Origin of the sequence: Luteimonas fraxinea, assembly GCF_021233355.1 — a bacterium.
Lineage (GTDB): Bacteria > Pseudomonadota > Gammaproteobacteria > Xanthomonadales > Xanthomonadaceae > Luteimonas > Luteimonas fraxinea.
This window is the reverse complement of the sequence record NZ_CP089507.1, coordinates 2,634,704-2,692,374: the sequence shown is the minus strand read 5'-3', so window position 1 is coordinate 2,692,374 and position 57,671 is coordinate 2,634,704. Positions and strand designations below refer to the sequence as shown.

Here is a 57,671-nt window from a genome sequence, read left to right as displayed (position 1 = left end):
CGGCGATCTTGTCGAAATCCGGAATCAGCCACGAGGCCGGCATGCTGCCCGAGAGGTTCCTGCCGAAGCCGTCGAGCGTCGTGCTCAGGTCACCGATCGTCACCCCGGCCGGCAGCGCCTGCGGCAGGCGTCCGTAACTGATGTGCCGGTATTCCTCGGTGCTCATGTCGTAGTCCTTCCACGCCAGGCCCGTGCGGAAGGTGAATGTGGGATTGAGATCGAACGACAGGTCGACCTTGGCCGAATCGAACGCATTGCTGACGTAGTTCGGATTCAGACGCACTTCGCTGATGTTCGCGCCGCGGGCCGTGCCGTTGCTGTTGACCGGCACCGCGCCGTAACCAAGCCACTGCCACGCATCCGGGCTGCTGGTGTCGAACGGGAAGGTCATGCTCGGCATTTCCGGATCGCCGCGCAGGTCGAGCACGAAACCGTCGAGGTTCGCGTTGTCGAAGCTGACCATCGAAAAGATCGGGCGCGAGTAGTCCGACGACGAATGGCCGATCGTCGCGTCGAGGCGCACGGCATCGTTGAAGCGGTGCTCGAGCTGCAGGCTGAACTGCTTGAACTCGGTCGACTCTTCGATCTGGCTGGATTCGGTGCGGAAGTCGACGTTGTCGAACACGCCGTACTGCAGCCGATTGCGGTCGTCGACCTGCGCTTCGCGCACGACGATCTGGGTCTTGCCGCCGAGGTTGGCCGCGCGGTGCAGGTTGGCGCCCAGCGAATCCTCGCGCTGGTCCTTGTCGAGCTTGGAGTACAGCGCGTCGAAGCTCAGCAGGGTGTCGTCGCTGATGCGGAACTGGAACGCGCCGGTGACACCGAGACGTTCGATGTCGTGCTTGGTGCGGATGTAGCGCGGGTAGCGCGGCAGCCAGGCATTGGTCGCGGTCTCGTAGGCGGCGATATTCTCCGGCGTCGCGGCAGGACGCGGCAGGCCGGTGCCGCAGTTGTTGGCGTCGATGCCGTAGCTGCTCCAGCCGTTGTTGCGGTCCTGGTTGGCCTGGCTGCCGACACCGGCCGGGGTTTCGTTCGCCAGCGGATTGCGCGGCGTCTGCGGGTTGTATCCGGCCGGCGAACAGAAGCCGTAGGTGCCGTTGTTGGCCACGTTGGACTGGTTGGAATTGCGGTGGTTGCCGTGTTCCCAACGGACCGGGTTGTAGCCTTCCTCGAAGATCGTGCGCTGGCTGTAGGACGCAGACAGCAGCGCGCCGACGCGGCCGTCGGCCCAGGTGTTGCTGATCAGGCCGGAGACGCGCGGATCGTTCTCTTCCGACAGCTCGTTGTAGCCGACCTGGGCGCTCGCCGAGGCACGGAAGCCCTTGAAGTCGAACGGGCGCGAGCCACGCAGATCGACGGTCGAGCCCAGCGAGCCTTCATCCATCTGCGCCGACTGGGTCTTGTTGACCTTGACCTGGCTGAAGAGCTCGGAGGCGAAGGTGTTGAAATCGAAACCGCGCGAACGGTTGACGCCGGCGCTGCCGCTGCCGGCGGTCGCCAGCGCTTCGAGACCATTGAGGCGCACGCGGGTGAAGTCGGAGCCCAGGCCGCGCACGGAGATGCGCTGGCCTTCGCCGCCTTCGCGATCGATCGAGATGCCGGCAATGCGCTGCATCGATTCGGCGAGGTTCTGGTCCGGGAACTTGCCGATGTCCTCGGCGAAGATCGCGTCGACCTGTTCCACGCTGTAGCGCTTCTCGTCGAGCGACTTCTGCAGGCTTTCGCGATAGCCGGTCACGGTTACGGCGGCCATGTCGACGGCGCGCTCCTGCTCCGTGGACTGCTGCGCCATCGCCGGCGAAGACAGGACGACAGCGATGCCGGCGGCCAGCAAGGTAACCGGTGTCTTCCGGCTGCTACGGATTCGATCCATCAATGCGCTCCTTCCCCAAAACCTGTGGTCTGTTGCTTGTGCGGAAGGTCGCGTTGCGCGCCTTCTCTGTGCCTTCAATGACACCGATGGTCATCGAGGCGCGTAACCTAACAGCGCGGGGCATGAGCGGCATCTTGCAACGCAACAAGACGGCAGCGAATCCATGATGTAAGAGCCGCGTTTCCAGCCGTATTTCGCGGTTGTTTTGCGACGCGCACTCCAGAACGCAAAAGGCCGGAGCGTCGCCGCTCCGGCCTTTTCGTGCGTCGCAAGGATCGATCAGAACTTGTAGCGCAGGCCCAGCAGGTATTGACGGCCGGTCTCGCTGAAATCCAGTGGCAGACGCGAGCCGGCACCGACCCAGGTTTCAGACGGCTTGTTGGTCAGATTAATGCCTTCCAGACTCAGTTCGATCTGCTCGCTGATCTTGTAGCGCAACGAGGCGTCGAGCACCGTCGTGCCGTTCTGGCCGTGCACATCCTCGGTGAAACCCTGCTCGACGCCCGGCACCGCGATCAGATAGTCGTCGCGGTTGGTCGCCGAGATACGGCCCGAGAAGCTCTGGCCTTCGTAGAACAGTGTCGCGTTCCAGGACGTCTTGGACGAGCCCAGCAGCGACGTGCGCAACGAGTTGGCACCTGTCGAGGTCAGATACTGGATCTCGGTATCGACGTAGGTGTAGTTGAGCTGGACGCCGAAATCACTCCAGACGCCGGACAGGAACGTAAACGGCTGCACGTAATTCGCTTCGAAGCCCTTCAGCGGACCACCAGGCGTGTTGAGCGGCACGGTGAACGCGAAATCGTCATTGACGCTTGCGCCGGTACCGTCGAGCAGGCTGGCCGGCAGACCGCTCGACGCATAGCTGCGGATTTCGCGCGAGTTCTGGATCGTGGTCTTCAGGTCCTTGTAGAACAGCCCCAGACCGACCATCGCGCCTTCGTCGAAATACCACTCGAAACCGAGGTCGGCGGTGTCGGCGCGCACCGGATCCAGCGCGGGATTGCCGCCACTGACGGTACGGGCGCCGCCGCTCACGCTCACTGTCACACCCGGCGTCAGCGAACCCAATGTCGGACGCGACATGACCCGCGCCGCGCCGAAGCGGACCAGGAAGTCCGGCGCGATCTCGGCCACGAGATTCATCGACGGCAGCGTGTCGCTGTACTCGCGCGACACCGTGGATGCGACCGCCGTGCCGGTCACCGTAGCCGTGCCGGTCGAGCTCTGCTTGGTGCGCACGTAGCGCACGCCGAAGTTGCCGGAGAACGGAATCGAACCGAGATCGTTCGAGAACTCGCCCTGCAGGTATGCGCCGCGATCTTCTTCCTCGACGCTGCGGTTGTTCACCGGCCGGTCGAGCACGGCGAACGTGCCGGTGTTGCTGTAGATGTCGAAGAAGTCGGCGATACGCTCGTAGCTCGGAATGACCCAACGACCCGGCGACCCATCGATGCCGCTCAACGACGCCTGGCTGGTCAGATCCGACGGCACGATGAAGCTGCCATCGGGGAAGCGCGGCACGCTGACTTCCGAGCTGCGGCGCAGTTCGCGCGTGGAGAACGAGTAGTCCTTGGCCTGCAGACCGCCCTTGAGGCGGAAGCCCGGGCTGATGTTCCAGTTGAAATCCACTTGCGCGGTGTCGAACTCGTTCTCGACGTACTGCGGACGCAGACGGATCTCGGCGAGCGTCCAGCCATTCGGATCCAGCGGATCGATGCCGTAGTTCAGCACCGGCTTGTAGGGATCACCGCGATAGTCGTAGCTGTAATTGTCGACGTTGTACTTGTCCATGATGATCGTGGTCTGGATCGGATTCTCGTGCACGGAGCTCGAGGTACCGACCTTGCCGGACAGCGTGAAGTCGTCGGTGACATCGAACTTGCCGTCGAGGGTCAGCTGCTTGAAGACCGTGTTCCACTCGTCGTGACGGTTCTCGGAACGAATGTCCACGTTGTCGAACAGACCGTAGACCAGCGCACCGTTGCCGTCGATCACGCCGTCCCGGACGATCGTCTGCGGCTTGCCGGTGAGCGGGTTGAGAGCCGGAACTGGATACAGGTTACTGGCAGGCGCGTTGCCACGACTGAAAGAAATCGCTTCGATGTACTTCTCGTCGCGGATCGCATCGATCTTCGAGTACAGGCCATCGAGCGAGAACTCTGTGCGGTCGGTGGGCTTGAACTGCAGCGACGCGGTGACGCCGGTGCGCTTCTGGTCATGCTCCATCAGCGTGTAACGCGGAAAGCGCGGATGGAACACGTTCGCACCGCGTGCGGCTGCGAACGGCGATGCCGCATTGAAGTTTGCATTGCTCGGACCATTGGCCCAGCGACCCGTGCCACTGCCTTCCTCGAGCGCCTGGCGCTCGCTGTAGGCGACCGACAGCAGCGCGCCGAACTTCCCGTCCGCCCAGGTGTTGGCGATGAGGCCGGCGACGCGCGGATCGGCCTTGTTGGCCATGTCGTTGAAACTGGCCTGGCCGCTGCCGACGATGGTCAGACCGTCGTAGTCGAACGGGCGCGCGGTGCGCAGATCGACGGTCGCACCGAGCGAACCTTCTTCGACATCGGCCGACGCGGTCTTGCGCACGATCAGCTGCGAAAACAGGTCGGATGCGAACACGTTGAAGTCGAAGCCGCGGCCGCGGTTGGAACCGCCGCTCTGGTCGGACGCGCCGACGGTGGTCAGCGCTTCCATGCCGTTGATGCGCACGCGGGTGAAGTCCGGGCCGAGACCGCGGACGGTGATCTGGCGGCCCTCGCCGGCGTCGCGCGCGATCACCACGCCAGGGATGCGCTGCAGCGATTCGGCCAGATTGAGATCCGGGAACTTGCCGATGTCCTCGGCGACGATCGCATCCACCACACCTGCTTCGCCGCGCTTGATGTCGAGCGCCTTCTCGACGCTGGCGCGGTAACCGGTGACGCGCACGACCTCCATCTGGGTGGCGTCACCGGCGGTGGCGGTCTCTTCGACGCCGTCGTCGGCGGTCGTATCAGCAGTCTGCGCAAAAGCGGGCATGGCCACCGCCTGCAGCGCGAATGCAATGCCCGCGGCCAGCAAGGTAACCGGTGTCTTTTTCGTACCGAACAACTGCGTCATGTCGTTCCCCTCCCAGGGTGCGAAGCGGTCTCGGCGCGTCTTGACTGCATGGACGCGCTTGTTATGGTGTTCGCCGGTGCCGGAATGACACCGCGGGCCAAACGCTAGCAGACGCGATTCTGCAAAGCATGTTGCGCCGCCACATCCACACGCCCGCTCCCCACCGGGCCCGATCGAAAGGCACTGCCGCGATGGGCAAACGTATTCTCTGTTTTGGCGAGCTGTTGCTGCGCCTAGGCGCTCCAGGGCGCGAATTCCTGCTGCAATCGCGACATCTCGACGTGCATGTTGGTGGCGCGGAAACCAATGTCGCGGTGTCGCTCGCACGCTTCGGCCACGACACCGCGCTGGCCGGTACGGTCGCGGCGAATGCGCTGGGCGATGGCGCATTGGGCGAACTGCGCCGGCACGGCGTGGATGTCTCGCGGGTCATCCGCACGCCGGGCCGCATGGGCCTGTATTTCTTCGCCGCCGGCGCCGGACTTCGGCCCAGCGACGTGGTCTACGACCGCGCCGATTCGGTCTTCGCACGCGCAGCGCCGGAGACCTACGACTGGCCGGCCCTGCTCGACGGCATCGACTGCCTGCACGTCTCGGGCGTGACACCGGCGGTCGGGCCGAATGCGGCCGACGCGGCACTGGCGGCGGTGGGCGCCGCGCGCGCCCGCGGCACGACGGTCTCGTTCGACGGCAATTTCCGTCCGAAGCTGTGGGCCACCTGGAACGACACGCCGGCGCCATTGCTGCGCGGCCTGCTGGCAGAAGCCGACATCGCCTTCATCGATCACCGCGACATCGATCTCGTGCTCGGCGTGGAGACGTCCGGGACCGGCGAATACGCCAGCGCCGAACGCACCCTGCAGGCATCCGCACGCGCGTTTTCCGCGTTCCCGCATCTGCAGCGCATCGCGTGCACGCAGCGCGTGGTGCACAGCGTCGACCGCCACGCGCTCGGCGCGTTGCTGGTGCGTCGCGATGGGGGCGTGCAGCGTATCGACGCCCTGCCCGTCGACGACATCGTCGATCGCATCGGCGGCGGTGACGCGTTCGCTGCCGGTGTGCTGCACGGCGTGCTGTCGGGCCTGGACGACGCGCGCACGCTCGCGTTCGGTCTTGCGGCGGCACGGCTGAAGCACAGCGTGCCGGGCGACTTCAATCTGGTGAGCGAGAGCGATGTGACCGCGCTCGTCGACAGCGGCCGGCTCGACGTGCGCCGCTGACCGCAATCGCGATCCCGCAAAAGAAACGGCCCGCCAATGGCGGGCCGTTTGCGTTTCAGAAGCCGCGCGGACTCAGAGTTCGCAGAAGCAGTACGCGACCGCCTTGACCGGACGACCCGGCTGCGGGGTGATCACGCTTTCGAGCAGCTGCAGGTCCTGTTCGGCACGCGGCACCGCGCGGGCCAGCAGGCCACGTGCGATGTCGCTGTGGCCGACCAGTGCGCCACCGAGACGGCCGCTGACGAAGCCGGTCAGGAAGCGACCGAATGGCGTGGCGGTCTTCTCGACGTAACGCGTGCGCCACTTGCCTTCTTCCAGCCCGCCGAGTTCGGCCGCCTTGGCAATCGCCGTGCGCAGACCGCCGAGTTCGTCGACCAGACCGCGATCGAGTGCCTGGGTGCCGCTCCACACACGACCCCGCGCGACGGTGTCGATCTCTTCGCTGCTGCGGCCACGCGCTTCGCCGACCTTGCCGATGAAGTTGGCGTAGCCGCGATCGATGATCGCCTGGATCGCCTGGCCGGCTTCGGGCTGCATCTCGCGGGTCAGATCGAACGCGCCGGCGAAGCGCGTCGTGCCGACGCCGTCGGTGCGCACGCCGATCTTCTCCAGCGTGCGCGGGAAGGTCGGCACCAGCGCGAAGATGCCGATCGAACCGGTGATCGTCGACGCATCGGCGTAGATGCGATCGGCGTTCATGCTGATCCAGTAGCCACCCGATGCGGCGACGTCGCCCATCGACACCACCACCGGCTTGCCGGCGGCCTTGAGTGCATCGACCTCGCGACGGATCTGTTCGGAGGCGAACACTTCGCCGCCGCCCGAATCCACGCGCAGCACGACCGACTTCACGTGCTCGTCGTCGAGCGCCTCGCGCAGCAGGGCCGAGGTCGACTCGCCACCGATCGTGCCCGGGGGCTGCTCGCCACCGGTGATGCCGCCTTCGGCGACGACCACCGCGACCTGGTCGCGACGGTCCGCGGCCGAGCTGGCCGGCGACACGTGCGCGAGGAAATCGCGCATCGACACCTGGCGGAACCCGCCCTCGGCATCCTCGTCGGCGACGCCGCGCTCGATGAGCAGGTCTTCGACTTCGCCACGCGTCTTCAGGCCGTCGACGAACTTCTGCGACAGCGCGTACTGCGCCAGATCGCCCTGCGCCGCGGCGATGCCCTGCGGCAGCGTGTCGACGCCGGCATTGAGCGCTTCGGGCGTGGTGCCGCGCACCTTGGCGATGTCGGCGATGTGCCGCTGCCAGATGTCGTTCATCCAGTACAGGTCGGCTTCCTTCGACTCCGGCGATGCGCCGTCGAGGATGTAGGGCTCGGCCGCCGACTTGTATTCGCCGACCTTGAACAGGTGCACGTCGACGCCGAGCTTGTCGGCCAGCGCCTCGCGGTAGTACTGGCGATAGCCGGCCAGGCCTTCGAGCATCATGCCGCCTTCGGGATCGAGGTAGACCTCGTCGGCCTGCGCGGCGAGCAGATACTGCTGCTGGCCGAAATACTCGCCAAACGCGACGACCTGCTTGCCGGCCGCGCGCACTTCGCTGATGGCTTCCGCCACTTCGCGCATCGACGCGTAACCGGAGAACGTCATGCGGTCGGTGCGCAGCAGCACGCGCTCGATGCGGTCTTCGGTCTTCGCCGCGTCCAGCGCGCGCAGCACGTCACGCAGCTGTACTTCGCCGACGCCACTGCCGCTGTTCTCGGCCAGCGCGCGCATGAAGGGATCGGATTTGTACTGCTCGACCAGCGCGCCTTCCGGCGCGATGACCAGCGTGGTGCGCTCGAGCAGCGGCGACTGCCGCGAGCCGCCGCTGACGATCGCGATCAGGATCAGCAGTGCGACCAGGAACAACAGGCCGAAGAACAGGAAATTGAGGATCAACCGGCGGATGAAATTCATCCCGTCCCAGATGCCGACAATGAAGCGCGTCAGCGGCGCGCGTGGCTGCACAGTACTCATGCGTAAAACGGCTCCATCAGAAGAATTCGCGGGTCGTGGCCGCCGGCAGCGGTGCGGCCAAGGTCCATCCCAGCACGCAGCCTACCGGGCGCGGCAGGCCAATGCATGCGCCGGTCGTCACTGTGCCGTCGGGTCCACGGTCGGCGCGGGCACGCGCCAGCTGCTGCGCAGGAAGCGGGTGCCCAGCAGCACGGCGGCGACGGTCAGACCGGCGATCAGGCCGATCCACATGCCCTTCGGGCCCCAGCCCAGTCCCAGACCGAGCGTCGCGCCGAGCGCCATGCCCACGCCCCAGTACGCAGCCGCGGCGAGGAACATCGGCACGCGCGTGTCCTTGAGCCCGCGCAGCGCGCCGGCCGACAGCGCCTGGATGCCGTCGGGAAACTGGAACGCGGCGGCGTAGAGCAGCAGCGAGCCGGCAAGTGCGGCGACCGCGGCGTCCTCGGTGTAGATGCGCACTACGTGGTCGTGCCCCAGCAGGAGCAGCACGCCCGAGACCGTCTGCGTCATCAGCACCAGCGCCAGACCGGCAAAGCCCGCCCGGCGCACGCCGGCGCTGCCGAGGCCGCGGCCGATCGCATTGCCCACCCGCACGGTGGTCGCTTCGGCCAGACCAAACGGCACCATGAAACACAGCGCGGCGACGTTGATCGCGATCTGGTGCGCGGCGGCCTCGATCTCGCCGAGCCGGCCGATCAGCAGCGCGGTCACGACGAACAGGCTGCCCTCCATCGTCACCGTCACGCCGATCGGCAGACCGGTACGCAGCAGCGCGCGGATCTCCGGCCAGCGCGGCGGATCGAACCGGGTGAACAGCTGGTAGCGCGCGAATCGCTTCGACAGCGCCAGATACAACGCGAATGCGATCGACTGCATCCACATCATGATCGCGGACGCGACGCCCAGCCCGCCGGCGCCGCCCTCCGGAAACGGCCCCCAGCCGAACGCGAGCGCGTAGCCCATCGGCACCAGCACGGCGAGACCGCCGAAGCCGAAGACCATCGTCGGCAGCGTCCAGTGCAGGCCGTCGCTGAGGTAGCGCATGCAGAAATACAGCGTCAGCGCCGGCACGCCCCAGCGGATGCCGTGCAGGAACGCGGTGGCGCCGGGCACGATGTCCGGCGCGATGCCGAACGGACCCAACGCGGCGGCCAGCGCGGTCAGCAGCCCGAACAGCGCCAGGCCCAGACCCGCCGCCAGCCACAGCGCCTGCCGGAACAGGGGGCCGACCTCGGCATGGCGGCCTTCGCCGTCGAGCTGCGACACCGACGGCGGCACCGCCATCAGCGTGCCCATCGGCACCATCAGCGGCAGCCAGAAGATCGCCGTGCCCACCGCGACGCCGGCCAGCGTGGCGGTGCCGTGGTGGCCGGCGATGACGGAATCGACGAAGCCGATCAGGCCGGTGGCGACGTGGCCGGCGACCAGCGGAGCCGCCAGAACGGCGGTGCGCCGCACCTCGTGACCGAAGGGCGGCGGCGTGATTGCGGAAGACATGGGAACGGCTCTGCGACTGCGGCCGCGCGTACGACGGATGCGTGCGCTGGCACCGGGGCGCGAAGGACCGCATTCTACCGGCACGCCGCGCAGGGGAGCGACACGCGCGGCGCCCCACGCCCCGCCTTTTTTCCGTGTCCGCGGCCGCGCCGCTGCGGCCTTGCCAGGAATCCGTCCGCGCATGTCCCACGCCGCCCTGCCGCCGCTGCCGTCCGATGACGCGCACCAGTCCGCCTGCGAGAACTGCGGCACGCCGCTGCAGGGCGACTTCTGCCACGCCTGCGGCCAGTCCACGCACAGCCCGGTGCGCAACGTCGCCCACGCGGTAGAGGAAGTCTTCGAATCGTTCTGGCATCTCGACGGCCGCATCTTCCGGACGCTGCGCGACCTGTTCGTGCCCGGCCGCATCGCCAACCGCTATCTCGGCGGCCATCGCGTGCGCTATGTCGCGCCGATGCGGCTGTTCGTGATCCTGACGCTGCTGACGTTCTTCGTTGCGAAGTTCGTGGTCCAGGACGCGATGCAGGATGTCCAGCCGGGCCAGATGGTGCGCACCGACGATGTCGCCACCGAGTTCGCGCAGGCGCGGACCGTCGACGAGGTGCGGACGATGCGCGACGACGCGCTGGCCGGCATCGCCGAGACCCGCCGCACCGTCGGCGCATTGCCGGGCGTGTCACCGCAACTGGACATCGCCGCCGCGGAAGTGCGCGCGCATGCGGACACGCGGATCGCGGCACTCGCGCCCGAAGGTACGGCGCTGACCGGCATGGATGCGGTATCCGCAGACAGTGCGGCAGCCGGTGACACACAGGCCGCGGCGACGCCCGCGTCCGACGACGTCGACATGCCGATGTCCGGCCCGCCGACCATCGGCGGTCCGATCGGCGAACGCATCGAGCGCAACATCGAACGGTTCAACAACGATCCGCAGATCTTCGTGCGCGCCCTGTTCGGCGTCGCGCCCACCGCGCTCTTCATCCTGGTGCCGCTGTTCGCGGTGCTGCTGAAGCTGCTCTACCTGTTCCGCGGCCGGCTCTATCTCGAGCACGTCGTCGTCGGCCTCTACAGCCATGCGGCGCTGATGCTGGCGTTGTTGCTGGTGCTGTGCGGCGCGCTCGCATCGCCCTGGCTGGCGACACACGCGGCGTGGTCGACGGGCATTCTCGGCTTCGCGCAGATCCTGCTGCTGTGGGCGATGCCGGTCTATCTGCTGCTGATGCAGAAGCGCGTCTACGGCCAGTCGTGGCCGTGGACGCTGGTCAAGTTCGCGATCATCGGCATGGCCTACTTCGCGCTGTTTCTCAGCGTCGCGATTCCGATGGCGGGCTACGCGCTGTACGCGTTGTAGCGTCGCGTTCGAAACGCCGTCAGGGCGTCCCGGACACCCGCGCACGCAGCCAGGCATCGCGCGTGTCGGCCGGCACCGCCAGCCATTGCGCGCGCAGCGCGTCGCGCTCCTGCGGCGGTGTGCGCTGGGCCAGCGCGGCCAGGTCGTCGCGCGCCTGCAGCGAGGTCGCGCGCAGCGCGAGCAGCACCGGACCGCGCTGGTCTTCGGGCATCGCCGAGAACAGCGGATGCAGACGCGGCCAGTCGGCGCCGAGCACCGGGCCCAGCAGCCAGCCGCGGCGCAGGCTCAGATCGAGTTGCTCGAACGCCAGCCGCAGTTCGCGCTGCTCGGACTCGGGCAGCGTCTCGAAATGCGTGGCCGCCTGCTGCAGCTGCATGCGCTCGGCATGCGGCAGGGCGTCGGCCGCCTGCCAGGCGATCCGCCGCCGCGCACGTTCGCTGGCCGGCAGGATCTGCCACGCCGCCAGACGCGCCTTCAGCGCATCGCGATCGGCCGGGCTCATTTGCGCGAGGCGCGCGGCGCGGGCTTCGAGTTGCGCGCGCTCGGCGGCCGGCAGCGTGTCGGCCTTCAATGCGGCCGGCAACGCGGCCTGCGCGAGCGGCGCGGCGAGCAGCAGCAACGCGACACCGGCGCGACGCCGCATGCGCTCAGAGATCGGCATCGGTGGTCTCCATACCGTCGGCGGCGTCCGGCACATCGTCGAGATGGGCGTCGCGGGTGTCGTCGGTCGGGGTTTCGATCTGCGTGGACAACCACGCGTAGAACGCGGGGTCCTCGCGCCAGTCCGCGGCCTCCGATTCGGTCAGCAGCTCGAAGTCGGGCGCGGTCAGCAGCGCGACCTCGTCGTCGTAAGTCGATGCCGGCGACTGCGCGTCCGGCAGCGCTTCGATCCGGATCGTCGTGTCGTCATCGAGACCGCCGCCCGGCCAGGCGTCGCGCCAGGTCCAGGCCAGCGCGGCGAGCATCGCCACCAGGACGATCGCCTGCGCGGGCCACAGCCAGCGGGCACGGGTCCGGACCGACGGCGGCACGGCTTCGGCCGGCGGCGGCGCAACGACGGCACGCTGCAGCGGGAACCGGCGCAGCGGCGGCACCTGGCCGCGCAGCGCGGCCTCGCGCAAGCCGGCCAGGCGCGCCAGACGGTCGGGCGGCAGCGCGCGGATCGCCGCCTGCGCGGCCTCGGCGATGCGACGCCAGGCGTCGGGATCGGGACTGCCGTCCTCGCGGTGCGGCAGGGCGCGCTGCAGACCGAGTCGATACGTGGCCCGGGTCACGCCGAGCACCGCGGCCGCTTCGTGTTCGGGCAGGCCGGCCACCATCCGCAGCAGCACCGTCACCCGCGGACCGCCGGATAGCCCGGCCAGTGCGGGCAAGCCGTCGGCGTCGTCGGGCAGCACCGCGGGCGCGCGCAGCGCCGGCGCTGCCAGCAGCTGGGCCCAGAACCGGCGCGGCCAGTCGGGGAACGGGGTATTGGTCGCCAGTTGGCCGAAATCGGTCATCGCGGCGGCCAGCGCGGCATCGCCGGTTTCGATATCACCGCTCTGCCACTGCGCGAACGCGGCCGCGCGCCGCTCCACGCCGCGCAGGAACGCGGCGACGGCGGAGGACATTCCGGGTGGAGCTGACTGGGGAGGCGTGGTCATCGGGGCCGGCGTGTGCGACCGCGCATCATAGCCATCCGCCGCCGTGGCCCAAGCCTTGACAGACCGTCGCGCAAACGTTCCACAGGCGCCGACGCGCGCAAGTGGTTGTTCACAGGGTTCACAACGCTGTCATCCAGCTGAAGATGACCACATGACGATGCTGCATGACAACAATGTTTCACGGTCAAGTGATTGATTTTAATATTAATTACCCATATGGCACTTTTTTGTCCAACACATCCTTTACCCCACTGAATACCGCATAACGTCGTGTTCGAAGCGGTGTATGCACAGGCTTATCCACAGATCATGTGGATAAGCGGCAATCCCTTTTCTTTCCGGCACTTGCAGCCACAACGTACAAGTCAAGCGAGGTTGAGCGCGCAAATGAGGGAAGCGACCGGTCGAGCCGATAGAATTTGCAGGTGCCAGATCCGAACGCCGCCGTTTCCGTCCTCCAGGTCGCCCTGCCGGTGCCGCTGCCGCGCCTGTTCGACTATTGCGCGCCGGCCGGTGCCACAGTCGGGCCGGACGATGTCGGACGCCGGGTCCGGGTGCCGTTCGGCCCGCGGGAACTGGTCGGGGTCGTCGCCGGCGTCGGCGCGCCTGACGATCCCGCGCAGGCGCTGCGCGAGGCGATCGAATGGCTCGATGACGCCCCGCTACTGCACGGCGAGCTCGCCGCCTCGCTGCGCTGGCTGGCCCGTTACACCCACGCGCCGCTGGGCGAGGTGCTGGCGACGGCCCTGCCCGCCGCCCTGCGTCGCGGCGAGGCGCTGCCCGACACCCACGCCTGGGCCTGGCGGCTGACCGAAGCCGGCCAGACCGCGCTGGCCGGACTCAAAGCCGGCGGTCGCCCGCAGCGCCTGGCCGCCGTGCTCGCGCCGACGCCGAGGGACGAGGACGCGCTGGATCTGGCGATGGACGGCTGGCGCGCCGCCGCGCGCACGCTGGCCGGCCGCGGACTGGCCGAACGTTTCGCGATACCGGCCTCGCAACTCGCGCCCACGCCCCAGCGCGGGCCCGTCCTGCACGACGAACAGCAGCAGGCGGTCGATGCGGTCGCCGCGTGCACCGGCTTCGCCGCGCTGCTGCTCGATGGCGTGACCGGCAGCGGCAAGACCGAGGTCTACCTGCAGGCGATCGCCGACTGCCTGTCGCGCGGGCGACAGGCGCTGGTGCTGGTGCCGGAGATCGGCCTGACCCCGCAGACGCTGGCGCGCTTCCGCGCCCGCCTGGGCGTGCCGGTTCATGCCCTGCACTCGGGCCTGGGCGATGGCGAACGCGCACGCGTCTGGGCGGCTGCGGCGCGCGGCGAGGCGCGCGTCGTCGTCGGCACCCGCTCGGCGGTGTTCGTGCCGCTGCCCGATGCCGGGCTCATCGTCGTCGACGAGGAACACGACGGCAGCTACAAGCAGCAGGACGGCATCCGCTACCATGCGCGCGATTTCGCGCTGGTACGCGCCAAGGCGCTCGACGTGCCGGTGCTGCTGGGCAGCGCGACGCCGTCGCTGGAATCGCTGCAGAACGCCGTCTCCGGCCGCTACGCGCATCTGCGCCTGACCCATCGCGCGGGCGCGGCGAAGCCACCGACGGTGCGCGTGCTCGATGTGCGCAAGCGCCCGCTCGAGGCCGGCCTGTCACCGGAAATGTTCGCCGCGATCTCCGCCGCGCTCGCCGCCGGCGGACAGGTGCTGGTGTTCAAGAACCGCCGCGGCTATGCGCCGGTGCTGCTGTGCCACGACTGCGGCTGGAGCGCGCACTGCCCGCGCTGCAGCACGCCCGACCGCCCGCATCCGATGACCGTGCACGCCGGCGGACGTCGCCTGCAATGTCATCACTGCGGCCATCGCGCGAGCGCGCCGCTGGCGTGTCCGGATTGCGCGAGTCTCGGTCTGCAGCCGCAGGGCGTGGGCACCGAACGCATCGAGGAACTCCTGGCCGCGCGCTTCAATGATGTGCCGGTGCTGCGCATCGACCGCGGCAGCACGCGTCGTCGCGATGCGCTCGAAAATCTTCTGGGCGAACTCGGCAGTCAGCCGGGCATCCTGATCGGCACGCAGATGCTGGCCAAGGGCCACGACCTGCCGAATCTCACGCTGGTGTGCGTGGTCGGCATCGACGAAGGCCTGTTTTCGGCTGACTTCCGCGCCGGCGAGAAACTCGCGCAACTGCTGATCCAGGTCGCCGGACGCGCCGGGCGCGCCGAGAAAGCCGGCCAGGTCTTGCTGCAGACGCACCACCCCGAACATCCGCTGCTGCTGACGCTGATCCAGGGCGGTTATCACGCCTTCGCCGCGGAAGAACTGATGCAACGCGAAGCTGCGGGATTTCCGCCGTTCGCACCGCTCGCACTATTGCGCGCCGAATCGCAGCAGGCCGAACCGCCGATGGCATTCCTGCAGGCCGCGCGCCGCGTGCTCGCGCCGCATGCCGGCCGCGACGCCGCCGGCATGCCGACACTGTTGCTCGATGGCCCGGTAGTCGCACCGATGCCGCGCCGCGCAGGCGTGTATCGCGCGCAATTGCTGATCGCCACCGACCAGCGTCCGCGCCTGCACGCGATCCTCGATGCAGCCCTGCCGCTGATCTACGCCCTGCCCGAAGCGCGCCGTGCGCGCTGGTCGCTGGATGTGGATCCGGTCGATCTGTACTAGGACTGAGAATTCGGGAACGCGGAAGCGCAGACGCTGTTCGTCAACGCTATGTCTGCGGCCCTGGCGATTTCTTCGCGGCTGATTTCGTCGTCTTTTTTGCGACAGTTCTCGGAGGCGCAGTCCGCACGTAGAACGTCTTTCCATCCTTGCGCATTTCGAACAAAGCGATCTCCGTGACCAGGCCACTGAGCTTCGCGTACCCATAGTTGCGCGAATCAAAAGAGGCCTGATTGCCGATCTGACTGCCGACGGCAGACAGATTGGCCCAGCCGTCATCGCCTTCTGCAGCAGATGACACCGCGGTGCGCAGCATCTGCACCAGCCGAGTGTCCTGACGCATCTCGGCACGGCTTTTCCGCGTCGGCTGGGCAGATGCCCCAGCCGGAGCAAGATTCGACGCCTGTTCCGCTTCGGCTTCGGAACCCAGGGCCTCCAAATAGGTGAAGCGGGAACACGCACTTCGAAACGCCAGCGGCGTCTTGCTTTCACCAAAGCCGTACACCTTCATGCCTTCAGTCAGCAGACGCATCACCAGCGGCGTGAAATCCGCATCGCTGGATACGATCGCGAAACCGTCGAGATTGCGCGCATACATCAGGTCCATCGCGTCGATGACCATCGCCATGTCGGATGCGTTCTTGCCGGTGCTGTAGGCGAACTGCTGGATCGGGCGGATCGCATATTCGTGCAGCACTTTCTCCCAGCTGCCGAGATGCGGGCTCTTCCAGTTGCCGTAGGCCCGGCGCACGTTGGCGACGCCGTGGCGTGCGACCTCGGCGAGGATCACGTCGATCTTCGCCGCCGGCGCATTGTCGGCATCGATCAGCAGCGCGATGCGTTTCTCGTTGTCGATGCGGGTGTGTTCGCCCATGGCGGCTCTCCGGTCGGGGCGCGCAGCGCGCGCCGGATGCAACGCGGCGGCGGTTTCAGTCCGCGCCGAACAGTTCGCGGGCCATGACGATCGCGTCCTCGCGGCCGTTGTGCGCGGGGTAGTAACGCGGCCGCCGGCCGATTTCGTTGAAACCTTCGTCGTAATACAGCGCGACCGCATTCGGATTCGACGGTCGCACTTCGAGAAACACGCGCTGCGCGTCGTGCTGCTGGGCGAGATCGACCAGCGCGCGGAACAGGCGACGGCCGTGGCCACGGCCCTGCAGCTCCGGATCTACGCAGACGTTGAGCACATGCGCTTCGCCGGCTGCGACGCTCAATACACCGTAACCGGCGAGTCGCCGATCGACATGCAGCACCCACGCCGGATATGCCGCGCGCAGGCAGTCGTCGAAGATGCCGCGCGTCCACGGAAACGGATAAGCGCGCAATTCGATTTCCATCACCGCGTCGACATCGGTCGCGCGCATCGGACGCAGCGACCAGTCGCGCGCCGCAGCGGCGGCATCGGGCATCGACCGCGTGTCGGGCTCAGCCGCCATGACGGCGCAACTGGCGCAGACGCGGCCACAGGGCACGTTTCGCCGACGCCGAACGCAGCTCCGAGAGTGCGCCGAGGCTGCGCACAAATGCGAACGCGCCGTCGCCTTCGCGACTCAGGCCGGCAGCGCGCAGCAAGGGATCGACCAGCGGATCGTCCGGCAACACCTGGCCGGGCACCTGCACGCGATAGCGGTCGTGACCCAGCGCATCGAGCGCCGCGATCTGCAGCGCATCCCAGGTCACGAGGCGGCCTCCGCGCCTCCGCGGCGCCGCCACAGCCACAGCGTCGGACCCGAAAGTGCATACAGCACCGCGGCTATCAGCAGGGTCTTGGGCGGATCCACCCACATCGCGATCAGCAGGCCGACCGCGACGACCAGCGCCACGAACGGCACGCGGTCGGCCTTCGGTCCGGTGCCGCTGCCCTTGAAGCTGGTGTAGCGGATGCGGCTGACCATCAGCAGGCCGCAGACTACGGTGACCGCGAGCGCGACGTAACGCAGTGCGTCGCCGGTGAAATCGAGTTCGTGGCAGGTCCAGACGAAACTCGCCATCAGACCTGCCGCCGCCGGACTCGCCAGTCCGACGAAATAGCGCTTGTCGACCGTCGCGACCTGGCTGTTGAACCGCGCCAGTCGCAACGCCGCGCAGGCAGCATAGAGAAACGCGCCGAGCCAGCCGATCTTGCCGAGCGTGGTGCCGTCGAGGCGCATCGCCATCAGCGACCAGTGGTACATCACCAGCGCCGGCGCCAGACCGAAACTGATCAGGTCGGCCAGCGAGTCGTACTGCACGCCGAACTCGCTCTGGGTATTGGTCAGGCGTGCGACCCGGCCGTCGATGCCATCGAGCACCGCGGCGACGAAGATCGCGATGCAGGCGGCGCTGAAGCGGCCCTGCGATGCGGCGATGATCGCGAAGAATCCCGCGAACAGGCCGCCGGTGGTGAAGAGGTTCGGCAGCAGGTAGATGCCGCGGCCGCGGCGCGGGGTCGGGTCGGGTTGGCTCATGCGGGCCAGTGTAGCGCCTGCTTCGGGCCGGTCGGCGACAGCGGTTGCGCCTGCGGCCCCGGAGTGCTGCAATCGCCGCCACATTCGAGCACCTGCCGGGGACCGCCATGCGCCGCACTTTCGTGACCGCCCTTGCATTGCTCATCGCCGCCGCGCCACTCGCCGCCAGCGAGGTCTACAGCTGGAAGGACGCGCGCGGCGTCACCCATTACTCGCAGACACCGCCGCCCGCGGGCACGCGTTTCGAAGTGCGCAACGTGCACGGCAACGCCGCGTCGCCCACGCCGGTCACGCCTGCAGCGGCCGCCGCACCCACGGCCACGCCCGCAGCGAGCACCGCGAACGCAGGTGGCGACACCACCCAGTGCGAACTCGCCCGGACCAACGTCGCCGCGCTCAAGGGCGAAGGCGCGGTGCAGCAGCTCGGCGCCGACGGCAAGCCGCGCGAACTCGCCGGCAGCGAACGCGCCGACCAGCTGGCCCTGTCGGAAGCCGCGGTCCGCGCCTACTGCCGCTGAGGCCCGGCCGGCAGGCCGGGACGCGCGGGGCGCGTGGCACACTATCGCCCCCCGTTCCCAGCCAGAAGCCGCCGATGCGCCTGTCGCAGTTCCATCTCCGCACCGAGAAAGAAACGCCCGCCGATGCCGAGGTCACCAGCCACAAGCTGATGCTCAAGGCCGGCATGCTGCGCAAGCTGGGCGCCGGTCTCTACACGTGGTCGCCGCTGGGCCTGCGCGTGCTGCGCAAGGTCGAAGGCATCGTGCGCGAGGAAATGAACGCGGCCGGTGCGATCGAACTGCTGATGCCGGCCGTACAGCCGCGCGAGCTGTGGGAAGAAACCGGCCGCTGGGAGAAGTTCGGCGGCCAGCTGCTGAAGATGCAGGACCGCAAGGAGAGCTGGTACTGCTTCGGCCCGACGCACGAGGAAGTCATCACCGATTTCGCACGCAGCGAACTGGCCAGCTACAAGCAGCTCCCGGTGAACTTCTACCAGATCCAGACCAAGTTCCGCGACGAGATCCGCCCGCGTTTCGGCGTGATGCGCGCGCGCGAATTCCTGATGAAGGACGCGTACTCGTTCGACATCGACGAGGCCGGTATGGCCGCTTCGTACCAGACCATGCATACGGCGTACACGCGCATCTTCACCCGCCTCGGCCTCGAGTTCCGCTCGGTGCAGGCCGATTCGGGCGCGATCGGCGGTGACGCCTCGCAGGAATTCCACGTCATCGCCGATTCGGGCGAGGACGCGCTGGTGTTCTCGACCGGCTCGGAATACGCGGCGAACGTCGAAGCCGCGCGCGCCGCTGCACCCGCGCCGCGTCCGGCGGCATCGGAAGACCTGCGCAAGGTCGACACGCCGACGCAGAAGACCTGCGAGGACGTCGCCGCCCTGCTCGACATTCCGCTCGCCCGTACCGCGAAGTCGATCGCGCTGATGGCCGGCGAGACCTTCGTGCTCGCGCTGGTGCGCGGCGACCACGCGGTCAATGCGATCAAGCTCGCCAAGGTCGACGGCCTGGCCGATTACCGCATGGCGAGCGAAGCGGAAATCGCCGCGCATCTGGGCGCTGCGCCAGGCTTCCTCGGGCCGATCGGTGCGGTCAAGCCGATCCGCGTCGTCGCCGATCTGGAAGTCGCCGCACTGGCCGATTTCGTCGTCGGCGCCAATGCCACCGGCTTCCACATCGCCGGCGTCAACTGGGGCCGCGATCTGCCCGAGGCCGATGTGGTCGCCGACATCCGTGACGTCGTCGCCGGCGATCGCGCCGAAGACGGCGGCGAACTGAAGGTCGCGCGTGGCATCGAGGTCGGCCACGTGTTCCAGCTCGGCCGCAAGTACGCCGAGGCGATGAACTTCAAGGTGCTCGACGCGAACGGCAAGGCGAGCGTGCCCTTCATGGGCTGCTACGGCATCGGCGTGTCGCGCATCGTCGCAGCGGCGATCGAACAGAACCACGACGCCAACGGCATCCTGTGGCCGGTCGCGATGGCGCCGTGGCAGGTCGCGGTGTGCGTGATCAACCCGAAGAACGAGGCGCACGTGGCCGAGGCCGCGGACGCGCTGTACCGCGAACTCGGCGCCGCCGGTTTCGAGACCGTACTCGACGACCGAGGCCTGCGCCCGGGCATGATGTTCGGCGACATCGAACTGATCGGCATCCCGCATCGCGTGGTGGTGTCGGCACGCGGACTGGAATCGGGCGCATTCGAATATCGCGCACGCAGTGCCAGCGAATCGGAGAATCTCGATCGCGAGGCGCTGTTTTCACGCCTGCGCGGCTGAGGGTTTCCGCGGCGAAACCAGCGGTATTTACCGCCGGATAATCCCGAAAGTTCACGCGGCCTGCACGAGCGGGCCGCGCCGCCGTGCGCATGGTGTTTGTCGGCCCGGGATAAACAGGATTAAGATGCCTCCCATGCCAATGGACTGGTATTCCCAATAATCAGCCGGAGCCGACTCGAATGGCGTTTGACCTCAATGCATTTTCTCCCCAGCAGCTCGACGCGCTGATCACCCAGGCCAAGGAGCGCAAGACGACGCTCAAGAAGCGCAAGCCGCTGACGGCCGTGCGCAAGAAGCTGACCGACCTGGCCGCGGCCGAGGGTTACAGCATTGCCGAGCTGTTCGGTGGCAGCGCACCGCGCGCGGCATCGACCGCGGCCGCGCCTGCGGCGCGCAAGAGCGCGACAAAGGGTCGCAAGCTCGGCAAGGTGGCGCCGAAGTACCGCAATCCGGCGAACAAGGCCGAGACCTGGACCGGTCGTGGCAAGCAGCCGCTGTGGCTGGCCGCGCACACCAAGAAGGGCCGCAAGCTGGAAGAGTTCCTGATCCAGAAGTGAGCCTGGCGGTTCGCGCCGCGCAGTGACGTTCGAGAACGCCCTCCGACGGAGGGCGTTTTCGTATGCGGCTCAGAGGTTCTTGCGCGCCGGCAGCAGCACGTTGCCGAACAGCAGGCCGGCGATCAGCGCCAGCACGATGTTCATCACCACCAGCGCTGCTTCCTGGCCGGCGGCCATGTCCTGCTGCTGCACCAGATTCATCAGCCCGCGCAGGCTGTTGCTGCCGGGCACGAGCATGATCAGACCCGGGACCCGGATCACCGCGCCCGGACGATTGGCCCATCGCGCGTAGCCGTTGCCGGCAGCGGTGGTCACCAGCGCGGCGACGAACAGACCGATGTTCGGCCCGAGCGCGGCGCCGACCCAGCGCGAGACGAGATACCCCGACGCGGCGGCGGCCATGACCAGCAGCACGTCGCGGCGTCCGGCGCGGAACAGGATCGCGAACGCACCAGCCGCGGTCGCCAGCGCCGCCCATTCCACCCAGTCGGGCTGCGGCCGCAGCGCGCGCACGTTCGGGGTGACGCCGAGCATCTGCATCAGGGTGAGCGCGATGATCGTGCCGATGGTGAGCTTGAGCACCGTCGTGATCGCACCGGCGAAGCGCGCGGTGCCAGATACCAGATGCTGGCTGGTCAGTTCGTTGATCGCATTGGTCAACGCCATACCCGGCAGCATCACGATCAGCGAGGCGATGACCACAGTATTGAGATTCAGCGGGGCGACGAAGGCCGACACCAGGATCGCGACCACGCCGGCGAGCATGCCGGCCAGCGCTTCATGCGCTTCTTTGAGCCGGGTGCCGTTGCGCGTGACCATGTCGAGCAGGCCGATCAGCAGGCCGATGGTGCCTGCCGTCGCGATGTCGGCCCAGGGCAGCCGCCACAGGCCGGCGACACCCATCGCCACCATTGCGAAACCCATCACCTGCGCCGCCTTGCCCCAGGCGCGCGGTTCGCGTGCGTCGAGCGCGCGCAGGGCGGCGTAGCCTTCGGCCAGGTCCATCTCGCCGGCCATGACCTGCTCGGCGATGCGGTCCGTCTCGCACAGCTTGTAGAGGTTCACGTCGCCCGGCGACATGCGGATGACGCGCGTGGTGTCGCTGTCGCCCGGCGGCCGCAGCGGATCGCTGAAGGACAGCACCATGCCGGTCGGGTTCACCCACGGCTCGCAATCGATGCCGAGCTGCTGGGTCACCGCGATCACCGCGCCTTCGAGGCGCTGCGCGGTGGTGCCGTAGGCATGCAGATGCTCGGCCAGCTCGACCACGAAGGCGATGCGCGTGGCGTAGCTGGCGGTGGTGAGCGGAGTGGCACCGGACATCGACACAGGATCGCACGTCGCGCCGGGCGCCCGGTAGGTCGCGGCGCCGTGATGCGCGGCCTCACACCTGATTTCGGTATGCTCACCGGCGTTTGCACCTCGACCGACCGATGCCTGCATGACCGTCCCTCGACACGCCACGCCCAGCGCCGATTCCGGTGACGGTGGGTCGCTGCGGCTGCGCGGACACTGGACGCTCGCCTATGCCGGCGACATCGAGACGGTGCTGCGCGCGAACGAGGCACCGGCGGGTGAAGTGGACGCCACCGGCGTCGATCGACTGGACTCGGTGGGCGTGCTGCAGCTGCTGCGTTTCGCCGAAAAACGCGGCCTGGATTTCTCGACCTTCCGCTTTCGCGACGATCACCACGCACTGGTCGAGGCGATCGAGGACGTCGCCGACGACCGGCCGAAGAAGAAACGCGATTACGGTGTCTACGCCGCGCTCGCCCGTTTCGGCGAGACGATGCACGACAACTGGCGCGAGGTCGTCGCGCTGGTCAGCTTTCTCGGCGAAACCCTGCTCAAACTCGGTCGCCTGCTGGTCTCGCCACGACGCTTCCGCCTGACTTCGACCGTGCACCACATGGAACAGGTCGGCCTGGACGCAGTGCCACTGGTCGCGCTGCTGTCGTTCCTGGTCGGCGCGGTGATCGCCTTCCTCGGCTCGACCGTGCTGTCCGAATTCGGCGCGACGATCTTCGTCGTCGAACTGGTGTCGATCGCGTTCCTGCGCGAGTTCGGTGTGCTGCTGACCGCGATCCTGCTCGCCGGTCGCACCGCCAGCGCATTCACCGCGCAGATCGGCGCGATGGTGAGCCGCGAGGAAGTGGACGCGATCCGCACGCTCGGACTCGACCCGGTGGATCTGCTGGTGATTCCGCGCGTGGTCGCGCTGATGGTGATGCTGCCGCTGCTGACCTTCGTCGCGATGATCGCCGGCCTGATCGGTGGCCTGACCGTCGGCGCTTTCAGTCTCGATATTCCGCCGCAGGCGTACATGGCGCGGATGTACGAAACCATGAACGTCCGGCATTTCTTCGTCGGCATGTCCAAGGCGCCGATCTTCGCGATGGTGATCGGCCTGATCGGCTGTCTGGAAGGCCTGCAGGTCAAGGGCACGGCGCAGTCGGTCGGCGAGCGCACGACGTCGAGCGTGGTGCAGACGATCTCGCTGGTGATCGTGTTCGACGCGTTCGCGGCGATCTGGTTCATGCACGTGGGATGGTGACGATGTCCGACTCGCCCACCCGCGACCCGCATGCGCAGGACGACCTCGGCGACGAGATCGCGATCCGAGTACGTGGCCTGGTCAACCAGTTCGGCGCGCAGACCGTGCACGACAATCTCGACCTCGACGTGCGTCGCGGCGAGATTCTCGGCGTGGTCGGCGGCTCGGGCACCGGCAAGTCGGTGCTGATGCGCAGCATCCTCGGCCTGCGTCCGCCGCAGGCCGGCACCATCGAGGTGCTGGGCGCCGATGCGCTGTCGCGCGATATCGAAGAACGCCGGCACATCGAACGCAACACCGGCGTGCTGTTCCAGGATGGCGCGCTGTTCTCGTCGCTGACCGTGGGCGAGAACGTGCAGGTGCCGCTGAAGGAACACCATCCCGACCTGCGCGATTCACTGCGTTACGAGCTGGCGCTGCTGAAGGTCAAGCTGTCCGGCCTGCCGGCCAACGCGCTCGACAAGCTGCCGGCGGAACTGTCGGGCGGCATGCGCAAGCGTGCGGGTCTCGCGCGGGCGCTGGCGCTCGACCCGCCGTTGCTGTTTCTCGACGAGCCCACGGCCGGCCTCGATCCGATCGGCGCGGCCGCGTTCGACCGTCTGATCCGCACGCTGCAGGAAGCGCTGGGACTGACTGTGTTCCTGATCACACACGACCTCGACACTCTGTACGCTATCTGTGACCGCATCGCGGTCCTGGCCGACAAACAGGTGATCGCGGTGGCGCCGGTGGCGGAGATCGAACAGATCGACCATCCCTGGATCCAGGATTATTTCCACGGCCCGCGCGGCCGTGCCGCACGCGATGCCAGGGCCAACGCCCCGGGAGCCCACTGATGGAAACCAGAGCCAACTACGTCCTCATCGGCGCGTTCACGCTCATCGCGTCGATCGCGCTGCTCGGCTTCGCGCTTTGGGCGGCGAAGTATTCGTCCGACCGCAGCTGGAACGAGTTCGACGTCGTCTTCCGCGAGCCGGTGACCGGCCTGACCGAAGGCAGCAGCGTGCAGTACAACGGCATCGCCGTCGGCACGGTCGACAACCTGCAGCTCGCGCCGCAGGACCCGCGCCAGGTCATCGCGCGTCTGCGCGTGCAGGCCAATGCACCGGTGAAGACCGATACCCGCGCGCGCATGTCGATGACCAGCCTGACCGGCTCGCCGATCATCCAGCTGACCGGTGGCTCGCCCGAAGCGCCGATGCTGGTGTCGGAAGACAGCGACCGCGTACCGATCATCCAGACCGAAGCCTCGGCGCTGCAGAACATCTCCGACACCGCGAACCGCCTCGTCGAACGCCTTGACCGCGTGCTCAGCGAAGAGAACGTCGCACGCATCTCCAACACGCTGGAGAACATCGAAGGCATGACCGGCTCGGTCGCCGGGCAGCGCGAAGACCTCGCCGCGATCATCGTCAACGCGCGCAGGTCCAGCGAACAGCTGGAGCAGACGCTGACCACGACCAACCGGGCGATGAGCAGCTTCGATCGCGAGCTGGTGCAAAAGCTGCCCGGCCTGGTGGCGAACCTCGAAAGCACGCTGGCACGCATGGACTCGGCCGCCGGCGGCGCCGACACCATCCTCAACGAGAACCGCGCGGCGATCAGCAGCTTCGCCAACGATGGTCTGTCGCAGCTCGGCCCGACCCTGGGCGAACTGCGTTCGCTGGTCCGCGACCTGCGCCGCATCAGCGACCGTCTCGACGCCAATCCCGCGCGTTACCTGCTCGGCCGCGACGCGCCGAAGGAATTCGAACCCGAATGATCACGCTCACGACCTCCGCGCAACGCACTCTGCTCCGCTTCGCCGTCGCACTCGTGCTCGGCACCCTGCTCGCCGGCTGCAGCTCGCTGCTGGGCGGCGGTGGCGGCGATCGTGACCGCTCGACGATCTACGCGCCCGACCCACGCGTCGAGGCCAATCCCGCATGGCCGCGCGCCGAATGGCAGCTGACGCTGAGCCCGCCGACCGCCGCGCGCATGATCGACAGCTTCCGCATCGCCGTGCGCCCGACGCCCGCCGAGCTGCAGGTCTACCGCGGCGCCAGCTGGGCGAAGACGCCGACCGACATGCTGCAGGACACCGTGCTGCGCACCATGGAAGACTCGGGCAACATCCCGGCCGTCGCGCGCCAGGGCGCCGGCATCACCGCCGACTACAAGCTAGTCATCGACCTGCGCCGCTTCGAGGCCGACTACAACGGCAATGCACTGCCGGCGGCGACGATCGAGGCCAACGTCAAACTGATCCACAACATCGACCAGACCGTCGTCGGCTCGCGCACGTTCATCGCGGCGCAGTCGGCTTCCAGTACCGAAGTCGCGCAGGTCGTCGATGCGTTCTCGGTCGCCCTGCAGAGCATCAGCGGCGAGATGGTCGGCTGGATCCTCGAATCGGGCAATGCACACGAAGTTACGCACGATCGCAGGCCGCCGGTAACTGCGCCGCGGCGCTGAGCCTTTTACTGCCGGGTCGCTGACGGCGCGCCAATTGAGGTGCGCTCTGCGACACGATCACGTCGCCTCAAGCGCTTCGCCTGATTCGCGGATCACTCCGCGAGAGCGCGCTTCAACACAGAATCTTGCGGAACGTCAGATTGATCCGCGGCCCGACCGGCCGCGCGGTCCTCGGTAACGCGTGCCGAAACCGCGCCTGCGTCTCGCCGCGCATCACCAGCAAGCTGCCGTGCGGGAGTTCCAGCACATGCCGCGCGAATCGTCCATCCGCGTCCGCCACGCGCCCCTTCAGCACGAACCGCCGCGTCGCGCCCAGGCTCAACGACACGATCACCGGCTCGGATCCCAGCTCGCGCTCGTCGTCGCTGTGCCAGCCCATCGCGTCCTGTCCATCGCGATACAGGTTGGCGAGCACGCTGTTGAAGCGGACGCCCGCAGCCGCGGAGACCGCATCGCGCACCGGCACCAACGCAGCAGGCCAGGGCTCAGGCGTAAACCGTGCGCCCGAGTAGCGATACATCGCGTCTGGATCGCCGATCCAGCAACTGAGCCGCGGCGCCTCGACCTCGCGCCCGAAGATGCGCAGACGATGGCGAGCCCAAGGAACATCCGCGCGCAACGCTTCGAACAGCGCATCCGCTTCGACCGCGGGCATCCAGCGAGGGGCAAGCTGCACATCGGTGTCGGGCAGATCAGCGATGTCGAACATGGACAGGGACATCCCAGCAGCATGCCGCACGTGCTGCGCGGCAGCTCACGAACATCAGCCGCAGTCGATTTTTGGCGAAATTCAGTCGTCTTAGCGATCAAGAGATCGCTGTTCCTCGACCCTGGATCCTGTAGTCTCGGTCGCGGTCCGCGCCCCGGCGCTGACCACCGGGACTCCTCGATCTCGCTACTGTCTTCGCGGAGCCCAGATGGAATCGCGCCGACGCGACCAACAGGTGGACGCGGATGAGGCGGCCCCGGAATGTGCCCGCGGCCAACCTCACGCTTCAAGATAAACTCAGTTCGCGTTCGCGAATGCGACGCCGGTCTTCGTCTTCAACTCTTCCGCATCCACGCCGTCTGCCGCTTCGACCAGCACGAGCCCATCGGCGGTCACATCGAACACCGCGAGATCCGTGATGATCCGGTCGACCACACCCACGCCTGTCAGCGGCAGCGTGCACTCGGGCAGGATCTTGTGGCTGCCGTCCTTCGCGACGTGCTCCATCAGCACGACGACGCGCTTGACGCCAGCGACGAGATCCATCGCGCCGCCCATGCCCTTGACCATCTTGCCGGGCACCATCCAGTTCGCGAGATCGCCGCTGCCGGTGACCTGCATCGCGCCCAGAATCGCCAGATCGATGTGCCCGCCGCGAATCATCGCGAACGAGTCGTGGCTGCCGAAGTAGCTCGCGCCCTTGCGTGCGGTGACGGTCTGCTTGCCAGCGTTGATGAGGTCGGCATCGACCTCGTCTTCGGCCGGGAACGGGCCTATGCCGAGCAGGCCGTTCTCGCTCTGCAGCCACACGTCGACGCCATCGGGGATGTGGTTCGCCACCAGCGTGGGCAGGCCGATACCCAAGTTCACGTAGGCGCCATCGGTCAACTCGCGCGCAGCGCGCGCGGCCATTTCGTCACGGGTCCAGGCCATTACTTCGCTCCTCGCACGGTGCGCTGTTCGATGCGCTTCTCGGGCGTCGTGTTGACAACGATGCGGTCCACGTAGATCCCCGGCAGGTGCACCTGGTCGGGATCGATCGCACCGATCTCCACCAGCTCCTCGACCTCGACCACGCAGACCTTGCCGGCCATCGCGCAGGCCGGATTGAAGTTGCGCGCGGTCTTGCGGAACACGAGATTGCCGGCCGTGTCGGCCTTCCACGCCTTGACCAGCGCGACGTCGGCGACCAGCGCGGTTTCCAGCACGTAATGCTTGCCGTCGAACTCGCGTGTTTCCTTGCCCTCGGCGACGATCGTGCCGTAGCCGGTCGCGGTGAAGAACGCCGGGATGCCGGCACCACCGGCGCGCAGGCGCTCGGCCAGCGTGCCCTGCGGGTTGAATTCAAGCTCCAGCTCGCCGCCGAGGTACTGGCGCTCGAACTCCTTGTTCTCGCCCACATACGACGAAATCATCTTGCGGATCTGCCGGGTCTCCAGCAGCTGGCCGAGGCCGAAGCCGTCGACGCCCGCATTGTTGGAGATCGCGGTGATGTCCTTGACGCCCGAATCGCGTAGTGCGGCGATCAGCGCTTCGGGAATGCCGCACAGGCCGAAGCCGCCGACCGCGAAGGTCTGGCCATCGGCCACGATGTCAGCCAATGCCGTCGCGGCATCGGGGTACTGCTTGCCGCGTCGACCCGCGGCGGAACTCTGCTCGCTCATTTCGATCCTCATGGCGCAACGGCCTTCGATTCTACCGGCTGCGCGTGTACGCGGCCTTGGACCTTGGTGCAGTGGCGGAGCGTGTTCTCTCAGCCCTGCTGCATCTGCCTCTGGCACATTTCGTCCAACACGCCGCCCAGCGCTGTCCGCCAGTCCGGCAACGTGATTCCAAAATCGTCCTCGAGCGTGCCGGTGTCCAGGCGGGAGTAGGCAGGACGCCTGGCCGGCGTCGGATAGTCGGCCGTGGTGATCGCTTCGACCGTAGGCGCGCGTGCGATCAGGCCGCGCTCGACTGCGCCGTCGAAGATCGCCTGCGCAAATCCGTGCCAGCTGGTTTCACCCGCAGCCGTCAGATGCCAGGTGCCGGAGGCCGCATTGTCGTCGCCAAGAACCCGCGCGGTGACGTCGGCGATCAACGCTGCAGGCGTCGGCGTACCGATCTGGTCGGCGACCACACGCAGCACGTCTCGCTCGGCGCCGACGCGCAGCATCGTGCGCAGAAAGTTCTGGCCGTGCGCGGCATAGACCCACGCGGTGCGGAAGATCAGATGGCGCCCCCCCGTGGCACGGATCGCCTCTTCGCCCGCGAGCTTGCTCGCGCCGTAGACGCCGAGCGGTGCCGTGGCGTCATCGGGGCGATACGGACGCGTGCCGCTGCCATCGAACACGTAGTCGGTGGAGTAATGCACCAGCGGTACAGCGTGCGCGGCGCACCAGTGTGCGATCGCGCCAGGGGCCGCTGCGTTGGCGGCGTGCGCCGCCGCGGCCTCGCTCTCGGCCTTGTCGACCGCGGTGTACGCGGCGGCATTGATCACGCGTGTCGGCCGCGTCGCGTCGAGCAACGCGACGACCGATTCCGGATCCGAGAAGTCCGCGGTCAGGCACGTGCTGCCGTCGGGGAGCAAGCCGGTCCGCGTCGAAGCAAGCAGATTGCCCAGCGGCGCGAGCGCACGCAGCAGTTCCTGCCCCACCTGCCCGTTCGCACCGAAAACCAACGAGGTCATGCGGTGAAAATCGGCAGCCGATCCGGATCGACCTGCGAAAGGAGGGGTGCCTGCTCGTCCTTATCGGACAACAACGGGGACAGGGCTGGCCATTCGATCCCGATCGCGGGATCGTTCCACCGTATACCTGCGTCCGCCTCTTTCACGTACACGTCCGTGCAGAGATAGCTGAAGACAGCGTCGTCCGACAGCACCGCGAAACCGTGGGCAAAACCCTCGGGGATCCAGATCTGCCTTTTGTTGCTCGCGCTCAGCACCGCGGCGTCCCATCTTCCGAACGTCGACGAGCCGCGACGAAGATCGACTGCGACATCGAACACTTCACCCTGAAGAACGCTGACCAGCTTTCCTTGTGGGCGCGGCCACTGGTAGTGCAGGCCTCTGAGGACATTCTTCGTCGAATGGGAGACATTGCTTTGGACGAAATGGGTCGGTAGGCCGGCCTGACCGAAGCGCTCCGCATTCCAGGATTCGAAAAAAAATCCCCTCGGGTCACCGAACACGGCGGGCTCAATGATCACGCATCCTGCCAGCCGGGTTTCGACAATCTTCATCGAGTCACCCCACGCTTGAGCAGATCCAGCAGATAGCGCCCGTAGCCGTTCTTCGAAAGCGGAGTCGCGAGTCGTTCCAGCTGTTCTCCGTCAATCCAGCCAGCGCCATAAGCGATCTCTTCAGGACAGCACACCTGGAGCCCCTGGCGCGACTGGATCGTTTCGATGAAGTTGGCCGCTTCGTGTAATGACTGATGCGTTCCCGTATCCAGCCATGCGTAGCCGCGACCCAACTGCTCGAGGAAGAGCGCGTCATCTTCCAGATACATGCGATTGAGATCGGTGATCTCGAGCTCGCCACGTGGCGAAGGCTTGAGTCTGGCGGCGTAATCGCTGGCGCGTCCGTCGTAGAAGTACAGGCCGGTGACCGCGTAATTCGACCGGGGCGCTTCGGGCTTTTCTGCAATGTCGACGACTTTGCCACTGGCATCGAACGCGGCTACGCCATAGCGCTCTGGATCGTTGACCCAATAGCCGAACACCGTCGCCCCGTCCGTACGCGCATCGGCCCGTCGAAGTGTCCCGGTCAATCCTTGTCCATGGAAGATGTTGTCGCCCAGCACCAGGCAGCTCGGCTTGCCGCCGACGAAATCGCGGCCGATCAGATACGCCTGCGCCAGACCATCCGGACTCGGCTGCACGGCGTACTGGATATCCATGCCCCACTGCGACCCGTCGCCGAGCAGGGCCTGGAACAACACCTGCTCGTGCGGCGTGTTGATGATCAGCACTTCGCGGATGCCGGCCAGCATCAGCACGCTGAGCGGGTAATAGATCATCGGCTTGTCGTACACCGGCAGCAGCTGCTTGCTGACGCCCTTGGTGATCGGATACAGCCGTGTGCCGGAGCCCCCGGCAAGAATGATGCCCTTGCGCGCGGTCATGCCTGCGCCCCCATGCGTTCCAGACGGTAACTGCCGTCGAGGATGCGCTGTACCCAGGGCTGGTTGTCGAGGTACCAGTCCACCGTGGCTTCGATGCCGCTCTCGAAGGTGTGAGCGGGCTTCCAGCCGAGTTCGCCTTGCAGCTTGGATGCGTCGATTGCGTAGCGGCGATCGTGGCCGGGACGATCGGTGACGTAGGTGATCTGCGTCGCGCGCGACTGGCCATCCTCGCGCGGTCGGCGTGCGTCGAGCAGGCGGCAGATCGTCTCGACCACCTCGATGTTCTGACGCTCGGAGTCGCCACCCACATTGTAGGTTTCGCCGACGCGGCCTTTCTCGAGCACCGTGCGGATCGCGGCGCAGTGGTCGGTGACGAACAGCCAGTCGCGGACCTGCTTGCCATCGCCGTAGACCGGCAGCGGCTCGCCGGCCAGCGCCTTGGCGATCACCAGCGGGACGAGCTTCTCCGGGAAGTGGTACGGCCCGTAGTTGTTCGAGCAGTTGGTGGTCAGCACCGGCAGCCCGTAGGTGTGGTGGAACGCACGCACCAGATGATCGGACGCGGCCTTCGACGCCGAGTACGGCGAGTTCGGCGCGTAGGGCGTGGTTTCGGAGAACTTGCCGGTCTCCCCCAGCGTGCCGTAGACCTCGTCGGTCGAGACATGCAGGAAACGGAACGCCTCGCGACGGCCGTCAGGCAAGGCCTTCCAGTAGTCGCGCGCCGACTCGAGCAGACCGAGCGTGCCGACGACGTTGGTTTCGATGAACGCCGCCGGGCCGTCGATGGAACGGTCGACGTGACTTTCCGCGGCGAAGTTCAGCACCGCATCGGGCTGATGCTCGGCCAGCAGCCCCGCGACCAGATCGCGATCCCCGATGTCGCCATGCACGAACACGTGGTCCGGGTTCGATTCGATCGACGCCAGCGTCTGCAGGTTGCCTGCATAGGTCAGGGCATCGAGATTGATCACACGGACGCCGCGACGCACGGCCTCCAGTACGAAATTGCCGCCGATGAAACCGGCGCCGCCGGTGACAAGCCATGTGGGCACGAACTCACTCCTGTCCATTTCGATGCCTTCATAGAGGCAAGGCGGCAAGGATAGCGGCTCACTCGCGTTACTTCGGCGTGAAAATGAACGTTTTGTCTTCGCCCGGCCATCCGTTCGCGCGCCGAAGGCCGCCCCGTTAGAATCGGCGGATTGCCCCGCGCCTGCCGCCGCGGCCGGGTGATCCGCAACGCACAAGGAATGCCGTACCGATGAAGATCCTCGTCGCCTACAAGCGCGTGGTGGACTACAACGTCCGCATCCAGGTCAAGCCGGACGGGTCCGGCGTGGTCACCGATGGCGTCAAGCTCTCGGCCAACCCCTTCGATGAAATCGCGCTGGAAGAAGCCCTGCGCCTGCGCGACAAGGGCATCGCCACCGAGGTCGTGGTCGCGACGATCGCGCCCGCTGACGCCCAGGCGCACCTGCGCAATGGTCTGGCCATGGGCGCGAACCGCGCCATCCACGTGGTCTGTGACCAGGCGATCCAGCCGCTGACCGCCGCCCGCACACTGCTCAAGCTGGTCGAGAAGGAACAGCCGGACCTAGTGATCCTCGGCAAGCAGGCGATCGACGACGACGCCAATCAGACCGGTCAGATGCTGGCGACGCTGTGGGGCCGACCGCAGGCGACCTTCGCCTCGAAGGTCGAGATCGCTGACGGCAAGGCCACAGTGACGCGCGAGGTCGACGCCGGCCTGGAGACGCTCGAAGTCGACCTGCCGGCCGTCGTCACGACCGATCTGCGCCTCAACGAGCCGCGTTTCATCAAGCTCCCCGACATCATGAAAGCGAAGTCGAAGCCGATGGAATCGATCCCGTTCGCCGACCTCGGCGTCGAGTCGGTCGACACGCTCAAGACCACGCACTACGAGGCGCCGACCAAACGCGGCAAGGGCGTCATGGTCAAGGACGCGGCCGAACTGGTTGCCGCGCTCAAGGCCAAGGGCCTGCTCTGAATTCCGTCGCTCCCGCGCACGCGGGAGCCTAGAGATGTCCGGCCCAGCGCCGGACCGCAGGAGAACATGATGTCCAAAGTCCTTGTTATCGCCGAACACCTCGACGGCACCCTGAACGCCAGCGCGACCGCCAAGACCGTTGCCGCGGCGCAGGCGCTGTCGCCCGACGCCATCGACATCGCGGTGTTCGCCGCAGACCCGGCGGGCGCCGCCACCGAAGCCGCCACAATTGCCGGCGTGTCGAAGGTGCTCGCCGTCGCCAATCCGGCCAACGCGCAGGCACTCGCACAGGTCCTTGGCCCGCAGATCGCGAACCTCGCCGCCGGCTACACGCATGTGTTCGCGCCGTCGACGACGTTCGGCAAGGACCTGCTGCCGGTCGTCGCCGCGCTTCTGGGTGTCAACCAGATCTCCGACCTGATGACGGTCGAGAGCAGCCATGTCTTCAAGCGCCCGATCTACGCCGGCAATGCGATCGTCACTGTCGAGGCCCCGGCCGACCAGCCGGTCGTCGCCACGGTGCGCACGGCGTCCTGGCAGGAAGCGGCACGCAGCGGCAGCGCGACGGTCGAAACGACTAGCGTCGACGCCGAATTGCCGACGCACACCCGCTTCATCGGTCTCGCCGCAGGCAGCACCGACCGCCCCGACCTGCAGAGCGCCAAGCGCGTCGTCTCGGGCGGTCGCGGTGTCGGCTCGGAAGAAAACTTCAAGATCGTGTTCGACTTCGCCGACAAGCTCGGCGCCGCGGTAGGCGCCTCGCGCGCCGCAGTCGATGCCGGTTACGTGCCCAATGAGCTGCAGGTCGGCCAGACAGGCAAGATCATCGCCCCCGAGCTTTATGTCGCCATCGGCATCAGCGGAGCAATCCAGCATCTGACCGGCATCAAGGATGCGGGCACGATCGTCGCGATCAACAAGGACGCCGACGCACCGATCTTCGAGATCGCGGACATCGGCCTGGTGGGCGATCTGTTCAAGGTGCTGCCGGAACTCGAAGCGGCGCTGTCGTAAGCCAGCCCGGAACCAAGGACTCACATGCACCTTTCCTGCTTCAAAGCCTACGACATCCGCGGCCGGGTGCTTGACGAACTCAACCCCCCTCTCGCCCGGCGCATCGGGCTGGCGATGGCCTCGCTGCTGGGCCCTGGCCCCGTTGTGCTCGGACGCGACATCCGCCTGACGAGCCCGGAACTGCAGCAGGCACTCGAAGAAGGATTCCGTCAGGCAGGGCGCGACGTCATCGACATCGGTCTGTGCGGCACCGAAGAGGTGTATTTCCAGACCGCACATCTTGGGGCCGCGGGTGGCGTGATGGTGACCGCCAGCCACAATCCGATGGATTACAACGGAATGAAGCTCGTGCGCGAAGGCGCGCGACCGATCAGCGGAGACACAGGCCTTTTCGACATCCGCGACTTCGCCGCAAGCGATGCGGAGCCCGCACCTGCGCCACGTGCGGGCACGCGGAGCGAAGCACAGGACAAGTCGGCCTATATCGAACATCTGCTGGGTTACGTCGAGCGCGAACGACTCAAGCCGCTGAAGATCGTCGTCAATGCAGGTAATGGTGGCGCAGGCGTGGTGGTCGATCAGCTTGCGGCGCATCTGCCCTTCGAGTTCGTGCGCATCCAGCATGAGCCGGATGGCCGCTTTCCAAACGGCATTCCCAACCCGCTGCTGCCGGACAACCGGGCTGCCACCGCAGACGCGGTACGCGCCAGTGGCGCGGACTTCGGTATCGCGTGGGATGGCGACTTCGATCGCTGCTTCTTCTTCGACGCCAATGGCGATTTCATCGAGGGCTACTACCTCGTCGGCCTGCTCGCAAAAGCGCTGCTGCTCAAGTCGCCCGGCGGCAAGGTCATCCACGACCCGCGTCTGGTCTGGAACACAGTCGAAATGGTCGAGCAGGCCGGCGGTGTTCCCGTGCTCAGCAAGACCGGCCACGCCTTCATCAAGGAGCGCATGCGCGCCGAAGACGCGATCTACGGCGGCGAGATGAGTGCACATCACTATTTCCGAGATTTCGCGTACTGCGATTCGGGCATGATTCCGTGGTTGCTGATCGCGGATCTGATCTCGCGCACAGGCACCTCCTTGACGGATCTCGTTGCCGACCGGATGCAAGCGTTCCCCTGCAGCGGCGAGATCAATTTCGTCGTCGACGATGCGAAGGCCACCGTCGCACGCGTGATGGCGCATTTCGAATCACAGAAGCCGGCGCTCGACCATACCGACGGCGTCAGCGCGGATTTCGGCCAGTGGCGCTTCAATCTCCGCAGTTCCAACACCGAGCCGCTGCTGAGGCTCAACGTCGAGACCCGCGCGGATGCCGAGCTGCTCCGGGCACGTACCGATGAACTGTCCGCCCTGATCGGCGGCAATGCCCCCCAACACTGATCCAGGACCACCCGCATGCTTCCGATTCTTCCCGTGATTCTTTCCGGCGGCTCCGGCACGCGCCTGTGGCCGCTGTCGCGCGAGGCCTATCCCAAGCAGTTCCTCCCGCTGGTCGGCGAGAACACCATGCTTCAGGCAACGTGGGCGCGCGTGTCGGACATCGCAGGTACTGCGCCGATCGTGGTCGCGAACCAGGAACACCGCTTCATGGCGGCCGAACAGCTGCGGGAATGCGGCGTGTCGCCTGCTGCGTTGATACTCGAACCAGTTGGCCGTAATACCGCGCCAGCCATCGCGATCGCCGCACTGCAGGCCATGGCCGCGGGTGACGATGCGCTGCTGCTGGTGCTGCCGTCCGACCACGTCGTACGCGATGACAGCGCGTTCCACGCGGCCGTACGCGAAGCATCAGTCGCTGCCCAAGACGGCAAGCTGGTGACTTTCGGCATCGTGCCGACCGCACCCGAGATCGGCTATGGCTACATCAAGGCCGCGTCCGGTACTGGTGTGCGCGCGGTTGAACGCTTCGTCGAGAAGCCTGATCTTGCGACTGCACAGGATTATCTGGCCTCCGGCGCGTACTTCTGGAACAGCGGCATGTTCCTGTTCAAGGCGTCCCGATATCTCGACGAACTGCGTCGACTGCAGCCTGCGATGCTGGCGGCATGCGAACAGGCGCTTGCACAAGCGACGCGCGACGCGGATTTCATCCGGCTCGACGCCGATGCATTCTCGGCAAGCCCGAACGATTCGATCGATTACGCAGTCATGGAGAAGACCGCCGACGCTGCCGTTGTGCCGCTGGATGCCGGCTGGAGCGATGTCGGCTCCTGGTCCGCTCTCTGGGAAGTCTCGGACAAGGACGCCAACGGCAATGCCCACCATGGCGATGTCATCGAGATCGACTGCCACAACACATACGCGCATGGCTCACGCCTGATCGCGATGGTGGGCCTGGAAGATATCGTCGTCGTGGAAACCGACGACGCGGTCATGGTCGGCCACCGGGATCGCATCCAGGAGGTCAAGCAGGTCGTCAACCGGATCAAGCGTGACGGCCGCAGCGAGGCCGCCGCGCACCGCAAGGTCTACCGCCCCTGGGGCGCGTACGATTCGATCGACAACGGCGACAGGTTCCAGGTCAAACGCATCACCGTGAAACCCGGCGCAACGCTGAGCCTGCAGATGCACCACCACCGCGCGGAGCACTGGATCGTCGTCAGCGGCACCGCCGAAGTGACACGCGGCGAGGACGTGATCCTGCTGACCGAGAACCAGAGCACCTACATCCCGCTCGGCGTGACCCACCGACTGAAGAACCCAGGCAAGCTTCCACTGGAACTGATCGAGGTGCAGTCGGGGAGCTATCTGGGAGAAGACGACATCGTCAGGTTCGAAGATCAGTACGGCAGGGCGGGCTGAGCACCGGTCGGCAGCGTTTCGGCCCAGAACGTCGGACACACTCACGAACAGAGGAAGAACCATGCCCAATCGCATCAAGCTGACAGCGCTACTGCTGTCCTGTGCGCTCGTCGCCGGTTGTGGACCAGCAGACACCCAAGGGACGACGGCAGTTGAAGCGCCGGCGCACGAGATCAGAATGACCGCAGAGAGCAAGGACGTTCTGTCCGAACCAAAGGCCGGCGCACTGGACGGTGACCGCCTCGTCAGCAACGGCGGCGAGGGGTATCTGATGTTCGGCCCCTACGCGTCGCTCTCTGCAGGATCGTATGTCCTGACCGTGCATGGCGATATCACCCAGCTGACTCCAGGCAGCGCAGCGAAGTTTGACGTGGTCTCTTCAAAAGGCACGCTGACACATGGTTCGATGGAGGTTTCGGAGACGACCGGAACGGACGGGACGCTGACAAGTTTCCCGGTCACTGTCGACCAGAATGTCTCGGATTTGGAAATCCGCGCCTGGGTGCCTGCGGGCGCCGAACTGCAGGTCCGGTCCTACGAACTTCTCCAGGCCACCGCAACGCGATGATTGCCCGCTTCTCGCCCTCTGAACCCTGATGACCACTCAACCGATGAACGGGGCCTCCTTGTCCGTAGTAGTGCCTGTCTACGGCTGCGTCGAATGTCTCGAGGATCTCGTCGAACGCATCGCGCAATCCATCCCATCCTCCATCGCCCGTTACGAGATTGTCCTGGTCGACGATGCAAGTCCCGACCACGCCTGGCGGAGAATCTCCGAGATCGCGTCATCACGGGGAGAGGTCAAAGGTTTGCGCCTGTCCCGGAATTTTGGTCAGCACGCCGCGATATCCGCTGGACTCGGTCAAGCATCCGGAGACATCGTGATCGTCATGGATTGCGATCTCCAAGACCGGCCTGAACACATTCCAAACCTGATCGAGGGCTTGGAAAACGGTGCTGAAATTGCGCTGGCGCAGAGGATCGGCCGGCAGGACTCTGGACTGAAGCGACTGGGATCCTGGTGCTTCTACAAAGTTCTCGGATGGTTGACCGATACCCGCTACGACCACACGACTGCCAACTTCGGCGCCTACACCAGGAAAGCCATCGCCACCGTGATATCAATGCCGGAGGCCGACCGTTTCTTCCCGCTGATGGTGCAGTGGGCTGGATTCAAAACCGTGTTAGTACCTGTGGCGCATGATGCGCGTGCGCATGGTCAAACGGGGTATAGCTTCAGGCGCTTGCTTTCACTGGCGTCACGCATTGCACTTTCCTACTCTGACAAGCCGTTGCGACTTGTGGTGGGCATGGCGATTCTTTTTGCGACGCTGGCTTTGGCCGTGGTTGCATTCAGTATTAGCAAATACGCCGCAGGTGAGATCCAGGTCGCTGGCTTCACCAGCATCGTCGCGTCGGTGTGGCTCACGGGTAGCGCGATTCTCGCCAGCCTAGGTGTGATCGGACTGTACGTGGGGCGTATGTTCAATAACATCAAAGGACGACCGCACTTTGTGGTTTCCGAAATGACCGGAGGCCGGTTGGACGCCATCTCGGTGAAAAGGTGCTGAAGTACTCCCCCTTGGAAAGTGAGCGGTTCGGACTTCGCATCGGGCGAGCCACCTTTAACAACGCAGCCGTTGATCTGCCTGCGTTCCGTGAAGAACTGTCGACTTCATCTTACGATTTTATCGTTGTGCGGGTGCCCGCCGGGCTGCACGATGTTGTCCAGGATTTGCGAGTGCAAGGGCTGGAACCGGTGCACGCCGACACGCTCGTCTACTATGAGCGCGACTTGGGCAACGACTTCTCGAACGTCAACCACGACGAGCCAACCCAAGTTAGGTACGGACTCGCAGAGCCAGACGACATCGATGCGGTGTCGGCGATCGCGGCAGCGTCCTTTTCGGACTATCGCAGCCATTACCACGCTGCTCCCGAATTCGGACACTCGGACATTCTGGCGGGATATATCGAATGGGCGGCCGGATTCCTAATCCGCCCTACTCCGGAAAGCTCTACATACGTCGCGCGTGCGCCGAGCGGCGAGGTGGTTGGCTTCTACGGCTGTATTACCGGAGAAGAGGACGGCGTCCGGTCGATCGAGATCGTTCTCAATGCCATTCTTCCTGGTCATCAGGGCGCCGGCGTCTATCGAGGAGGCCTGTCGTCAATCATGCGTGATGCCAGCGACCGTGGAGTGGATCGCCTGCTGATATCGACACAGGTCTGGAATTATCGAGTGCAGAAAGCCTGGGCAGCTTGTGGCTTGCGACTTTTCCGCGCGTACGATACCTATCATGTCCGCCCAATGATCCGGCGTTAGCCCCGGGCCATATCGACTACGATTGCAATTTCACCCCTTATTACCCTCCGTCCGGCAAACAACGCAATGAGCTATATTTTTCTGGCACTCACGATCGTGCTGACGGTGTATGGGCAAATCGTGCTCAAGTGGCAAGTCAGCCTGAATCCGGGTTCGACAATTGAGGGGCTGAATCCGCGAGCCATCGTGATGCTGCTTCTGAACCCGTGGGTGATCAGTGCATTTGCTGCCGCCTTCAGCGCGTCGATGTGCTGGATGGCCGCCATCAACAGAATGCCGCTCAGCAAGGCGTATCCATTCATGGCGCTGAGCTTTCCGATCGTCGCGGTCCTTGCAGTGTGGCTCTTCAACGAATCTTTTGATCTTCAGCGGGTTTTCGGCACCTCGCTCATCGTTGCCGGCGTTGTGGTTCTTGCTCAATCAGGGAGTTGATATGGCACAGAAAACAGATGGCCTGAGGGCCGTTCTGTCCCACCCCGCCTTTTACGATTTTCTGCAGACCGCACTCGGGGCGGGACGCGCACGCGCGCGCATGATGTCGGATCATATTCGGCCGAGAAAGGACGACCGCGTCCTCGATATCGGATGCGGGACGGCCGAACTGCTTCCATATTTCCCAGTCGACATCGACTACGTGGGATTCGATCTGTCGTCTCGATACATCGATGCCGCCAGAAAGCGCTACGGCGACAGAGGACGTTTCGAGTGTATGGATGTCGCCGACTTCCAGGATACGCAGGTTCGCCAACACGGCGCTGACCTGGTGCTGGCGATCGGCATCCTCCATCACCTAGACGATGACCAGGCGCGATCGCTGATCAATGTTGCCTCCTCGATGTTGCGCCCCGGCGGTCGATTCATTTCGATGGATGGCACGCTCGTCGCCGGGCAGTCCGCCGCGGCAAGAGGATTGATCCTCCGCGACCGAGGGCAGAACATCCGTGAGCCTGACGGATACGCGGGGCTCGCAACAGGCTCTTTCACCGAAATCAAACCCGTCGTGCGCCACGACCTTCTCTATGTTCCCTACACCCATTGCATTCTGGAATGCACACGCTGACGCGAAGGCAAAGATGATCCCTTTCAACAAGCCATACATGACCGGCGGGGAACTCGCCAACATTGCCGAAGCTTACGCGAACGGCCATCTCAGCGGCGACGGTCCCTTTACTAAGCGCTGCCATGCCTGGCTGCGCGATAACATTGGGGCTGAAAGTGCGTTGCTGACGCATTCGTGCACCGCCGCGCTCGAAATTGCCGCGCTGTTGCTGGATCTGGTGCCGGGCGACGAAGTGATCATGCCTTCTTTTACTTTCGTCTCCACTGCAAATGCGTTTGTTCTCCGCGGCGCGGTGCCCGTCTTCGTGGATATCCGTCCGGACACTCTGAATATCGACGAAGCACTGATCGAGGCTGCAATCACCGATCGGACACGCGCTATATGCGTCGTTCACTACGCGGGGGTGTCCTGCGAGATGGACTCGATTCTGCAAATTGCATCGCGTCATGACCTTCCAGTCATAGAGGATGCAGCGCAGGGCGTCATGTCGGCATACCGTGGGCGCCCCTTGGGCACCATCGGCGATCTCGGCGCTTTCAGCTTTCACGAAACCAAGAACATCATCTCCGGAGAAGGGGGCGCCCTACTCTGCAAAGAGGATACGTTTGCGGAGCGAGCAGAGATCATCCGCGAGAAAGGCACGAACCGTAGTCGCTTCTTTCGGGGCCAGGTCGACAAGTACACATGGGTCGACGTGGGCTCATCGTTTCTCCCGGGCGAGATTACCGCGGCGTTTCTCTCTGCGCAGATGGATGCAGCCCAAGAGATCACAACGCGGAGGCTCGACCTTTGGGCCCGCTATCACGCGTGGGCAGAGCACTACGAGCAACAGGGGCGGCTCAGACGGCCTGTAATTCCCGAAGCATGTACGCACAATGCGCACATGTACTACCTCCTGCTGCCTGATCTCGATAGCAGGAGCCGTTTCATCGCACTGTTACGCGAGCAGGGTATCCAGGCCGTGTTCCACTACATCCCTTTGCACTCTTCGCCCAAGGGCCTGGAATCCGCCCGCGTCAACGGGCGTTTACAGGTCACTGACAGCGTCAGCGAGCGGCTTGTCAGGTTGCCGCTTTGGGTAGGACTCGAAGACCAGATGGAGCGTGTACTGGACGGGCTGGATCAGGCGCTGCTCGCGCTATAGCGCGCTTGGCGTTAGATCAGCCTGGCACACGTCTTTCAGCCTATGGCGCCCTCCTCGATTTGGAGGACATCGATGGCGGCTTCGTATTCGTGCAGCGGTCAGTCCCGTTCTTCCAGGCTGATCGCAGAAAGCGTCACACGCGCATTCCCATGAGAAAGCACGCGGACCTCGAGGTCGTCTACATCTGCCGCCAGATCGAAGTCCACTTCGGAGCGGTGTCGTCCAATTGAATTCAGGCGACGAGAGCCATGCGTCACCTGGCCTTGATCGGATGCCACATCGACCATGACCAATTCTCCGCTCGAATCGCTTTCTACTTCCAGCTCGAAGGTCGCTCGGTAACGTCCCGAGGCGAGCGCTGTGTAGGGTCCAAAATGCAGATATCCCGATTCTCCCGGTTCGGCGACCAGGCGACTCCCATTTCCGTCAGCTTCGAAACGACCGACGGTGCGCGGTGACGCTTCCGTCAGGGCAATCACTGGTACCGTTGAAACCCAGCCGGGTAGCACACTCGCCAGATTGTGCGGGTAAACGAAGACGCTGAATCGTTCGAACTGGAACTGCCGCGAAGCGGGCCCCGCGTACTGCTCCATGAGCGCCCAATCAATTGCCGCAACCTCGTGGGCTTCCAACATGAGGAACGTCTCACCGGACCACGCCTGGGGTGAGTACCAGAACTTCGACGACAGATGACGCATCGGAGCGGGCAATGCACCTGCAATGAGAATCGCCCGTGCACGCACATCACCATTGCTCAGAACCGTCTGTACACCTGCATTCCAGTAGCTCGCATAACCGTACGCAAGACCTTCGCGCTCGAGCATCGCGACAACACCTGCGTACGGTTCGGCGACCGGCTCCTTCAAAGGCCGCGACAATGGATTACCCGGCCCGAGCGACCCGATTGCCAAGACGGCCAGCATGCCTGCCCCGGCACTACGCTTGAGCCACCCGAAATCCGGTGATACCACGGCAGACGCCGACAGGACGAGGATCATCAGGAGGGGAGGCATGAGATACCGCGCACTCCCTATGGGGTCCACCATTTGCGGGATCGTAGTCGTGACTTGGAGGAACAGGAACAGAGCCAGGGAAACTGCGGCGAACAGGCCTGCGAACTGCAGCGACGAAGCGCGCCTTCTCAAGGCGAATCCCAGAACGAGAGGCGTAAGCCCGAGAATCACGCCGGCGACCACTAGGCGGATACCTTCGTAGAATCCCCCTTTGCTCGTCACGCCCGCCCCGGGCGTAGGGATGCCTCCAAGAATCCCGAACAGTCCGTGCAAAGTGCTTCCTGCGTTCCCCAACATCGCATTGAACGGCAGCCACTGCGCGTTTCCTGCGCCCGAGACATCCAGGACGCGGGCGAGCAGCCAAAGATGACAGCCGATGCCTACTGCAGCAGCCGCGCCGATGATCGCGAGAAGTGCGGCCGCCCTGGAGGCGGGAGCCCCGAGACGCCAGCCATTCGTCGCCAGATCCACGGCGCCGTAGACGGACACCGCGGCGCAGATAGGGATGAAGTACGTCACGATCGCACGCTGTGGATTGCCCGCGAAGGTCAACACGATGAGCACCGCGCTCGCGAGCGCGAAAATCCAGCACGCACGCCCTGTAGCCTGCAAAGCTCGCCAGCTGGTGTACGCGATGAGGCAGGCGAGTAGGAAAATGTTTCCATAGGCAACCTGCCCGAACACATTCTCGGCACCCGCGAACGACACTGCACCGGCTACGACTGCGATCGACGCCAGCTTTGCCCATCGGGAGCTGGTGGCGAGTCCAGCAAAAAGCCATGTGCCCCAAAGAATCAGAACCGACCATACACAGCCCGCCAACGCGTGCGCAGCGTAGCCGTTCTTCATGAATGCCAGAAGCGGAACGATCAGAAGGTGATTGAATACAATCCAGATATCGCTGTTGACGAAGTACCAGTCCCGCGGGAAAAGCTGACCCGTTCTGATGATCTCTTCGGCCAGCAGGTTCTTTGTGGCGGCATCGGAATGGAAATCGACCCGGTAACCCTTGAACACGAAGATGAGCATCAGCACGATGTTCAGCACAAGGACCGTTGCGACGAGTCCTTTCGTGACGCGTGGGAGCCAGTACAGCAGGAGATCCGTTCCGGACCTTTGGGGTGTTCGTCCCTGACGAAGCAGGGAGCCTCCTTTCTCGGAGAGGTGTCCGTTGGCGCGCACACCTGGCTCCGTTCGAGGGCCGGGATTACTCATTCTTTACTCCGATGCCACGCCACTCGGGGCCGCCTGCTTCACCATCCAGCCCAGCGTCTCCGACAACGTCCGGCGAGACGCGCTCCCGATCAACGCGTTGACTTTGCTTGAGTCTCCGACCAGCCGGACCACCTCGTTACTTCTCACGAACTGGGGATTCACGTCGACCTTTATGCGATAACCCACGCGCTCGGCAAGCATCTGCAAGACATCGCCCAGCGAATGGCCGATACCGGAACAGAGATTGAACGTAGCGCCGACAGGTGCCAATTCGATGAGCTTTCGGTATGTCGACACGACATCGCGAACATCCTGGAAATCCCTGATGACATCGATGTTGCCCAATTCCACCACCGGCTGCCGTCGAACGTAATGATCCACGATCTTCGGGATGACAAACTGCTTGGACTGTCCGACTCCGGTGTAGTTGAACGGCCGTGCGATCACGATCGGCAACCTGTCCATCCAGGTTTTCGCCATGTACTCCATCGCTAGCTTGCTGACGGCATAGTCGTTGGCCGGCTTAGCCTGCACGCTCTCATCGATGACCTCGGAGTCCGAGTTCCCGTAGATGTTTGCACTGCTTGCAAGCAGCACGACGCGCGGAGGCTGCGAACCTGAGGACAACGCCTCGAGCAGGTTGCGGGTACCCACGATATTGACGCGATACATCTGTTCGACATCGCCATGAGCGACGAATGCGATCGCCGCGAGATGGATGACCGCGTCGACGCGAATATTCGAAAGTGCGCTCCGCACCGCCTCCCGATCACATAGATCCACCGCGAGGTCCGCGCTGCCATCCGCGCGATGCGATATGGACACGACCTCGTGCCCGTGGGCCTCGAGTTCTGCTCGCATGTATCTGCCAGTGAAACCCTCGCCTCCAGTAACCAGTACCCGCATGGACTTCACCTCAGAAGGACGCGCCGAGTTCATTGCGGCGCAGATCCGCCTCGACCATCATTTCGCAGAGTTGCTCGAGGGTCGTGTCGGCACGCCAGCCCAGCTTGCTTTCCGCTTTTGAAGCGTCTCCGACCAACAGGTCGACTTCCGCAGGACGGTGGAACACCGGGTTGATCGCAACAAGTACCTTGCCGGATTCAGCGCAGAGCCCACGCTCGTCCTCTCCAGCACCGCGCCATTCGATGCCGATCCCGGCTGACTTGAACGCCATGCTCACAAAGTCACGAACGGTTTCGGTACGGTTCGTCGCGAGCACAAACGTGTCCGGCTCATCGGCCTGCAGCATGCGCCACATGCCTTCAACATATTCCTTGGCGAAACCCCAATCCCTCTTGGCGTCGAGGTTACCAAGCTCAAGACGCGTCGCTTTCCCCAGCTTGATCTTGGCCACCGTGTCGGTGATCTTGCGAGTTACGAACTCGCGTCCGCGCAGCGGCGATTCGTGATTGAACAGAATACCGCTGCTGCCGAAGATGTCGTACGACTCCCGATAGTTGATCGTCATCCAGTGCGCGTACAGCTTCGCGACGCCGTAAGGGCTTCTCGGGTAGAACGGCGTGTCTTCCTTCTGTGGCACAGCCTGTACTTTGCCGAACATTTCCGACGTGGAGGCCTGATAGAAGCGGATCTTCGGATTCACAATCCGGATGGCCTCCAGTAGATGCACTGCGCCGATACCGGTGATCTGTGCAGTCGTTGCGGGCTGGTCGAACGACACGCCGACAAAGCTCTGTGCAGCCAGGTTGTAGACCTCGGTCGCCTGCGTGCGCTCCAGCAAACGGATTGCCGAGCCGAGGTCGGTCAGGTCGTACTCGACGAGATGGAGGTTCGGCGCTTCACTGATGCCCAGTTCCTCGATGCGCCAGAAATTGACCGAACTCGTTCTCCGGTAGGTTCCGTAGACCCGGTATCCCTTCTCAAGCAACAACTGGGCGAGATAGGCTCCATCCTGACCGGAAATTCCGGTGATCACAGCTGTTTTCATTGCACGCGTTCCTCAGATTTTCTTGGACTTTCGGTGACTGGAGGTTGGGTCGGAAGGGCCTGGTGCCGGACGATCTCGATTCTGGAAAAACGCACGGCGTGCTCGCTCGATACCGTCAATCTGACCTCGAGGTCGTCGACGTCGTCCGGCAGGCGAAACTCGGCGTCGACAATCATTCCGTCCTCAGATGCGATCACGTGCCACGCTGCGACCTGCAACGATGCCTGCATTGCAACCACTTCCACGAGCGTCGCGTCGATGTGCGGGGCGGACAATTCACCCCGGATGCGCAGACGATACGAGCCTGCACCTAAGCTCATGTAAGGCCCGTATACGAGTACGCCTTCGCGACCGCTGGTGACGATGTCGCCGTGGGAGCGCTCGCCTACAAGCGTTTGAAGCCTCGGATTATAGCCACTGAACAGATAGCGATCTTCGTTGCCGATCCAGCGTCGATAGGGCTGATCTGATGTAAGGGCGGCGACGAATTCCGAGGTCGCCTCGCGCCAGGTTTTCCAGGGGACCTGACCGGACGGACATGCGCCCAAGGTCTCGTTCCACTGCGCGATGGCATCGGCCAATGCCTCGGGTTCGTAACCGTCGAAGTAGGTCGCGGCTTCGCCTGCGATCTCCCGGAACACAGGCAGGTCGCGGCACAGAACCGGCACACCGTACTGGGCCGCCTCGATCAAGGGCAGTCCGAACCCTTCACCCTCCGAAGCTGACAGCAGCCCGTCTGCGTGTTGATACAGGCTCGCCAGTAGCGCGTCATCGATGCCTTCGAACCAGTGCAGGCGCCGCCCGAGTTCCGGGTGCCCTCGCAGACGTTCGACCAAGGCCTCCATCATCCATCCCTGCTTGCCGACGATGACAAGCGAAAGATCAGTACCTTTCGCCCACAGCAGCTCGAATGCAGCCAACGCCTGGGCATATCCCTTTCGTGGCTCAAGGGTGGACACCATCAAGACATAACGGCGCCCATCCACCGGATGAGGTGAATCCGCCTCGCGATGCGCCGAATCCACGATGTCTGCCCCGAGGTGGAAGTAGTCGATACCGAGCGCTCCGATACGCTTGGGCTTGTGTTCGTCCAGCCAATCAGCGAACTCGTCAGCGACCGCTCTGGAGATGCACAGCACGCCATCCGCCAGAACTGCGATCGAGGCATACCAGGCCTGGAACAGGTTCACGACGCGTGGATCGAAGCATTCCGGTCGGCGTATCGGTAACAGGTCATACACGACGAAATGGATCGGGATCCCAAGGCGCCGCATCCACTCGAACCTGGACTGATGTACAGGCACGATGTGCGCGGACAAATCGAGACCGAGAAAGATGTCGCCGGGCCGCGGCACGAAGGCGCCGTCATCTGGAACGTCGTAAGGCAAGCCGACGAACCGGGCGTAGAACCTGGACGCATGCAGACAGCGGCCGTCGTCCATAAAAGCGATCGGCGCGATCTGATAACGCTCCGGCAGCGCCGACTCGAGATGCGAGAGGATGTTCCGCACCACGCGTTGGATGCCGCTTTTGGCATCGAACTTCACCAGAGCGGAGATGTCCACGAGCAATCGCCTGGGTCCGGCGACAGCACCCAGAATGTCGTGGTGCAGAGCGCCTGCAATGCCAGGTGCTTCGACAGCGTCGCCCAGGCAATGGAAGAGTGCGGCGTCGAGCATTCTCCGGTGCTCATACCATGCATCGTTTGCGGTGACGGCCCGCGCGCCCCGCGACACGCTCGCAAGCCACGCCTCGACGTCCGCAATAGTCAGTGCTTCACCCATCAGGGTGCTGCGCACTGAGGCGTATCCACCGCACGCGTGGGCGAGCTGGAGCGTCGTATCCAGCGACAGCTCACGCGAGAGCGCCTGAAGCGCGCCGCTTCGAAGTTGCACGTGCCCGCCCGATCGCAGCAGCCGTGAAACCGCTCCATCCAGACCGGGACCTGCCGCCAGCAGATGGCATTCGGCGACGTCAGGCCCACTGTCACCGCGCGTGCGGATATCGTCCCGTGCGCCCTCGCACGCAGGCGGGTCGGAAAGCGCCCGACCTGTGCTCGGACCGCTGTCCGGGATACACACCATCTCAATGCCGAGACGATCCCGGATCGCTTCGAGTCTGTCCTCCGACACGGCCTGCACTGTGACCGTCGCATGGTCAAACCGCGCACCGGACGCGCACGACGGTTTCGGAAACACGCCCTGCGGATACGTGAGTCCGACCGATTCGCCGAGGCAGATGTCGATCATTGCCTCGGGCTCCAGCTCGGCGATACAGCGCCGCAGTCGGAGGTCGCGTGCAGCCTGGACACCCAGGATGGGCTCGGAGGAATCGCCTGTGCCGCCCCAGACGCGCGTGCGCTGCGGCGGAAGTTCGCCCGCGGCATTCCGGATCACTTCGATTGCCTCGCCCAACGCGGCGTCGAAGACCAGATGAACGTCATCGGTGGCATCCGCCGCTTCGACAATCGAGGCCACGAACGTTGCGACCTCGTCGGCCTGTTGCGCGCCGGAAGTCACATGCGCGCAACGCACACTGATCAGCACACGCATCAGCGGAACCCCGTTACGGATGAAACGCAGGCGCCGGCGCCGACGACCGCGCGGGCGCGCTGCGCATGTACGAGCGTGGGCGCACGTGCGTTTTCGAACGGGATGATGCCAATACTTGCGATCGATGCGATGTCGCCCTCTCCTACCCAGATGCGAACTTCCAGGTCCTGCACGTCGTCATCGAGCTCGAACGGAAGGTCCAAGATGATTCCGCTTGCAGAGGTGCCGGGCAGCGCGAATCGCACGACCTGGATTTCGCCGCGCGTGTGCACGATCTCTGCCCACGCGGTCGAGGCATTGGTCGCACGCAGGCGCCCGCGGATCGAAAGACGGTGATGCCCTGCAGAAAGCGGGATGTAGGGCCCGTGGAGCAGCAGACCGGCCTCCCCCGTCGTTCCCATGCATCCCCCTTGGAGAATGCCGACCTGTGTGGCGAAACGCGTCGAGAACGCAGGCAGGATTCGCCTGTTACCGGCACGCCATTCGGCATACCAGTCGCCCTTGAGCACCACATCAAGAAGTTGTCGCGTGCTCGCCTGCCAGGTCTGCCAACGCAGTCCGGCCGACGAAGGAACTCCGGCGCCCGCTCTCCACGACGACAGCCAGTCGCGCATGGCCTGGGCGAGCTCCCAACCCGACCGGGCCTGGAAATACGCCGCATGTGGGCCGGCCACTTCGCGGAATACGGGCAGTTCACGACACAGCAACGGAATGCCCGACTGCGCAGCCTCGATCAGGGGCAGGCCGAAGCCTTCACCCTCGGACGCGGCGAGCAGGACTGTGGCCTCGCGATAGAGAGTCTGCAGCATGCCGTCGCTCGCCGCCTCGAACCAGAACAGTTGTCGCATCCATTGCGGGTGCGTGCGCAGTCGCTGGGCGAAGTGCTCGAACATCCAACCGAGTTTCCCGACGATGACCAGTGTGACGTCGTCACCGTCCTGCCACAGAAGATCGAAGGCATCGAGCGTCTGCTGATAACCCTTGCGAGGTTCGAGCGTGGACACCATCAGGACCACCGGAACGTCTTTCGGGATCAGCGCGGCGGTTTCGAGTTCTGCCGGCGTGGTCGAGCGTCTTGTCACATCTGCGTCCAGATCAGCGCCGAGATGGAAATAGCCGATCTTCAGAGGAGACTTGCGGGCCGAGAGCGTCAGCGCCTCGAGATGGGAGATGAATTCGTCCGCGACCGCCCGCGAAATACACACCACGCCATCGGCAAGGATTGACAGCGCATGCAGCCAGGCCTCGAAGTTCGGTCTCGCGGCCGGATGGAAGAATTCGGACCGGATCCACGGCAGCAGATCGTAGATGACAAAGTGGACCTCGACACCCGCTGCGCGGATGCGTTGGAACCAGTCGGAAGATCGAACCACGCACTGCTGCGCGAGATCGAGGCCGAGAAACACATCGCCACGCACGTAATCGATCAGGTCGTCATCGCGAACCGGCGCGTCGAGGCCGAGAAACCGTGACGTGAATGCGGCGGCATAACGATAACGCCCGTCTGCAGCGAGAAAGACCGGCTCCACGCGGATATCCGGTGCGCGCCAGTCCAGCAGTGCCGTGAGTACACGCCGCACCACGCGCTGGATGCCGGTAGCCTGATCCTGATGGACCAGTTCGGAGACATCGAGCAATAGCTGACGTCGACTCGCGCTGTCAGGATGGTTGCGCGCGGCCGCGACCGCGAATGGCGCCAGATCATCGGCAGCCAAGCTTTGCTCAGCCGGTATCGCGCCCGCACGTTCGACCAGTCGCCTGAGAAGCGCCCGGTGGCCCGATTGCCCCAATCCCGCAGCGAGCTCGATCGCGTTCGCTGCGAAATGGGAATCGCTGTCCTCGGGAAGCAACCGCCATTCCGCCGGAATCCCGGTCTGTCTATTCAGCGGAATCCGCATCGCCGTCGCTGGATCGAAGCCGAAACCGTCTACATCCACGGGCGGCCTCCAGGCCATCGGCGCACCGGGATGAAGCGCTCTTCCCTGCGCGTGCAAGCGCGCGAACGCGTAGCCGTGGGTCGCGTACATGTCGGCAATCGAGACGGCGCCAGATTCGCGCAGGGATGCGTCGAGCAGCAGCGTGGTCGACGACAGGGCGTCATTGTCACCGCACTGCACCGTCACCGCGATATCGCCTTGCGCCAGTTGTCGGGATGCCGCCACGGTCGCGCCGGGAGCAGCTTGCCGCAGCCCGTCCAACCGCTCCCGACTCGCGGCCTCCGAATGCGCGACCCTGCTGACACGCCAGACCGGCTGGCGCTGTCGCGACCCGAGCTCTTCGAGCGCCGTCACTGCCTGTCGCGCACTGCGCTCCCAGGAAAAATGCCGACTTTGCTTGACCGCATGCAGTCGGAGACGCTCGGCGAAACCGGGGCCGTCCAATACCTGCTCGATCTTCTCCGTCAACGAAGCGATGGACATGGGATCGAACAACGCATCGCGTAGCCCCACCACTTCGGGGAGCGACGTGGCGTCTGCGGCGATCACCGGAGCTCCGCATGCCATCGCCTCGAGAATCGGCAGCCCGAAGCCCTCGTGAATGGACGGGAACGCGAACAACGAGGTAATGCTGTAGAGGCGGACAAGATCCTCGTCCGACACGTATCCGAGAAACCTGAGCGCATCGTCTGCCAGCCCCTCGGACGCGGCAACCGCGCGCAGCTCAGCGATCGCGTTCGGCTCGCCCATTCCGGCGAAGACCAGCTGCGAGTCCGGCAACTTGCGCGCCGCTGCCCATGCGCGCACCAGTCTGGACAGATTCTTGCGGGAGTCGAAACCACCGGTGTAGAGCACGAACTGTTCGCAGAGTCCGAACCGGCGGCGAAAGGCGCGGATCTCCGACGGGGTGCCGCGCCATGGCGCGAACACCGGGTCCACACCGGACGAGATCATCGCGATGTTGTCTTCCGGCAGCCCAAGATGCTCGATGGCCTCGCGTCTAGAAGCCTCGCTGATGGCGAGCAGCATGCCTGCATTCCGCAGATCGGCAACGCGTTCGCGATACCAGCGATCGACGAGGGGGTGCTGCAGATACTCGGCAGGCCGCAGCAGAGGAATCAGGTCGTAAAGCGTGACCGCCGTGCGGGGTGCAAGACCTTCCTCACTCGCGATGCGCACGGCCGTATCGTCACCGAACCCTTCGAACAGGCTGGCGGCATGGACTACGTCGGGCCGCAGACTCGCCAGGTACGTGTCCCGGAGCAGACAGGCGTGGCGCCGCCTGGCCGCTGCAGCGGCGGACTCGTCGACCGCACCGACACCGGCCATCGAAGACCAGACGCGGATATTTTCGCGCGGCATCCGACGGGCGAGCCGGTCGACCAGGGGGTAGATGCCATCGCCATCCGCGGTGTCGTTGAGGCACACGATGAACTCGTGGTCGCCGGCGACTTCGAGCATATGCTCCACCAGATTCAGCGAGTAGCGTCCGATTCCCCGGTAGCGCCCGTTGAACTGACAGGCCTGCAGGTCGACTGCAATACGCATCAGGCGCGCCCCGAGACCGATTGCGTCTGCAGACGCTGGAACACGAGCCGCGCATCCGCACTCAGCCCCTCGAACGTCGGATGGTCCCCGGCACCCGGCTGCCCCTGCGTCGCAGCGTGCTGCAGCCAGCGGAACACTCTGGGGTGGACGCCGGCCATGCGTTGCAGGCGCTGCGCCAAGGCAGTCCGATGGCGGATACGCGACCAGACGAGCCTGACCACGCCGCGCACCGATCTCTTTGCCGCATCGACCAGACCTACTTCACGCCGCAGCACGCTGACTGCCAGCCGCAGCGGCGCCGTCAGCAGCCAAGAGGAACTGCCGCGGAGCGTCGAGAGTTCGTGTTCGAGCGCGCCGATTCTGCCAGCTTGGGCTCTCAGCATCGTGACCTCGCTGGCCTGCTGATGCCGCAGCGCGAGTGCGCGACGTCCCTGCTGCACCAGATCGGAGTTCCAGGCCTCCAACTCACAGACTTGATCGCGCGCTCGGACGAGCTCCAGCGCGGTGGTGTCGAGTGCGCGCTCAGTGCCGGCGCGTCGGTGTTTCGCAATCTCTGCACGGCGCGCGAAACGGGTGATGGTCCGGATCGTCTCCGCATGCTGCACCGAGTCGAATACATTGGGAGGGGACGCGAATGCGACCGCCCGCGACATGTGTTCGTCGGCAATGTAGAACACGTTCAGCCCGTCCCAGTAGACACGCTGGTAGCCGGCACCGGTCACGAGCGGCTCCCACTCGTGCAGCGCCACCTCAGGCGTTCCCGGCCGGGTCGCTTCGATGACCAGGATCCAGGGGCGGAACCGCTCCAACGACAGACTCTCGAGCACAGCGCGCTCGGCACCTTCGACATCGATCTTGAGAAAATGGATGTCCGGGCCGGCATGGGCGTCGAGAATCGCGTCGAGCCGGGCGGCGGCCACGCGCCGGGGCCGCACGGACTTGCCTTGCGCACGATGGCCGTCGGCGTAGGCCCGCACCACCGTAGACAGCCCGCCGGGAACTTCGTAGATCTCCAGCTCGTCGGCTCGCGGGTCGACGGCCAGCTGCAAATTGATGTCGCGCGGGCGCAGTCGGTCCAGCAGTCGCTTCCACTTCGGAATTGGTTCGATGTTGATGCCGCTCCAGCCACGTGCATAGAACACGGCCGTCACCGAATCTCGGACCGCGTGCTGCGCACCCACATCGACATAGAACCCGTTCTCGATGTCGCCCAAGGCCCTGTGCAGCATCAGGTCCTCGAAATTCTGCGCATAGCTGACGAACGTCATCGCTGCTCCACCGTGATGCTGGGCTGCATCCACGTACTTCCGATGAAGAACGGATGGTGCATGTTGACCACCGTGAACACGAGCGCGAGGTCACGCCACTCGTAATTGTTGACGAGATGCGTTTCGGTGCTGACCAGCGCCGTCGAGATCGAATAAGTACCGGGACCGATGATCACGTCGAAATCCACAAGGAACTCGACAGTTGCACCCGCCTGGATCGCCTCGAGCGGCTGTTCGGTGTGGTGCGTGTTGGTGCCGTAGATCGACTGCCCGAGACGATCCTTGATCATGTAACCGAACACGAGCCTCGGGATCGCGGCGCTTGCGACTGCGCTCACACGCAGGCGAATGCGATCACCGACACCCACGAACTCGACCGGCTCGCCCGCTTCGTTCAACAGCTCGATGCGGTCCACGACCACCTCGCCCGTCCCGGAAATCACCTGGGATTTACCGTCTCCCAACTGCCCCACGCGGACGGTCTTGTTCTCCCGTTCCGCGATCAGCGCGTTGTAGAGATCCATCACCTCGTCTGGCGCGCCATCCTTCACGATGTGGCCGCCATCGAGCAGGATGGCTCGACTGCAGAGGCCCTGCACGGCGGATTTGTCGTGGGACACGATCAGCAGCGACGTGCCTTCCTGCTGGAACTGCCGGATCCGGTCGAAGCTCTTGTGTTGAAAGTACGCATCACCGACGGACAGTGCTTCGTCGACGATGAGGACATCAGGACGGAATGCAGTTGCGACAGCAAACGCGACGCGCATCTGCATGCCCGTCGAATAGATGCGAACCGGCTCGTCGAAATACGCGCCGATTTCTGCGAATGCCTCGATATCCGGCATGGCGGCTTCGACCTGATCCGGCTGATATCCCATCAGACCAGCGGAGTGCCGTACGTTCTCGCGCCCCGTCAGATCCGGATTGAACCCCATCCCGAGTTCCAGAATGGCGCTGATGCGGCAGTGGCTGGCGACATGACCTTCCGTCGGTCGCATCGTGCCGACGATGAGTTTGAGCAAAGTGCTCTTGCCCGCGCCGTTCTGGCCGACGATACCGACGGCCTCGCCTCGGCGCAGCTTGAACGAGATATGCCGGAGCACCCAGTTCTCTTCGACGTGGCCGACACGAATCCCGAACCAACCCGCCATCCGCTGGAGCTCGGATCCATATTGACGAAACGATTTGCCGACCGACTCGACGCTGAGGATGACTTCGCTCATAGCACGTCCACCATTTCCGCAGAGGCGCGTCTGAAGAGCACGAACGCGACCATCATCAGCAAGACGCCCAGAGCAAGCGGCAACAGCAGGCCCGAGAAATTCGGCGCTTCGTTTCTCAACAGCACGTTCTGGTAGCCCTCTACGACATGGGTCATCGGGTTGAGCTCAACGAACTTGCGGAATCGCTCGGGAATGATGTTCGCCGGGTAAACGATCGGCGTCAGCCAGAACCACAACTGGATCACGACACCTGTGATCTGCCCGACATCCCGAACGAACACATTGAGTACGCCCAGCAACAGCCCCAGCCCCATTGCGAACAGCGTGGTCACTGCCACAAGCACGGGCAGATACACGATCGCGATCCCCGCCCAATGGCCCAGCAGTGCGAAGACCACAAGGATGGCGACGAAAAGCATCGCGTTGTTCACCAGCGAGCTGCCTGCCACCACAACCGGGAGGCACACACGGGGGAACGAGATCTTCTTCAACAGATTCGCGTTGTCGATGAACACCGTCGAGGATCGCACGACGATCTCCGAGAACAACGACCAGGCCATCAGACCTGCGGTGAGGTAAATCGCGAAGGCGAATTTGCTTTCGACACCGGGCAGCCTTGCCGCGAGCACCTCCGACAGCACGATCGCGAAGATCGCGACCTGCGCCAGAGGCTGCAAAATGACCCAGAGTGCACCCAACCGGCTCCGAGCGAAGCGCGCCTTGATGTCGTTCACGATCGACGACATGACGAAGTGCCGGTACCGGTAAACCGCGACCGCCCAAGTGTTCATTGATGCATCCAGGTTGGATTCGTAAGTAAGTAGCGCATTTATCAGCGCCCTGAGAGAGACGCATCCGGAACAATGCCTGCTGGTTTGCTCACCGATTATTCTGCGTTCCAGCGAGCCGTCGGAGTCATGACACCAGAGAGCCGGATGCCGATTGTCGTCGCTAACGTGATGACCAATGGCGAGTTATATCTGCGTTTCCGCGGTCCGGTGCCAATGTAAGAAAACGTCCGACATGGATCCGGGGATCAATTTCTTCGGCCCCGAGAGCGCCATTACTTGCCGGACGCGTGCCAACAATTCGATTACACCGAGACTGATTGACGACAACAGGCGCGACGAAGCTCCGAGAAAGATCACGGCTGGCCTCAACCGATTATTCTTCAGCGGCAAGGGCAGAGGTCACGTCGGAGCGAAGGTCTTCGAGCGCCTCCACCCCCACGCTCAACCGCACCAGATCATCATGCATCCCCAACTCGGCACGCCGCTCCGCCGGCACCGACGCATGCGTCATCACCGCCGGATGGTTGACCAGGCTCTCCACACCACCGAGCGATTCGGCGAGCGTGAACAGTTCGGTGCGCTCGCAGAACCGCTTCGCCGCCTCGTAGCCGCCCTTGATGCGGACCGAGATGATGCCGCCGAAGCCGTCCATCTGGCGCTTGGCGAGTGCGTGCTGCGGGTGCGAGGCGAGGCCGGGGTAGATCACCTGCTCGATGGCAGGATGTGCGTCGAGGAACTCCGCCAGGGCCTGTGCATTCTCGCAGTGAGCCTTCATGCGCAGGTGCAAGGTCTTGAGACCGCGCAGCGCGAGGAAGCTGTCGAAGGGGCCCTGCACTGCGCCTGCGGAGTTCTGCAGGAACGCCAGCTGCTCGGCGAGTTCGGCGTTGTCGCCGACCACCAGCATGCCGCCGACCATGTCGGAGTGGCCATTGAGGTACTTGGTGGCCGAGTGCATGACGATGTCGGCGCCGTGCTCGATCGGGCGCTGCAGGATCGGCGAGGCGAAAGTGTTGTCGACGACGACGATCAGGCCATGCTTGTGGGCGAGGTCCGCGATCGCCCGGATGTCGACAATCTTCAACATCGGGTTGGTCGGGGTCTCGATCCAGACCAGCTTCGTCTTCTCCGTGATCGCGGCTTCGAACGTAGACGGGTCGGTCATGTCAACATAGCTGAAGGACAGACCGGCGCTGCGCGTGCGCACGCGCTCGAACAGGCGGTAGCTACCGCCGTAGAGGTCGTCCATCGCGATGACATGATCGCCGCTGTCGAGCAGTTCCAGCAGGGTCGCGGTAGCGGCCATGCCGGAGGCGAACGCGAAGCCGCGCGTGCCGCCTTCCAGGCCCGCCACGCAGCGCTCGTAGGCGAAGCGCGTCGGGTTGTGGGTGCGCGAGTACTCGAAACCCTGGTGCTCGCCCGGGCTGGACTGGGCGTAGGTCGAGGTCGCGTAGATCGGCGGCATCACCGCGCCCGTCGAGGGATCGGGCGATTGGCCGGCGTGGATCGCCAACGTGGCCAGCGCGTAATCGCGATGCCGGGAACTGGATTCGGACATGACAGCTTCCTGAAAGGACGGGAGATTCTAGCCAGCAGCCCTGAACGACAGGTTCAGAGCCGCGGCGATCAACGCGTAGGCGTCACTGCACGCGGCGGCGCAGGTAGTTCAGCAGGTCGATCCGGGTGATCAGACCGAGGAATCTGTCGCCGTCGGTGACGATCGCGACTTGGCCGCGGTCGAACACCGGCAGCAGGGCTTCGACCGGGGATTTGACGTCGAGGAAGTCGAGCTTGCTGACCATCGCCGACGACACCGGCTCGCGGAAGCGGGCTTCGTCGCCGTAGACGTGCAGCAGCACGTCGCTCTCGTCAAGGATGCCGACGATGCGGTCGCCGTCCATCACCGGCAACTGCGAGATCTCGTAGAGCTTCATGCGCTGGTAGGCCGTGACCAACAGGTCGGTCGGCTGCAGCACCACCGTGTCGCGACGCGAGTACGGGCGCAGGATGAGATCGCGCAGGTCGCCGTGCTGCTCGCGCTCCAGGAAGCCGTTGTCGAGCATCCAGTAATCGTTGTAGAGCTTGCTCAGATACTTGTTGCCGGTGTCGCAGACGAACACCAGCACCTTCTTCGGCGTGGTCTGCGCGCGGCAGTACTTGAGCGCGGCGGCCAGCAGCGTGCCGGTCGACGAACCGCCGAGTATGCCCTCGGTGCGCAGCAGTTCGCGCGCGGCCAGGAAGCTTTCCTGGTCGCTGATCGCATAGGCCTGCTTGACCCGTGAGAAATCGGAGATGCCCGGCAGGAAATCCTCGCCGATGCCTTCAACCATCCAGCTGCCCGACTTGTCGTTGAGCACGCCGTCGTTGATGTATTCGGCGAGGATCGAGCCGACCGGATCGGCCAGCACAAGTTCCACGTCCGGCGCGTCCTTGGCGAAGCAGCGCGACAGGCCGGTCATCGTGCCCGAGCTGCCGCAGCCGAAGACGATCGCGTCCAGCCCGCCCACTTCACTCATCTGCCGCAGGATTTCCGGCCCGGTGCCGTGCTCGTGCGCGGCCGGGTTGTCGGGATTGCCGAACTGGTTGATGAAATAGGCACCCGGGGGCTCGCCCGCGATGCGCTCGGCGAGGTCCTGGTAGTACTCGGGGTGGCCCTTGGCAACGTCGGAGCGGGTCAGCACGACCTCGGCGCCCATCGCCTTGAGATTGAAGATCTTCTCCCGGCTCATCTTGTCCGGGACCACGAGAATCAGCTTGTAGCCCTTCTGCTGGGCCACCAGCGCCAGGCCGATGCCGGTATTGCCGGCGGTGCCTTCCACCAGCGTGGCACCGGGCGCGATGTCGCCGCGCGCTTCGGCGGCCTCGATCATGCGCAGACCGATGCGGTCCTTGATGGAGCCGCCCGGATTCTGGCTCTCGAGCTTGAAATAGAGTTCGCAGGGGCCCGCATCGAGGCGGCGCGCACGCACGATGGGCGTGTCGGCGATCAGGTCGAGAACGGAGTCGGCGATCGGCATTGCAGGTCCGGGTTGCAGCGAGACAGATCGCGATTATCGCATCCGCGGACAACATTCGCGGGCGATGGCAACCGACGAGGATGGCCACCACCGCCCGCGACAGACGAACCTAGTGTTTCTGCATCTGGTCGTACATCTGGGTCAGGCGATCCTTTGCCGCGAGCTTTTCGCGCTTCATCTGCGACAGCGTGGTCTCATCGACGGCGAACACGCCGAGCTCTGCGTTCAGCACCTTCTTGTCCAGCTCTTTGTGCCGGTAGTAGAGCTGCCGGAACTCGACGTTTCCTTTCATGATCTCTTCGAGTTCGGTCTGCGATTGCGCTTCGAACATGGAATCCTCCTGACTGGAAAATACGAACGCCCCGACCGGC

49 protein-coding genes (1 of these 49 cut by a window edge) are annotated in these 57,671 nt (G+C 64.9%); 20 read left to right on the top strand and 29 right to left on the bottom strand.

Features of this window, described 5'->3' with window-relative positions:
- Both LU699_RS12125 and LU699_RS12120 read right to left on the bottom strand, forming a co-directional pair.
- Positions 1–1,873: the 5' portion of a TonB-dependent receptor gene (locus LU699_RS12125; protein ID WP_232580184.1), read on the bottom strand. The gene continues 1,283 nt to the left of window position 1, outside the view; the window shows 1,873 of its 3,156 coding nt (coding positions 1–1,873); its start codon is at positions 1,871–1,873; its stop codon lies off the left edge, out of view.
- 279 nt (positions 1,874–2,152) lie between these two features.
- Positions 2,153–4,816, bottom strand: coding sequence for a TonB-dependent receptor (locus LU699_RS12120; protein ID WP_425491235.1), 2,664 nt, complete (start codon positions 4,814–4,816; stop codon positions 2,153–2,155).
- Positions 4,817–5,169: 353 nt separating this feature from the next.
- Here LU699_RS12120 and LU699_RS12115 point away from each other — a divergent pair, with 353 nt between their 5' ends.
- Complete coding sequence (locus LU699_RS12115; RefSeq protein ID WP_232137889.1) at positions 5,170–6,198, top strand: sugar kinase; 1,029 nt, start codon at positions 5,170–5,172, stop codon at positions 6,196–6,198.
- A 72-nt stretch (positions 6,199–6,270) separates the two neighbouring features.
- On the opposite strand, the gene sppA is transcribed toward LU699_RS12115, so the two are convergent.
- Together sppA and LU699_RS12105 are read right to left on the bottom strand one after the other, a co-directional pair.
- Positions 6,271–8,166, bottom strand: coding sequence for a signal peptide peptidase SppA (gene sppA, locus LU699_RS12110; RefSeq protein ID WP_232580183.1), 1,896 nt, complete (start codon positions 8,164–8,166; stop codon positions 6,271–6,273).
- 117 nt (positions 8,167–8,283) lie between these two features.
- Positions 8,284–9,663 (bottom strand): MATE family efflux transporter, encoded by a 1,380-nt coding sequence (locus LU699_RS12105; RefSeq protein ID WP_232137899.1) that lies wholly within the window; start codon positions 9,661–9,663, stop codon positions 8,284–8,286.
- Positions 9,664–9,844: 181 nt separating this feature from the next.
- Between LU699_RS12105 and LU699_RS12100 the strand changes: the two genes are divergently transcribed.
- A complete protein-coding gene (locus LU699_RS12100; protein WP_232580182.1) occupies positions 9,845–11,014 on the top strand; it encodes a DUF3667 domain-containing protein in 1,170 nt (389 codons plus the stop codon).
- Between the two features lie 19 nt (positions 11,015–11,033).
- On the opposite strand, the gene LU699_RS12095 is transcribed toward LU699_RS12100, so the two are convergent.
- Positions 11,034–11,675, bottom strand: a complete 642-nt coding sequence (locus LU699_RS12095; RefSeq protein WP_232137901.1) for a DUF3106 domain-containing protein — start codon at positions 11,673–11,675, stop codon at positions 11,034–11,036.
- The gene (locus tag LU699_RS12090; protein ID WP_232137903.1) at positions 11,662–12,624 is read right to left on the bottom strand and encodes a hypothetical protein; all 963 of its coding nucleotides are present in this window, start codon (positions 12,622–12,624) and stop codon (positions 11,662–11,664) included. Before LU699_RS12090 ends, LU699_RS12095 begins: the two co-directional genes overlap by 14 nt.
- Before the next feature lie 458 nt (positions 12,625–13,082).
- Between LU699_RS12090 and LU699_RS12085 the strand changes: the two genes are divergently transcribed.
- The gene (locus tag LU699_RS12085) at positions 13,083–15,314 is read left to right on the top strand and encodes a primosomal protein N' (protein ID WP_232137904.1); all 2,232 of its coding nucleotides are present in this window, start codon (positions 13,083–13,085) and stop codon (positions 15,312–15,314) included.
- Between the two features lie 46 nt (positions 15,315–15,360).
- Here LU699_RS12085 and LU699_RS12080 read toward each other — a convergent pair whose 3' ends face one another.
- From LU699_RS12080 to pssA, 4 genes are read right to left on the bottom strand one after another with little or no spacing between them, the layout of a single operon-like run.
- The gene (locus LU699_RS12080; protein ID WP_232137906.1) at positions 15,361–16,185 is read right to left on the bottom strand and encodes an NYN domain-containing protein; all 825 of its coding nucleotides are present in this window, start codon (positions 16,183–16,185) and stop codon (positions 15,361–15,363) included.
- A gap of 55 nt (positions 16,186–16,240) precedes the next feature.
- Complete coding sequence (gene rimI / locus LU699_RS12075) at positions 16,241–16,720, bottom strand: ribosomal protein S18-alanine N-acetyltransferase (RefSeq protein WP_232580181.1); 480 nt, start codon at positions 16,718–16,720, stop codon at positions 16,241–16,243.
- Between the two features lie 16 nt (positions 16,721–16,736).
- A complete protein-coding gene (locus tag LU699_RS12070; RefSeq protein ID WP_232137908.1) occupies positions 16,737–16,991 on the bottom strand; it encodes a hypothetical protein in 255 nt (84 codons plus the stop codon).
- Positions 16,988–17,758 (bottom strand): CDP-diacylglycerol--serine O-phosphatidyltransferase, encoded by a 771-nt coding sequence (pssA, locus tag LU699_RS12065; protein ID WP_232137909.1) that lies wholly within the window; start codon positions 17,756–17,758, stop codon positions 16,988–16,990. The genes LU699_RS12070 and pssA overlap by 4 nt, the downstream gene beginning before the upstream one ends.
- A 107-nt stretch (positions 17,759–17,865) precedes the next feature.
- Between pssA and LU699_RS12060 the strand changes: the two genes are divergently transcribed.
- From LU699_RS12060 to LU699_RS12050, 3 genes are all read left to right on the top strand, one after another.
- Positions 17,866–18,276 carry a DUF4124 domain-containing protein gene (locus LU699_RS12060; RefSeq protein WP_232137910.1) on the top strand — a complete coding sequence of 137 codons (411 nt, stop codon included), beginning with the start codon at positions 17,866–17,868 and terminating at the stop codon, positions 18,274–18,276.
- 74 nt (positions 18,277–18,350) lie between these two features.
- The gene (locus LU699_RS12055; protein ID WP_232137911.1) at positions 18,351–20,045 is read left to right on the top strand and encodes a proline--tRNA ligase; all 1,695 of its coding nucleotides are present in this window, start codon (positions 18,351–18,353) and stop codon (positions 20,043–20,045) included.
- Positions 20,046–20,224: 179 nt separating this feature from the next.
- Entirely contained in the window at positions 20,225–20,602 is a 378-nt protein-coding gene (locus LU699_RS12050; RefSeq protein ID WP_232137912.1) for an H-NS histone family protein, read from the top strand.
- A gap of 69 nt (positions 20,603–20,671) precedes the next feature.
- Here LU699_RS12050 and LU699_RS12045 read toward each other — a convergent pair whose 3' ends face one another.
- On the bottom strand, positions 20,672–21,925 hold the full coding sequence (locus LU699_RS12045) for a threonine/serine exporter family protein (protein ID WP_232137913.1): 1,254 nt from the start codon (positions 21,923–21,925) through the stop codon (positions 20,672–20,674).
- 118 nt (positions 21,926–22,043) lie between these two features.
- Between LU699_RS12045 and LU699_RS12040 the strand changes: the two genes are divergently transcribed.
- Genes LU699_RS12040 through LU699_RS12025 form a run of 4 tightly spaced genes read left to right on the top strand, consistent with a single transcriptional unit; the run spans position 22,044 to position 25,610 of the window.
- Positions 22,044–23,156 carry an ABC transporter permease gene (locus LU699_RS12040; RefSeq protein WP_232137914.1) on the top strand — a complete coding sequence of 371 codons (1,113 nt, stop codon included), beginning with the start codon at positions 22,044–22,046 and terminating at the stop codon, positions 23,154–23,156.
- Between the two features lie 2 nt (positions 23,157–23,158).
- Complete coding sequence (locus LU699_RS12035; RefSeq protein WP_425491144.1) at positions 23,159–23,992, top strand: ABC transporter ATP-binding protein; 834 nt, start codon at positions 23,159–23,161, stop codon at positions 23,990–23,992.
- Positions 23,992–24,918, top strand: a complete 927-nt coding sequence (locus tag LU699_RS12030) for an MlaD family protein (RefSeq protein ID WP_232137917.1) — start codon at positions 23,992–23,994, stop codon at positions 24,916–24,918. The genes LU699_RS12035 and LU699_RS12030 overlap by 1 nt, the downstream gene beginning before the upstream one ends.
- Positions 24,915–25,610 (top strand): ABC-type transport auxiliary lipoprotein family protein, encoded by a 696-nt coding sequence (locus tag LU699_RS12025; RefSeq protein WP_232137919.1) that lies wholly within the window; start codon positions 24,915–24,917, stop codon positions 25,608–25,610. The genes LU699_RS12030 and LU699_RS12025 overlap by 4 nt, the downstream gene beginning before the upstream one ends.
- A gap of 112 nt (positions 25,611–25,722) precedes the next feature.
- Here LU699_RS12025 and LU699_RS12020 read toward each other — a convergent pair whose 3' ends face one another.
- The 7 genes from LU699_RS12020 to rfbB form a co-directional block, all read right to left on the bottom strand.
- Positions 25,723–26,319, bottom strand: coding sequence for an alpha-ketoglutarate-dependent dioxygenase AlkB family protein (locus LU699_RS12020; protein WP_232137921.1), 597 nt, complete (start codon positions 26,317–26,319; stop codon positions 25,723–25,725).
- A 297-nt stretch (positions 26,320–26,616) separates the two neighbouring features.
- Positions 26,617–27,252, bottom strand: coding sequence for a CoA transferase subunit B (locus tag LU699_RS12015; RefSeq protein ID WP_232137922.1), 636 nt, complete (start codon positions 27,250–27,252; stop codon positions 26,617–26,619).
- Entirely contained in the window at positions 27,252–27,995 is a 744-nt protein-coding gene (locus LU699_RS12010) for a CoA transferase subunit A (RefSeq protein WP_425491146.1), read from the bottom strand. Before LU699_RS12010 ends, LU699_RS12015 begins: the two co-directional genes overlap by 1 nt.
- A 77-nt stretch (positions 27,996–28,072) precedes the next feature.
- Positions 28,073–28,987 (bottom strand): dTDP-4-dehydrorhamnose reductase, encoded by a 915-nt coding sequence (rfbD, locus tag LU699_RS12005; RefSeq protein WP_232137926.1) that lies wholly within the window; start codon positions 28,985–28,987, stop codon positions 28,073–28,075.
- Positions 28,984–29,541, bottom strand: a complete 558-nt coding sequence (rfbC, locus tag LU699_RS12000) for a dTDP-4-dehydrorhamnose 3,5-epimerase (RefSeq protein ID WP_232137928.1) — start codon at positions 29,539–29,541, stop codon at positions 28,984–28,986. The genes rfbD and rfbC overlap by 4 nt, the downstream gene beginning before the upstream one ends.
- On the bottom strand, positions 29,538–30,425 hold the full coding sequence (gene rfbA, locus LU699_RS11995) for a glucose-1-phosphate thymidylyltransferase RfbA (protein ID WP_232137930.1): 888 nt from the start codon (positions 30,423–30,425) through the stop codon (positions 29,538–29,540). The genes rfbC and rfbA overlap by 4 nt, the downstream gene beginning before the upstream one ends.
- Positions 30,422–31,477, bottom strand: coding sequence for a dTDP-glucose 4,6-dehydratase (gene rfbB, locus LU699_RS11990; RefSeq protein ID WP_232137932.1), 1,056 nt, complete (start codon positions 31,475–31,477; stop codon positions 30,422–30,424). The genes rfbA and rfbB overlap by 4 nt, the downstream gene beginning before the upstream one ends.
- A 209-nt stretch (positions 31,478–31,686) precedes the next feature.
- Between rfbB and LU699_RS11985 the strand changes: the two genes are divergently transcribed.
- From LU699_RS11985 to rffA, 10 genes are all read left to right on the top strand, one after another.
- Positions 31,687–32,433 carry an electron transfer flavoprotein subunit beta/FixA family protein gene (locus tag LU699_RS11985; RefSeq protein ID WP_232137934.1) on the top strand — a complete coding sequence of 249 codons (747 nt, stop codon included), beginning with the start codon at positions 31,687–31,689 and terminating at the stop codon, positions 32,431–32,433.
- Between the two features lie 69 nt (positions 32,434–32,502).
- Complete coding sequence (locus LU699_RS11980) at positions 32,503–33,447, top strand: electron transfer flavoprotein subunit alpha/FixB family protein (RefSeq protein ID WP_232137936.1); 945 nt, start codon at positions 32,503–32,505, stop codon at positions 33,445–33,447.
- Between the two features lie 24 nt (positions 33,448–33,471).
- Entirely contained in the window at positions 33,472–34,836 is a 1,365-nt protein-coding gene (locus LU699_RS11975; RefSeq protein WP_232580180.1) for a phosphohexomutase domain-containing protein, read from the top strand.
- 15 nt (positions 34,837–34,851) lie between these two features.
- The gene (locus LU699_RS11970; protein WP_232137938.1) at positions 34,852–36,258 is read left to right on the top strand and encodes a mannose-1-phosphate guanylyltransferase/mannose-6-phosphate isomerase; all 1,407 of its coding nucleotides are present in this window, start codon (positions 34,852–34,854) and stop codon (positions 36,256–36,258) included.
- A gap of 61 nt (positions 36,259–36,319) precedes the next feature.
- Positions 36,320–36,826 (top strand): hypothetical protein, encoded by a 507-nt coding sequence (locus LU699_RS11965; protein WP_232137939.1) that lies wholly within the window; start codon positions 36,320–36,322, stop codon positions 36,824–36,826.
- 28 nt (positions 36,827–36,854) lie between these two features.
- Positions 36,855–37,829, top strand: coding sequence for a glycosyltransferase family 2 protein (locus tag LU699_RS11960; protein WP_232137940.1), 975 nt, complete (start codon positions 36,855–36,857; stop codon positions 37,827–37,829).
- Complete coding sequence (locus LU699_RS11955; RefSeq protein WP_232137941.1) at positions 37,823–38,584, top strand: GNAT family N-acetyltransferase; 762 nt, start codon at positions 37,823–37,825, stop codon at positions 38,582–38,584. The genes LU699_RS11960 and LU699_RS11955 overlap by 7 nt, the downstream gene beginning before the upstream one ends.
- Before the next feature lie 66 nt (positions 38,585–38,650).
- Positions 38,651–39,016, top strand: a complete 366-nt coding sequence (locus LU699_RS11950) for an EamA family transporter (protein WP_232137942.1) — start codon at positions 38,651–38,653, stop codon at positions 39,014–39,016.
- 1 nt (position 39,017) lies between these two features.
- Complete coding sequence (locus LU699_RS11945) at positions 39,018–39,644, top strand: class I SAM-dependent methyltransferase (protein WP_232137943.1); 627 nt, start codon at positions 39,018–39,020, stop codon at positions 39,642–39,644.
- Between the two features lie 13 nt (positions 39,645–39,657).
- Positions 39,658–40,788, top strand: coding sequence for a dTDP-4-amino-4,6-dideoxygalactose transaminase (gene rffA / locus LU699_RS11940; protein WP_232580179.1), 1,131 nt, complete (start codon positions 39,658–39,660; stop codon positions 40,786–40,788).
- Positions 40,789–40,886: 98 nt separating this feature from the next.
- On the opposite strand, the gene LU699_RS11935 is transcribed toward rffA, so the two are convergent.
- The 11 genes from LU699_RS11935 to LU699_RS11885 form a co-directional block, all read right to left on the bottom strand.
- The gene (locus tag LU699_RS11935) at positions 40,887–43,016 is read right to left on the bottom strand and encodes a hypothetical protein (protein WP_232137946.1); all 2,130 of its coding nucleotides are present in this window, start codon (positions 43,014–43,016) and stop codon (positions 40,887–40,889) included.
- A 3-nt stretch (positions 43,017–43,019) separates the two neighbouring features.
- On the bottom strand, positions 43,020–43,955 hold the full coding sequence (locus tag LU699_RS11930) for a GDP-mannose 4,6-dehydratase (protein ID WP_268739128.1): 936 nt from the start codon (positions 43,953–43,955) through the stop codon (positions 43,020–43,022).
- The gene (gene gmd / locus LU699_RS11925; RefSeq protein ID WP_232150397.1) at positions 43,933–44,967 is read right to left on the bottom strand and encodes a GDP-mannose 4,6-dehydratase; all 1,035 of its coding nucleotides are present in this window, start codon (positions 44,965–44,967) and stop codon (positions 43,933–43,935) included. The genes LU699_RS11930 and gmd overlap by 23 nt, the downstream gene beginning before the upstream one ends.
- Positions 44,964–47,519, bottom strand: a complete 2,556-nt coding sequence (locus tag LU699_RS11920; protein ID WP_232580178.1) for a glycosyltransferase family 4 protein — start codon at positions 47,517–47,519, stop codon at positions 44,964–44,966. The genes gmd and LU699_RS11920 overlap by 4 nt, the downstream gene beginning before the upstream one ends.
- Positions 47,519–51,004, bottom strand: a complete 3,486-nt coding sequence (locus LU699_RS11915) for a glycosyltransferase family 4 protein (RefSeq protein WP_232150401.1) — start codon at positions 51,002–51,004, stop codon at positions 47,519–47,521. The genes LU699_RS11920 and LU699_RS11915 overlap by 1 nt, the downstream gene beginning before the upstream one ends.
- A complete protein-coding gene (locus tag LU699_RS11910; RefSeq protein WP_232137953.1) occupies positions 51,004–52,272 on the bottom strand; it encodes an FkbM family methyltransferase in 1,269 nt (422 codons plus the stop codon). The genes LU699_RS11915 and LU699_RS11910 overlap by 1 nt, the downstream gene beginning before the upstream one ends.
- Positions 52,269–53,495 carry an ABC transporter ATP-binding protein gene (locus LU699_RS11905; protein ID WP_232137954.1) on the bottom strand — a complete coding sequence of 409 codons (1,227 nt, stop codon included), beginning with the start codon at positions 53,493–53,495 and terminating at the stop codon, positions 52,269–52,271. Before LU699_RS11905 ends, LU699_RS11910 begins: the two co-directional genes overlap by 4 nt.
- Positions 53,492–54,286 carry an ABC transporter permease gene (locus LU699_RS11900; RefSeq protein ID WP_232137955.1) on the bottom strand — a complete coding sequence of 265 codons (795 nt, stop codon included), beginning with the start codon at positions 54,284–54,286 and terminating at the stop codon, positions 53,492–53,494. Before LU699_RS11900 ends, LU699_RS11905 begins: the two co-directional genes overlap by 4 nt.
- A gap of 373 nt (positions 54,287–54,659) precedes the next feature.
- Complete coding sequence (locus LU699_RS11895) at positions 54,660–55,841, bottom strand: cystathionine gamma-synthase (protein WP_232137956.1); 1,182 nt, start codon at positions 55,839–55,841, stop codon at positions 54,660–54,662.
- A gap of 82 nt (positions 55,842–55,923) precedes the next feature.
- Positions 55,924–57,300, bottom strand: coding sequence for a pyridoxal-phosphate dependent enzyme (locus tag LU699_RS11890; RefSeq protein ID WP_232137957.1), 1,377 nt, complete (start codon positions 57,298–57,300; stop codon positions 55,924–55,926).
- A gap of 109 nt (positions 57,301–57,409) precedes the next feature.
- Positions 57,410–57,631 (bottom strand): HP1242/YdcH family protein, encoded by a 222-nt coding sequence (locus LU699_RS11885; RefSeq protein WP_055246405.1) that lies wholly within the window; start codon positions 57,629–57,631, stop codon positions 57,410–57,412.
- Between the last annotated feature and the right edge of the window lie 40 nt (positions 57,632–57,671).

Bases quoted from the DNA above. Each gene is read 5' to 3' on its own strand.
- LU699_RS12120 (WP_425491235.1), bottom strand. From the start codon at position 4,816: ATGGAGGTCGTGCGCGTCACCGGTTACCGCGCCAGCGTCGAGAAGGCG.
- LU699_RS12115 (WP_232137889.1), top strand. From the start codon at position 5,170: ATGGGCAAACGTATTCTCTGTTTTGGCGAGCTGTTGCTGCGCCTAGGC.
- sppA (WP_232580183.1), bottom strand. From the start codon at position 8,166: ATGAGTACTGTGCAGCCACGCGCGCCGCTGACGCGCTTCATTGTCGGC.
- LU699_RS12105 (WP_232137899.1), bottom strand. From the start codon at position 9,663: ATGTCTTCCGCAATCACGCCGCCGCCCTTCGGTCACGAGGTGCGGCGC.
- LU699_RS12100 (WP_232580182.1), top strand. From the start codon at position 9,845: ATGTCCCACGCCGCCCTGCCGCCGCTGCCGTCCGATGACGCGCACCAG.
- LU699_RS12095 (WP_232137901.1), bottom strand. From the start codon at position 11,675: ATGCCGATCTCTGAGCGCATGCGGCGTCGCGCCGGTGTCGCGTTGCTG.
- LU699_RS12090 (WP_232137903.1), bottom strand. From the start codon at position 12,624: ATGTCCTCCGCCGTCGCCGCGTTCCTGCGCGGCGTGGAGCGGCGCGCG.
- LU699_RS12080 (WP_232137906.1), bottom strand. From the start codon at position 16,185: ATGGGCGAACACACCCGCATCGACAACGAGAAACGCATCGCGCTGCTG.
- rimI (WP_232580181.1), bottom strand. From the start codon at position 16,720: ATGCCCGATGCCGCCGCTGCGGCGCGCGACTGGTCGCTGCGTCCGATG.
- pssA (WP_232137909.1), bottom strand. From the start codon at position 17,758: ATGAGCCAACCCGACCCGACCCCGCGCCGCGGCCGCGGCATCTACCTG.
- LU699_RS12060 (WP_232137910.1), top strand. From the start codon at position 17,866: ATGCGCCGCACTTTCGTGACCGCCCTTGCATTGCTCATCGCCGCCGCG.
- LU699_RS12055 (WP_232137911.1), top strand. From the start codon at position 18,351: ATGCGCCTGTCGCAGTTCCATCTCCGCACCGAGAAAGAAACGCCCGCC.
- LU699_RS12050 (WP_232137912.1), top strand. From the start codon at position 20,225: ATGGCGTTTGACCTCAATGCATTTTCTCCCCAGCAGCTCGACGCGCTG.
- LU699_RS12045 (WP_232137913.1), bottom strand. From the start codon at position 21,925: ATGTCCGGTGCCACTCCGCTCACCACCGCCAGCTACGCCACGCGCATC.
- LU699_RS12040 (WP_232137914.1), top strand. From the start codon at position 22,044: ATGACCGTCCCTCGACACGCCACGCCCAGCGCCGATTCCGGTGACGGT.
- LU699_RS12035 (WP_425491144.1), top strand. From the start codon at position 23,159: ATGTCCGACTCGCCCACCCGCGACCCGCATGCGCAGGACGACCTCGGC.
- LU699_RS12030 (WP_232137917.1), top strand. From the start codon at position 23,992: ATGGAAACCAGAGCCAACTACGTCCTCATCGGCGCGTTCACGCTCATC.
- LU699_RS12025 (WP_232137919.1), top strand. From the start codon at position 24,915: ATGATCACGCTCACGACCTCCGCGCAACGCACTCTGCTCCGCTTCGCC.
- LU699_RS12020 (WP_232137921.1), bottom strand. From the start codon at position 26,319: ATGTTCGACATCGCTGATCTGCCCGACACCGATGTGCAGCTTGCCCCT.
- LU699_RS12015 (WP_232137922.1), bottom strand. From the start codon at position 27,252: ATGGCCTGGACCCGTGACGAAATGGCCGCGCGCGCTGCGCGCGAGTTG.
- LU699_RS12010 (WP_425491146.1), bottom strand. From the start codon at position 27,995: ATGAGGATCGAAATGAGCGAGCAGAGTTCCGCCGCGGGTCGACGCGGC.
- rfbD (WP_232137926.1), bottom strand. From the start codon at position 28,987: ATGACCTCGTTGGTTTTCGGTGCGAACGGGCAGGTGGGGCAGGAACTG.
- rfbC (WP_232137928.1), bottom strand. From the start codon at position 29,541: ATGAAGATTGTCGAAACCCGGCTGGCAGGATGCGTGATCATTGAGCCC.
- rfbA (WP_232137930.1), bottom strand. From the start codon at position 30,425: ATGACCGCGCGCAAGGGCATCATTCTTGCCGGGGGCTCCGGCACACGG.
- LU699_RS11985 (WP_232137934.1), top strand. From the start codon at position 31,687: ATGAAGATCCTCGTCGCCTACAAGCGCGTGGTGGACTACAACGTCCGC.
- LU699_RS11980 (WP_232137936.1), top strand. From the start codon at position 32,503: ATGTCCAAAGTCCTTGTTATCGCCGAACACCTCGACGGCACCCTGAAC.
- LU699_RS11975 (WP_232580180.1), top strand. From the start codon at position 33,472: ATGCACCTTTCCTGCTTCAAAGCCTACGACATCCGCGGCCGGGTGCTT.
- LU699_RS11970 (WP_232137938.1), top strand. From the start codon at position 34,852: ATGCTTCCGATTCTTCCCGTGATTCTTTCCGGCGGCTCCGGCACGCGC.
- LU699_RS11965 (WP_232137939.1), top strand. From the start codon at position 36,320: ATGCCCAATCGCATCAAGCTGACAGCGCTACTGCTGTCCTGTGCGCTC.
- LU699_RS11960 (WP_232137940.1), top strand. From the start codon at position 36,855: ATGACCACTCAACCGATGAACGGGGCCTCCTTGTCCGTAGTAGTGCCT.
- LU699_RS11950 (WP_232137942.1), top strand. From the start codon at position 38,651: ATGAGCTATATTTTTCTGGCACTCACGATCGTGCTGACGGTGTATGGG.
- LU699_RS11945 (WP_232137943.1), top strand. From the start codon at position 39,018: ATGGCACAGAAAACAGATGGCCTGAGGGCCGTTCTGTCCCACCCCGCC.
- rffA (WP_232580179.1), top strand. From the start codon at position 39,658: ATGATCCCTTTCAACAAGCCATACATGACCGGCGGGGAACTCGCCAAC.
- LU699_RS11935 (WP_232137946.1), bottom strand. From the start codon at position 43,016: ATGAGTAATCCCGGCCCTCGAACGGAGCCAGGTGTGCGCGCCAACGGA.
- LU699_RS11930 (WP_268739128.1), bottom strand. From the start codon at position 43,955: ATGAACTCGGCGCGTCCTTCTGAGGTGAAGTCCATGCGGGTACTGGTT.
- gmd (WP_232150397.1), bottom strand. From the start codon at position 44,967: ATGAAAACAGCTGTGATCACCGGAATTTCCGGTCAGGATGGAGCCTAT.
- LU699_RS11920 (WP_232580178.1), bottom strand. From the start codon at position 47,519: ATGCGTGTGCTGATCAGTGTGCGTTGCGCGCATGTGACTTCCGGCGCG.
- LU699_RS11915 (WP_232150401.1), bottom strand. From the start codon at position 51,004: ATGCGTATTGCAGTCGACCTGCAGGCCTGTCAGTTCAACGGGCGCTAC.
- LU699_RS11910 (WP_232137953.1), bottom strand. From the start codon at position 52,272: ATGACGTTCGTCAGCTATGCGCAGAATTTCGAGGACCTGATGCTGCAC.
- LU699_RS11905 (WP_232137954.1), bottom strand. From the start codon at position 53,495: ATGAGCGAAGTCATCCTCAGCGTCGAGTCGGTCGGCAAATCGTTTCGT.
- LU699_RS11900 (WP_232137955.1), bottom strand. From the start codon at position 54,286: ATGAACACTTGGGCGGTCGCGGTTTACCGGTACCGGCACTTCGTCATG.
- LU699_RS11895 (WP_232137956.1), bottom strand. From the start codon at position 55,841: ATGTCCGAATCCAGTTCCCGGCATCGCGATTACGCGCTGGCCACGTTG.
- LU699_RS11890 (WP_232137957.1), bottom strand. From the start codon at position 57,300: ATGCCGATCGCCGACTCCGTTCTCGACCTGATCGCCGACACGCCCATC.
- LU699_RS11885 (WP_055246405.1), bottom strand. From the start codon at position 57,631: ATGTTCGAAGCGCAATCGCAGACCGAACTCGAAGAGATCATGAAAGGA.